Source organism: Mesorhizobium sp. WSM4935, from assembly GCF_029625735.1.
Classification (GTDB): domain Bacteria; phylum Pseudomonadota; class Alphaproteobacteria; order Rhizobiales; family Rhizobiaceae; genus Mesorhizobium.
On the sequence record NZ_JARTVR010000025.1, the window covers coordinates 1 to 47,665 of the forward strand.

The window sequence follows — 47,665 nt, forward strand, 5'->3', positions numbered from 1 at the left end:
CAAACAGGGCACACATAGAAGCGAACTTCTCTGCCGCCAGCGGCGCACCGCCCTCGTTCGTGGGCCGTATATAGTCGTCACCCGGTCGAACTGTCAACAGCCAAGATCGCTCTTTTTTCGATTTCTCGCGGAGATATCCACGGAGGGAAAAATGATAAGCTGGCTTCGTTGAATTTTGGCCTACGATCCGTTGCCAGCCGTTCCGGCGATAGCAGCCACAACCGCTCCGCCGAGCGGATGTGTTCAACCCAGAAATCGCCTGCAGCGCTTAGCCGAATGCCGACTGCGGCGCCCGACTGAACCTCGGTTAGAGCCGTTCCTCGAGCAATTCGGGCGTGATGTTCCGGCCGGCGTAGAAGATGCCCAGAATCAGCACGCGTTCGCCATCGACGGCGAAAACGATACTGACCGCGCGGCGATAGCCGATAATCCGCAGCCCCGGCATGATCTCCACCCGTTCGGAGCCGCGCTGTGGAAATGTCGACAAGCCCAGGCAATGATCGCGGATGCCCGCGACAAAATTCCAGGCAACCGCCGGCGACGCGCGCTCGGCTATATCGTCATAGAGCTGTTCGAGTTCGGCTTCCGCTTTCGCGTGGAAGACAATCCGATACTCCATCCCTACTTGGCTTTCGCCCGCCGTGCGCGATGACGGGCCTCCAACCGGGAAAACACCGTTTCAGCGGGAATACCCTTTGCCGGATCCTGCTGGAGCTCGGCCATGCGCGACGGGATTTCCTCGCGCAGCCATCTCTCCCGCTCCGCCTCAAAATCCTCGAGCATGCGCAGGCCCGCGCGGACAACCTCGCTGGCATTGTTGTAGCGACCCGATTCGAGCTGCTTCCTGATGAAGCGCTCATAATGCTCGTTCAAAGCGTAGTTAGGCATCGGGGTCTCACAGAGAAATATGGAGCCAGGCGCGAAGCATAGCAATAGATAGCAAAAATTGACAACCTTGATTGATTCGGACGCGCTTCATTCTTTGCGATTCGGTGGAAGACTCCACTGGATCGGGCGGCAATCGAAATGTCGATCAAGCACGTCCGCGCCCGATCGAGGATCGCGGCGCGCTTCAGTCGGATGTATGTACTTGCCGCCTCAGCGCGCGGCCCACGCCAGCCCGCGGCGCAGTATGGTGCGCATCTGCGGCACCTCGAACTCCGCAGCCACATGCCCCAGTGAGGAATAGAACACCCGCCCCTTGCCGTGCCTGCGCTTCCACACCACCGGCATGACGACGCCGTCGATCCACGGCGCATATTCGCCGGAGAAGGTGGTCGTCGCCAGCACTTCGTTCGACGGGTCAACATGCATGTAATATTGTTCGGAGCGGTAGGGGAAATCGTCGATGCCTCGCATGACCGGGTCGTCGCGCCGCGTCACCTTTACATTGTAGTCGATGATGTTGCCCGGATGCGCGACCCATTGCCCGCCGCACATGAATTGATAGTCGGGCGATTCGCGAAACGCGTCGCCCATGCCTCCATGATAGCCACCAAGGCCGACGCCGTTTTCGACCGCTTTCGTCAGGTTGGCTTCTTCCGCCTTGGTTAGCTTGGACATCGTGTAGATCGGCACGATAAGGCTAAGTTCGGCGATCGCCGGGTCGGCGAAGACCGCGGTCGTGTTCTCGACACGCACGGCAAAGCCTTCTTCCTCGAGCATCGCCTTGACGACACGAGCGCCGGCTTCGGGCTCGTGGCCCTCCCAGCCGCCCCATACGATCAGCGCCTGCCGCATCTTGCACTCCTCTTACGTCAGCGCCGCGGCCGAATGTATGGCTCGCGGGCGCCGAGCGACCATCGCTGCAAAGCTCCGCCGAGTCGAGTTGGAAAGAAGACAGGATTTGCTTTTTGTCCCGCGGGGGTGGCTTTGCCTCGTTGCGGGCCCCTGATGCAGGTTAAAATCGCCGGCTCTCGCAGCAAACACAAAGAGCCCGCGCGAGGCGGGCTCTTTGTGTTTGGTTGAGGGGACCCGCAACCCCTTTGTCATAACAGCGTCAGGTTTTTGATTTTGGTCGGGTTTGGCGAATTCGAGGATGCCTGACAACTCGCCGCGTAGTTCGGCATGGACCTCACCGCGCTTGTCGCCGGGCGTGAGGACGATCTCTCCGATCAACGAGGGTAGCGCCTCGGCTGCCGGCCGTCCATCCTCGTGATCATCGAGCGCTTGCGTGAGTTGCTCGACCCGCTTGCGGTAGAGAGTGGCGATGTTGGGATGCAGATCGGGCACGTCAGTGGGCGCCAACGCCACACGCCTGGTGATCTCCGCCTTCTGCCTCTCCAAGTCTTCATCAGCGCCAATAAGAGCCCGATGACCTCTTCCATGCTCAGTCTGCCGAGAGCACGACATTCGAACTTGACTGCAACAGACCTGACGACGTGTTCGCCGCCCGTAGGCAATAGGGGAGCCACTGCGCGGTAATGACACCTCCTATCCTGTCCGCGGACAGGATGCGCAAGCGTTCAGCAGACGCAAGTATCCCCGACGTTCGATCTGGCAACACAGGCCGTCAACGAAGTTTGTGGAGGTAACATGTGCCGTTGTCAGAAGATGCAAGCGAATCTACTTCCGCCTAAAGGGGAAGCGCTCCACATACTACGGCAGATCCACCAGATAGCGCTCGAACCCAAAGCTCGGGGCGTCGGATATCAGGATCGTGCCATGGAGATGCTTCCTATCCGTGCGGCGGATCGCAGCGAGGCTCCGGTCTTTTCGATGGCCCAAAAATTTACTGAAAATTAACTTAGATTAGAGACTGCTTATAAACAGACCATAAACTGACAAAGTTGTTCTGGGTGGGGGCAGCAGAAAAACTGATCAAGGCTCCAAACTGGGTGATCCAGCTTGAGGCCTTTATCGGGTTGGGAATCAAACTTTCACGTTCCAAAGATTGAGGGAGGCTTTGGTTAGCCGCCGCAAGGCGAGCTGTGTTGTGGAAAGGGCGGTGCTAGTATGAGTTCTACAGTAGGATCGCAAAACTACACTTCGACAAATCAGTTGGGGATCCCCTTGAGGGGGATGGAGAATGTCCACGAGCAAGCAGGCAGGCAATGCCTCCTTATCCTGGATGGAAGGGCCCTTGATCGCGAATGTCTCGGATCGGCCCTTGAGGATCACGAACTCGGAATGGCGGTTGTCGCGATGGGTTCGATCGAAGAATGGCACGTGAAGAAGGCATCGGCCCCTCCTCTCGCCGCCATACTCTTCAACGTTGGCGGCCGGAAGGTCACCGATCATGACATCGCGGACGAGATCAGGCATATTTCGTCCGAATTCAAGTCGGTCCCTGTTGTTATCCTGGCCGACACCGAGGACCTTGCACAGATACTGGCGGCTCTCGAATGCGGCGCACGCGGCTATATTCCGACCTCGGTCGCGATCGACGTTTGCGTCGAGGCGATCAACCTTGCCGCGGCAGGAGGCATCTTCGTCCCGGCGAGCAGTGTCCTGTCCATGCGGCACCTGATTGATTCAGGCAACTGCGACACGCGGCCTCTGACGGGCATGTTCACGCTCAGGCAGGCTGAGGTCGCCCAGGCGCTCCGGCGTGGCAAGGCGAACAAGATCATCGCCTACGAACTTAACCTGCGCGAAAGCACCGTGAAGGTCCATATTCGAAACATCATGAAGAAGCTGAAAGCGACCAACCGCACGGAAGTTGCCTACAAGGTCAACGACCTCTTCGCGGACGGAGCTGTGACTGAAGAGTGATCGCAAGCGGCAAGACGGCCCCTGGTGAATCCAGCGGGCCGTTTTTTGTTTTCTGTGGATCATTTGTTGGGAGCCGCCCGAGATCGGCGGCGATAATCTTGGTCTAACCGTCCCTGAAAAGCTCTTGCATCGCGCAAAGCTAGGCTCGTGCCCGCCCGCTATCCCCCAAAGTGCTAACCGATGACCTTATGGAGAACGCGAAATCCTGAGCCGAGCATGTAGACTTCGTGCCGGAACGGAGTGGTCGGCATGTCTGAGCAAAGCCTTCGTTTTCGCAAATCCATCCGCCTGCAGGAACGCGGCCGCGAGCTAATCCCGGGCGGCAGCCATACATACGCAAAAGGCGAGGACCAGTATCCCGTCCTGGCGCCGGGCTTCATCGAGCGTGGTTTGGGATGCCATGTCTGGGACGTCGACGGGAACGAGTACATCGAATACGGCATGGGCAACCGTTCGGTCGGGCTGGGGCATGCCTACCCGACCGTGCTCAGAGCGGTGGAGGCGGCCCTCCACGGCGGCTCCAATTTCACGCGGCCCGCCAAAATCGAGGTCGGCTGCGCCGAGACGTTCTTGGAGCTCATCGGCGCTGAGATGGTGAAGTTCTGCAAGGACGGATCGGACGCGACTTCGGGAGCGGTCCGCCTTGCCCGCGCCTACACGGGCCGCGATCTCGTTGCTTGCTGCGCCGACCACCCTTTCTTTTCGACCGACGATTGGTTCATCGGGACAACGCCGATGAATGCCGGAATTCCAGAGGCGACCCGAAACCTGACCGTCACTTTCCGATACAACGACATCGCTTCCGTAAGGGACCTGTTCGACAGATACCCCGGCAAGCTGGCCGCCCTGATCCTCGAGCCTTCCCGCGGCGACGATCCGAAGGACGGTTTCCTGCATCAAGTCCAGGGTCTTTGTCGGGAAAAGGGCGCGCTGCTCATTCTCGACGAGATGATCACCGGGTTCAGGTGGCATGCGGCCGGGGCGCAGAGGCTCTATGGCATCGAACCGGACCTGTCGGCATTCGGCAAGGCGCTTGGGAACGGCTTTTCGGTCTCCGCCCTCGCGGGCAAACGCGAATACATGCGGCTCGGCGGCCTTGAGCATACGGACCGCCCAAGGGTGTTTCTGCTGTCCACCACGCACGGCGCGGAGACCCATGCGCTTGCGGCGGCGATCGCGACCATGCGGACTTACCAGAGCGAGCCGGTCGTCGAACACCTGTATCGTCAGGGAACGAAATTAAGGGAAGGGATCGAAGAGGCCGCCAAACGGCGTGGCGTGGATGGTCACTTCAAGGTCGTCGGCCGTGCCTGCTGCCTGGCCTATGCCACGCTCGACCCCAACGGTAAACCGTCGCAGGCATATCGCTCCCTATTTCTGCAGGAAACGATCAGGCGTGGGGTGCTCCTGCCGTCTCTCGTCGTCAGCTTCACCCACGACGACGCGGCCCTCATGAAGACCATAGAGGCCGTCGATGATGCATTAGCAGTGTATGCGCGGGCCCTCGAGTCGGGGACGAGCCGTTTTCTGGTAGGCCGTCCCTCCCAGGTCGTCTTCCGCCGCTTCAACAATGGCGACGAACGAGTTGAAACAGTTACGGACCCAGAGAATTCTCAAACCGCGAACAATACGACCAAGAGGCAACTGGAAACACGCCTCGCGGCGACATCTTGACGCGTGAACGCTGCCTTCTCGCTCGTCTGAGGATCAGGATCTCACTCAGTTGCCGTCGCGCAATGTAAGGCGCACCTGACAACGCATCACTGCCACTCGGGCCGGAAAGCGCGGGCCAGCTTGTCCCCTCGGATGGGCCTATCGATCCGCCGCAACGGGAACGGGCCGCGGGAAGGTGTGTCTCCCCACCCATATGACGGCTTCCTCAATCGTGTCGAAATTCTTGTGCTGTCCGGTTAGCAGCCCGAACCCTGTCTCAAGGAACCATTTGCCTTTCGTGGAGTACGCCTCCTCGTCGATCTGGGTAAGGACGGCAACCAGATGGTTGGATTTCCACACCAAAAACCCGGATTCTCCGCCCTCGATCGTTCCGATCCGAACCTTGCTGAGCGAAAATCCAGGAGCAAGTTTCCTCACCTTGATCACATTCCCCTGAGAGCGTATCGCAAAAGGCCCTAGCTTGCACAGTCGCGTCCGCGCGGCCTTTTTAAGTCTGTCCGCCGAGTGCGATTGGCGAGTTTACTAGCAGATCTCAAGCGAGTTCAAAGCCCTTTCACTTTATGATCCACCGCTCTTTTTTACAAAATTGTGGCCTTCCGGAGCGTGAAGGCCTCTGCGAAATGGTCGGCAGCGCGGCATTCCATTCCGCGCAATCTCGCAAGCCCAACGAATGTCTCGCGATCGAACCAATCCTTGGAGCGCTGCGTCCCGAAGTGCTCGTGGAGGAGTTCGATCTTGCGTTCCAACACGTCGGCCGTGAGCGGCACGTAGGCATTGGGCTGGCCAAGGTCGCCATCCCATTTTGGGATCTCATATTCGAGCACAAGATGGTCGCGGAACACGCTCCAGGTCAGTTGATTGACCTCCCTATGGTCCTGATGGGCGTCAAACCTTGCGTGGGTTAACACTACGTCGGGATGAACCCGTGATCTCACATCTAGCAGCCACTGCTTTATCGATCGGCTATGGGCGGGGAAGTAGCTGTCTTCGAAATCCGCAATATCGACCCTGGACGAGCGCGATCCTTCGAGGAAAGCCGCGGCCGAAGCCCTGGCTTCCGCCGACCGTTGGCCGTCCGCGCTCAGCACGCACCAGTGCACGTCCAGTTTCATCCCCGACGCGATCAGGCCGAGTATGGTGCCTCCCGCGCCGATCTCTATGTCGTCCGAATGGGCGCCAAGGCAGAGGATCGACAGTTCCTCCCCGCGACGAGCGAGGCCAAGCCCCTTCATGATGCGGCCAAGACCCTGTTGCGCCTGTTCTTCTCGGCGGTGATCTTCCTGTTCCAGGGCATGTCGCCCTTTTCGACCATGTCTTCGAGCGACTGCCAATCACGCAGCGTATCCATCGAACGCCAGAATCCCTCGTGCTTATATGCCATGAGCATATTGTCGTCGATCAGGCGCCTGAAGGGCTCAAGTACGAGTTCCTCGCCGTCGCGCATATAGTCGAAAATTTCGGTACGGAATACGAAGTAGCCGCCATTGATCCATATCTCGGCGGTGTCGGTCGTGCGGAACTCGCGCACGCGCCCATCTTCCGCGATGTCGGCCAAATGGTACGTCAGGGGCGCGCGCACGGCGAGGAAACAGCCGATCTTGCCGCTGGCCTCGAACTTCGCAATCACGTCGTCAAGGTCGACATTGGTCAGGCCGTCGGAGTAGTTGGCCAGGAACATCTTCTCGTTCCTGACATGATCCCTGGCGGCCCACAGGCGCTCTCCGATGTTGCGCCAGATGCCGGTGTCGAGCAGGGTAATGCTCCAGTCCTTGACCGTGTCACCGAGCAGTTGCACCTCCTGGCCACCCCGAGAGACCACGCAGTCGGAAAAGGTCTGCGGCCGAGTGTTCAGGAAGAAATCCTTGATGACGTTGGCCTTGTAGCCCAGGCACAGGACGAAGTCGTCATGCCCATAATCGCTGTACCATTGCATGACGTGGCGCAGGATCGGCTGGTGGCCGAGCGGAATCATCGGCTTCGGTATGCTGTCGGAATAGTCGCGTATCCGGGTTCCGCGCCCGCCGCAGAAAAGGACGACTTTCATCTCGGTAACTCCGATGGATCAATCACTATTACGAAAGGAATCGGCACCACGAACTTCGCGCCCCAGGCGGCAACGTGGTGCAACTGCTTGATGATCTCGTCCTTCAGGTTCCACGGAAGGATCAAGATGTAGTCCGGCTTGGCTTGTTCGATCGCCGTGATAGGTTTGATCGGGATATGCATGCCCGGCGTGAAACGGCCGTGCTTGTAGGGATTGCGGTCGACCGTGAAGTCCAGGAAGTCAGTGCCGATGGCGCAGTAATTGAGCAGCGTGTTGCCCTTGCCGGGCGCGCCGTAGCCGCAGATCTTCTTGCCTTCGCTTTTGGCCGAGATCAGAAACGCCAGGAGATCGCGTTTGGCGCGTTGCGCCTTGTAACCGAAGGAGGTGTAGGTCGTCATTTCCGTCAACCCGTGTCGCTTTTCTCGGTCGAGGAGTTCGGCGACACGGTCATCGGTGACCCAGTTGCTGCCCTCGTTGGCGAGATAGACGCGGAGCGACCCGCCATGGGTGGGCAGTTCCTCGACGTCGATCAGCCGCAACTCGTGGCGGGCCGCCATCAGGTCGATCGTCAGAAGTGAGAAATATGAAAAATGCTCGTGGTAAATGGTGTCGAATTGGTTTTCGGCCATCAGCCGCTCGATGTGCGGGAACTCGAGGGTGATCACGCCCTCCGGTTTGAGCAAGATTTTCATTCCCGCGACGAAGTCGTTGAGGTCGGGCACCTGCGCCAGGACGTTGTTGCCAATAATAAGATCGGCGAGCAGTCCCTCGGCCACCATCTGACGCGCCAGCCGCACCCCGAAGAAGTCGACCCGTGTAGGCACGCCCTTCTCGACCGCCGCGCGCGCGACATTGGCTGCCGGCTCGACACCGAGCACCGGAATGCCGAGCGGCAGGAAGTGCTGCAGCAGGTAACCGTCATTGCTTGCGAGTTCCACCGCAAAGCTGTCGGCGCAAAGTCCAAGTCGCTTCGTAATCGCTTCGCAAAAGGCTTTCGCGTGGGCCACCCAGCTTGTCGAGAAAGAAGAGAAGTAGGCGTATTCGCCGAAGATAGTCTCGGGGCTCACATACTCCTTGAGCTGGGCCAAATAGCAGCTCTCGCAGACTAGGACGTTGAGCGGATAGTAGAGTTCCATCTGGTCAAGTTGGTCGGCCTGCAGGAAGCTCTCGCAAGGCGGCGACATGCCAAGGTCGACCAGTGTGTGGCGCAGGCGCGATCCGCAGAGCCTGCAACCGACATTCCGGCGTGCCGTATTAGGGTCGGGAACAATTTCGGCAGCCTGAATATTCATTCCGTACTCCTGTCGCGTTGCTTCGAAAAAACGGCCGCGCTATGGCCTGAAGGCGAAACCGCCGCGCGTCCGTGGAGAGCGCTTCTGTTTCAATGCAGGTTAGAACGGGGTGCCCCCGGGTTCGATTTGCCAATCCGTTGGCCGCCTTAATTCTTATAGGGAAACGGCAGGCGTCGATGACGCCGGCGGACCGCCGAATGGGTAATGCGGTCGCCCGGCATACCGCAATCGGAGAGGCCGCCTAAGGCTTAGGTAGACCTTCCAGCCCGCACACCCGGTGCCGACAATCGGACCGCGGGTCATTGCCCGGTCACCGATGATTCAAGGGCAACATGCGGTTTACCGAAACGGAGCTGAAGGGCGTCTGGCTGATCGAACCGACGCCCGTGATTGACGACCGCGGTTCGTTCACCCGTCTCTTCTGCGAAAAAGAGATGGCCGATTGCGGGCTGGCGACGCGCTTTGTCCAGCACAGCCGGGCGCGTTCGGTCAGAAGAGGAACCCTCCGAGGGCTGCATTATCAGGAGGAGCCATACACAGAGGTGAAGCTCGTCTCCTGTGTCCGAGGCGCGATCTTCGATGTGGTCGTGGACTTGCGTCCGAACTCGCCGACACGCTTCGATTGGCTGGGCTTCGAACTGACGGCCGAAACCATGAAGCAGGTTTACATTCCGGCCGGCTTCGCCCACGGGCTCCAAACCCTGACAGACGACGTCGAGGTCTCCTACCTCATATCGCAGTTCTATACGCCCCACGCATCAACGGGTGTGCGCTACAACGACCCAGTCTTTTCGATAAACTGGCCCTTGATGCCGACCGCGATATCGGAAAGGGACATGAACTGGCCGCTATTGAAGACGCCGAAGAACTGCTAGCGCAGTTGTGACGCGGGACAGAAACGGTTCCACACTGCTCTAGCGAACCGCCTCAGGTGCGGCCTCAGCCAACAGACCATGATCCAACAGCAATCTTGCCGCGGTCGCCAGTTCCATGAACGGCAAGCCCGAGCGCTCCGCCATCGCGAGAAGCGAATGCCGGCCGTCGGCGAGATTGAGCACCCAAAGCAAGGATATCGATGTTGCCCCCGAAGACTTCTGCCCTCCCAGGGCTGCGTAGAGACCGCGCCTGCCGAGCTGCGGTTCGCCTTTGGGAGAAAGGTTCAACGGAGTCCAGTCCTCTTCTACGATGTCGATCACGTCCGTCAGGATGCGGAAGGAGTCCTCCAGGTGCTCCGGCCCGATGAAATCGAGATTATCGGCCGACGTGTGGTACTCTGGGAAAATGCCGTGGACGCCGCGCTGGAACATGCCGACCGGAAGATTGAAGCCCGGCGAACAATACTGCCTCTCATCGTAGCCGTAAGGGGAGAAGTCCGTCAGCCTAGCCCCGGCTTCCCGCCCGAGCACGTGCGCCATCGCGCGGTCGATGAAGGCGTCACCGCGGCGGCTGCGCTTGTATGTCGGGCTTGCGGCGTCGCCCACGCATGATAGCACCAGGCCGTGGTCGATGAGATGTACCCGGTCCTCGTTGCGGGACAGCCACGTAATCGAGCCGATCGTGGCGGGGGCAAACAAGAAGCGGTAGCTGTAGCGTGTTTGCCTTGTCATCAGGCTTCTTGCAAGAGTCGCCAGCAGGGCTAGGCCCGAGCAATTGTCGTTGGCCAGCGACGGATGGCAGATGTGCGCCGAGAGAAGGAATTCCCGATCCGTCCGCCCGCGGTGCAGGTATTCGCCATAAGTCAGGCTGCCGTCCTCGAGTTCGGCATCGATCTCCACCCGGTAGAAACCGTCGGGCATCCGGGCCAGCAGGTCGTGAGCCATGCAGAAACCCCAAGCCGGAGCGTAATAGGAGGTGCGATAGGGGATCACCTGCGGCTGTTCGGGCAGAGTATGGATGTGAGCTCTCAATTCGTCGAGCGGCAGGATCCCCTTGAAGGGCACGCTGTAGTTGACGACATGCAGGTTGGAGCTTGCAAAATCCACGACTGTCTGCCCGTCCGGTCCTGTGATGCTAGCCGAGCGGATATTCCATTCCCTCGGAACAGTCCAGTCGAGCACCTGCGTCCCTGTGGGCACCTCGTGCCGCTCCAAATCGACATGCCGTGACAGGATATCCAGAGTCTGTCGCACGCCGTCTCCGGTGATGCTCCTGCAAATTGGGAACAGCTGCTCGGCCAAGGCGTAAATTCCCTGGCCGACGCCAATGGAGGCCGGCGGCGGGCAGGTCGCGGCGGGGTTCACGTGCTCCATCCCCGGCTATCCTGCTGCCGCCTCCAGTGTTCTCGAGGCTTCCGCGACCCGCATACACGCATCCAGAAGTCCGTTGGCTAGAAGATGCCTGATATGGCCTATACGCTGGAAGCGCGGTCCCTCGAATTCCTCGATAGTGACATTCGACTTTCGGTAGGCCTGGTAAAGCTGCTCTGCCCCCCTGCGTGCATCCCATTGCGGCTTGAAAGCAGGAAGGGTGCGCGCAATCTTGTCGAAGTTGACGCGGTAGGATCGCTTGTCGGGTCCGGCGTCGGACGCGAATTCGAGCCGGCAGCCCGGCACGACGTCGGCGACGATTTCGGCTATGTCGCGGATCCTGTAATTGTGCTGCGTGCATCCCACATTGAAGGCTTCGTTGTGGACTGTCTCGCGTGGTGCTTCCAGTCCGGCGATGAATGCCCTCGAAATGTCCTCGATGTGGACGATCGGCCGCCAGGGTGTCCCGTCGGACTTCAGGAGGATCACCCCTTTCGTTACTGCCCAGGCGACGAGATTGTTCAGCACGATGTCGAAGCGGAGCCGAGGCGACAGGCCGTAGGCCGTGGCGGGCCGGAAATAGGTGGGCGAGAAGCTGCCGTCGGCCAGTTCGGAAATATCCCGCTCAGCGAGCACCTTGGACCACCCATAGGGCGTGACGGGGTTCAGATCGCCCGTTTCGTCGACCATCGCTTCTCCGGCCTGTCCGTAATTGCTGCACGATGATGCGAATAGGAATCGCGACACGCCGGCCTCCTTGGCGGTCTTTGCAAAGCGGGCGCTGCCCTTGTGGTTGATCTCGTAGGTGATGTCCGGATCGAGATCGGACAGCGGGTCGTTGGAAAGAGCCGCCAGGTGGATGACCGCATCGAACCCTTCGAGGTCGCGCGCATGCACGTCCCTGACGTCTTTTTGGATGGTGGGAACGAAGGCCCGCTCGCCACCCGAAGCAAAAGTACAACGCCGGTATAGATCACTGTCGTAACCCGTCACCGAATGCCCCGCGCGGAGCAGCATCGGCACCATCACCGAGCCGATGTAGCCCTGATGGCCAGTTACCATGACTTTCATAGCGCATCTCTTCGCAAGCTGGGTATTGATCGCGCAGAGCCTACTGAGGCTGAAAGGGCTGGGCGAGAACGCCAATAGGCGGTCGCAATGCCCTGTTGGACGAAGCCTGGCCGCCGATTAGTTCTTTTGGATGGTGCGCGCCTTCTCCTTTGGGGTGTTCCCTCAGGGGACCCTGCGCGGCGGTCCTACAGTCCGAAGGCAAACAGTGCCCGACCGGCTGCGATCGCTATGACCTGCCGACCGTCCACGACAAACGAGATCGGAGCTGCCCTTGTTTCTCCGCCTACCGGCATGTGCCAAAGCTCTTGTCCGGTGGCGGAGTCGAGCGCGAACAACACCCCTCCGGAGGCGCCGAAGACCAGTCCGCCCGCAGTCGCGAGCAGACCGCTGTAACCTGAGTCCTTTGCCGTGGGGGAACGGAATTCCCACCTCCTCTTGCCGGTCGCGGCATCGAGCGCACGCACGGCCGGCACGGGCGGAGTGACCCACGCTGCCCCGCTCGCAACAAACAATCCCTCCACCCCTCGTTGGACGTTGTCCGGATCGGTCTTCGTGAAAATCGAGGCCCCTTCGGTGGTCGGCACGAAGACCAGCCCTTGATCTTGGTCGAAGGCCGGATTTTGCCAGTTCGTTCCACCGCCGCCTGGCCGTATGAGGCGTCCCGCCGTCGAAGCGCCCGCGGATAAGATCGGCCGCCCCGCGTGATCCAGGCCATCGGCCCAGTTCTGCTCAACAAAGTTTACGCCGGTCAGGAATTCGCCCGTGACCCTATCGAGCACATAGTAAAATCCATTCCTGTTCGCCCAGCAGATCACCTTGCGGTTGACGCCGTTGATCGTGAGTTCGGCAAGGATAGGGGACTGATTTGAATCCCAGTCCCGCTCATCATGTGGCGAGAACTGGAAGTGCCATACGAGCTTCCCGGTACTCGCGCGCAGCGCGATTACGCTGTTGGTGTACAAATTGTCGCCGGGGCGTACGTCGCCATTGTAGTCAGGACTCGGATTGCCTACGCCCCAGTATAAGAGATCAAGGGAAGGGTCGTAGCTACCCGTCACCCATGTTGGACCGCCGCCGGTTCGCCAGGCGTCGTTCTTCCACGTCTCGTGCCCCGGCTCGCCAGGACCAGGGATGGTATTGAATTTCCACAGTTGCTTGCCGCTCGCGGAATCATAAGCCGCCAGAAATCCGCGAATGCCGAACTCGCCGCCGGCAACGCCGACGACGACGGCATTGTTCGCGATCAGAGGTGCCCCGGTCATTGTGAAACCTTCGGAGGCCTTGGCTACCTCGGTTTCCCAGATCTCCTTCCCGTGGTTGGCGTCCACAGCGACCAGGACGCCATCCAAGGTGCCCAGAAAAAGTACGTTGCCGAGAACGGCAAGGCCTCTGTTTACCCGGCCACAGCACATGGGCAGGTTATCGGGTAAAGGCCGTTCGTACTTCCAGATCACCTTGCCCGATTTTGTGTTGTAGGCAACGATGCTGGCGGGAGGAACGCTGGTGAAGAGCGTTCCGCCTACGACGAGCGGTGTGGCCTCCACAAGCCGGTCGTCGGTGTCGAACTGGCTAATCCAGCGGGCACGAAGCCGGGACACATTTTCCTTGGTGATTTCGGAAAGCGGTGAATAGCGCCAACCGTCCAACGAACCCGAATAGGTCAACCATTGGCCCGAATTCGGAGCAAGCAGATCATCGCCCTTCACGTTGACATCAAGGTGAAACGCGATTTCGTCGCTCGTGGCCGAAGTTTTGGCCTGAAGCGATCTGATATAAGCCACAACCCTCCAACGGTCGTCGAACGACAGATCAGCGTGGGGCGCCATGGACGTGGCGGGAATACCGTCGCGCACGACCTTGTAAATGGCCAGGTCGCTGTCGCCGTGTCTGAGTGGCCGATCGAGAAGCGGAGCGTGTGCCCCCGATCCATCGTGGCAGGCCGCGCAGTTCCTTTGAAATATTTCGGCGCCGCTGGCCCGATCCTCCGCACTGACAAAAGGATTGCTAACTGCGGCATCTAGGGAGCGCCCTTCCGTGACCGTTGTCGTCAAAACGAACCCGCTCGAAGGGTTCGTCATCTGGAGAAGCTCGCGCCAGGACAGGTCTGGAACTCCCCCTAATGCCTTGCGCGTATAGAGCTGTAATCTCCAGGTCAATGAGTGCCAGATTTTTGTACTCTTCGCCCCATCCGCCGGCTGAGGCAGTTTGTTGTAAAATACAACGCCGCCTATCAAGGCGACAAAAACAAAGGTCGCTACAGCAAAGATAATTCGTAACTTCGACCTTCTTCGATCGATTGAGCGTGCCATCCCATTAATCGACATTTTGCGCGCTTTTCGTGTATTTCTTATGAGATTTATCCAAACGAGTGCGAAGCAGTCACATCGACACCCCCATTCCAGCGACCGCCGAGAGGATCCAAGGGCAAACTCCCGTGCTGTCGTCCCGATACGGTGGCCGGCGCCTGCTGCTTGTCACGGCACTCTCTCAGCAAGCGGGCTTTGTTCGCAAGAACGGCAAAAGGAGTACCCGCACCAGGGCTTAACCCTAAGCCGTACGAATGGGGTTCCTAGCCGCATTGCCGATTCGTGCAATCAAGAGTGGCAGCCTGCTGAGGAAAGGCCGGCTTGCCGAGGGTAATCCGTAGGCAGCCAGATGCTTTCGCGATCGTGTCGGAGCCCCGGTGATCAATACGCCGGTTATCGGCGCCCTGCTCGCATGGAGCGACCGGACGAGTTCCTTCAGCACGTCCGTGGAGGTTCTGCCCCATCTGGCGACCAGGATGACGCCATCGAGAACCGAGCTGGCCGCCAATTTGGATCCCGAAGTGAATGACGGAAGAACTATGATGACAATATCGTACGATTCCAATCCTTCAAGGACGGTGCGCATCGTCTCCGGAACAAGCAGTTCAGTGGCGTCGGAGGACGAGCATAGAAGCATGTCGAACTGCCGGTTCGGCACAGCTACTATGTTTGACGCGACAAGGCCCGCTGCCCGCTCGCGAGGGGCAGGCGATACCGCCAGCAGCAGCTTGGCCAGCTCCGGGTGGGCGACGTCCGCGTCGACGAGCAACACCCGCTGCCCGCACATCGAATAGAGCGAAGCGAGGTTGATTGCCGCCGAGCATTTGTCATCGCCAGCCGACGTTGAGGTAATGCCGATCCATTTCATCAGACGGTCGGTATCAGCGAGGCCGATCGCGGTCTTGACCCGCCTGAGGCTATGGCTGAATGGCGAGTATGGAGCGCTTGTCACCTCTTCCATCGGACCGCTGTGCCCTTTCCGGCCGAACGGCGGCAGCTCGCCAACGCATTCCAGCCCGAGCTCCTCGCGGACTTGCCGCGGCGAACGAATGGTCTTGTCGAACATGCTGCGGATGAAGGCCAGGCCCACTCCGACCATCATGCCCAAGAGAGCGCCGAAAACTACTACCAGTTCGCGCCGCGGATAGCTGGCCGATAGTGGTCGCGAGGCGGGTGTGATGACCCGCAGGTCGGCAATCGGAAACGTCTCCTGGTTGAGCGAGCTTGTATGGGCCTGCAAGAAGTCGCGGTACATCTTGCGGTAAATGTCCGCGGTGAGATCGAGTTCTTGGAGCGTGTGCTCCTGGGTCTCCCCGCCCGAACCCCGCGTATTGGGCCCGCTGCCTTCGGCCGGCGCAACGCTCGCCGGTCTGGCGACGCTGTAGTCGTGCCGGGCGCGGAATTCCTGAGCGATCCGCGTCGCATTGTTCATTTGGCTCCGCAACTCCCCCAGACGCTGGTCGAGCCATACGCCATCCTTATGCGCCACCGCTCCCTTGGTCCCCAGTTGCTCGAGCACGAGGGCATTCGCGGTGGCGTTGGCTATCCTGGCGGACAGTTCGGGATCACGGGAGCTGAAAGAGATTTCGATCGCGTAAGAGCCACCCACCCGACGCATGTCCAGTCCGCTCTGAAAAGCCTGCATCGTACGGCGGCTGCGCTCAAATTCCGCAACCTCGGATTTTGTGCTGTCACCGCCGTCCCAAGCCGGTTTTCTTTTGCCTTTGGACGCGACGGCATCTTCACCTGTTCGGAAGCCTAGCGTTTGCAGGACGAGCGCGCCGAATTGGTCAAATCGTTCGGCCAAGGTAAGACTTTGCGGCTGATTGAACGTCGCGTCGTCCCGCAGGTTGAGGCGGTCTATAACCATCATAGCCGTCTTTTCCGACCTCATGAGAGCGATCCGACTTTCGATCTGCGCCCTATCCAGGGACGGGTTTCCTTCGCCCGACTGCTGCTGGAGGAGCTTGGAAAGGTTCGGCTCGATAAGAATTTGGGTGCTCGCCCTGTAGATTCGGTCAGTGGTGACGACATAGAAGCCCGCGGCAAGGATGCCCACGGCCAAGCAACCTACGATGGAGCGCGTGTACAGCCTCAGGAAGCATGTAATGTCCGACAGGCTGATGAATTCGCGGTCGATGGGATCCTCCCAGTTGGACGCCGGCCACTGCACGGATGTCGTCCCGCGCCTGGCGGCAGCTGGGTCGTCGATCAATTCTGGGGATTTCTGGTATCCGTGCGACTGCCGCGCGAAGACATGCCTGTTCCTGCGGGCGCTGACCCTGGTGGCGACGACGACGGCAAGAGCGACGAAGAAAACGATGCCCGGGTCCGCGGTCCCGCCCGAAATGGACGCGGCAACCATGCCAGCCAAGGCGCATGCCCGGACGGAGGAGACCACCGCTTCGGTTTCGCCATCAACGTAAGACCTCAATCCTCCAAGCCCGCGGATCACCACGGCCAGAAGCGTCGCCATCATCAGACTGCCGACTAAACCGAGTTGCGAGATCACGGCAATCGGCCAACTGGAAGCGCGCGAGCTGCCGAACCCGACGCCCAGGCCACTGGTGTCGGCAAAGGACTGGAGGCTCTTGATATTCCAGTAAGCCCGTTCATGGCCGGAGTCTGTGCTGCCCTTGTTGATGACGGTCGAGTCGATGAGCTCAATTACCGGATCGAGGATTCGTTCGTTGTAGAGGATGATTGCCATTACCGCGCAGACCCCGGCCGTTAGCAGGGTGACGATCAGGATTTCGTCAGCAGTGACGCGACCGGCCAGAAATGAACGAGCAAGGGAAAAAGCAACGGGAACGCTCAGCACGGCCAAGCCGACATAGGCTGTCGACGACGTACAAAGAAGCAGCAGGACCAGCAGTATCCCAGACAGCCAGCGGGCCAGCCGGGAGCCTGTCTTGCGCCAGTAGACATAGCAGAACGACAAGCACGCCAGGGAGACGGCGCCGAAGGCCGACGCTTCGGAATAGGCTCCGGCAATGCGGAAGAAGCCAGCCTGGACCTGGTCTGTGAGCATCGCGTAGCTGGCAGTCCGGATCACCTGCAGAAGGTCCCCCGTTCCCGCGACCTTGCCCACCACATCGAGCATTCCCATGGTGACGTGGAGTACGCACCAGATGAAGAAACCTCGACGGATCTCGTCCATCCTGTTCTTGTTCAGGAGCAGGATACAGAGGGCGATGACGATGAGGCCGCCAAGAATGAAATATCCGGTTTGCGAGATGTTGGACGAGACCGGCTCGAGTGAGGCCTCTATGACGACACCGTGGCGCGTCTTGGACTGGACGAAAGCGCTGGTCTGTCCTGCAAACAGACGCGGGAAAAGCCACGCGCCGGCCACGGCATAAAACATGAGGCCAGAGAGCACCCAGATGGCCCGGATCTTGCCGAACACATTGCCAAGGTCCTGCCAGATCCGCCTCCTGGCGGCGACCCCCGTCAACATGAGGGCGCCGAAGAAGGTATAGATTAGCGGCGACGACCCGCCCAGCGAACTGAGCATCATCAAGGCTGTCGAACCGAAAGCCAGCGATGCGATAAGGCCTACGATCAAAGGCGCCCGGTAATAAATCGCCGTCAGCAGAACTGCGGCGCAGACGATCAAACCGACAGGCGAGAGCTCCATCTGTCGTCAGGCCCGCCCGAGCCGGCCGCAGCCCTGCGTTTTCTTCATACGGCTGGTTCCCGGCGCATCCACGCGCATGTCAATTTCCAGGCTGGCTATCCGCAGCAATGTCCTGATCCGGACGCGGTTGGCGATGCCTGACTTTCGGGAAACGATGCCTGACCGGCAAGCGAAGCAATGGGAGTAGAAGACGGCGACAAGGTTGAGCACACTATCCGTTTGCCGTATTGCCCTACCTCCGTCAGCCTATTCATCGGCTCTTGCGATCAGCAAGGGAGCCGCCTCAATGCGTCGGCGGCATCCACCTTGACCCATCGCTGCGCGAACGTCCTGTCGAGGCGCGGTCCATTCGGCCTCCCGCCTCAATCACTGCGAAAGCAAGGACAGTATCTTCCGCCTGCGTGTGTATCTCCGCCAAGGGTACAACCACTTCATGCGAAATCTGCTGCGCTCCCTGTGGGAGAGACCCGCGGCTATCTGCGCCTTTGGGGGGACCGGAAGCGTGACATCGCAGTTTCGCAGCCGCAACTCTGCCTGGCGATAGAATTTGTTGAAATACTCACCCCAGGGCCAGTCGGAGACGTCCCAGGGTTTGGGCGCGCCGACGAAGTGCCAGATCGTCGGTTTGATACCTAGTTCGCGGGGGTCCAACGCCATCATATATTCGCTCTGATAGTTGTAGCGAAGAGGCAGAAAGTCGACGTTTCCCCGGGCGGCGTGATTAAGGGCGCTTTGATCGGACGCGACGCAGCGTTCCGGATGCTCACGCAGAAACCCGATAGCCGACGATGCGATTGAATTCCATGCGTTTTTCGAGGCGTATATTACGCCGGAATTGAAATATGCAGTCGGTTTACATCCCAAACCTCTAAGATGGTCTATGTCTCTTCGCTTAGACCAACTTAGCTCGTCAATGTATATTCTCATGAAATCGGGCACCGCCATTAGACCGTATTCGGGCGGCGAAATTGCCAATAGGCTGTCAAGCTCGTCGTCCACCATGGTGTCGCCGTCGATATACAGAAAACGTCCGATATCCTCTTCCAACAGTGAACCGATCCATAACCGCGCCAGCGCGATTGGGGGAACGACGTCGCGATGAAATCGGGAGAGTTCTGCCAGTTGCGGGATGTTAGCCGCGCTGATTGAAATCTTCGTCCCGCAAACAGCCGCGGCGAATTGCTGCAACCATGCCTGTTCCGCATTGACGACGAACAGACAGATAGGTGTGCCGCTTCCGGTATGGGTGTCGGCGGATAATGCCGTTGCAAAAGTCGGAAGAAAATAGTTCTGGTCGGTGATCAGAACTACTGCTGCCTTCCCGGTGGTTTTCGGGCTCCGGTTTTGTTCGGCAATCGGCGAAGTTATGGTTAGAGCCGACATCTGGTATCCGATCGATGCTTTGCAAAACGCTGAAAATACGGCTAAGGGCGCGTGCTCCCGAGAACCTCTAAAATGACCTGTCTTGCCCGTTTGAGGGAGCCGTCCGTTCTGAACAGATGACCGATGGGCGGTAAAAGCATGGAGCCGGGATCCAGCCTCCGGCCGAACTTTAAAAGTTCGGCACCGGCCGTGCGCTTGCCCCGCATCAGATGCGATACTGCCGACCAATAGGCAGCCCCCGCCAAATGGCGCCGAACCGTGCGATGAAGCGTTGAGGCGTTGGGCATGGCGCCGCCCTCGTGAGCAAAGAAGCTCCTCAAGACAGTTTCATATTCCTGCAATCTGCGGAGCGCGTCGTGCCACATGACCTGAGAGATGTTGGTCGTGTGCTCGCGTGTTATCGCCAGCGGCACGGACAGCTCCGCAACCGATCCGTGGCGGGCCAGGCGCAGCGCCATCTCCAGGTCGTCGAGAAGCGGCACGGACGGCCGATAATGGCCGACCGTTTTTTGTATGGATGTCCGCACTAGCATTGCATGGGCAGTCAGGTTGAATTTCATCTTCCGGCAGCACGTCTCGATCAAGCGATCCCCATCCGTCAGGGTCCAGCCGTCGGCGTGCGCAGGCAGGGCAGGAAAGTCGTTCCCTACCCATGGCGCGATGTGCTTGCCCAGCACGAACGATACCTCCTGGAAACGGTCGAGGAGCGTCATCCCGAGGCGAAGGGCTCCCGGCATAAGCAAATCATCGGCACAGAGGATCATGAAGTAATCGGCACGGGCCAAATCCACGCCTTCATTGAACGAGGCGTGGGAACCGACATTCACCTGATGGCAAATGACCTCGATCCTGTCATCCGTCGCCGCCAGCCGGTGGGCCACCTCGACGCTGTTGTCGGTGGAGGCGTTGTCGATGATGACGATCCTGACATCCTCGACCCCCTCGACAAGAACGCTTTGAACACATTGCGGCAGGAAGTGCGCGTAATTGTAGCAAGGGATGACAATGTCGACGCTGGCCATCAATCAGAACTCCGATGGATGCGGATCGCCAAGCTCGCCGACACTCTCTTGGGCTTCTTCAGCATTGTTCCATCGATGATGCTGTTCGCACGAGTGAGACCGCAACAGGCTAGCATTTCGACGTCATCCTTGACCTTCAGACGATGGATGTAGCCCTACTCCTGGTCCGCAACTTTCGGATGAATACCGGTTACGCATTGCCTGGAGACGCCGTGGGGGCGATCGACACCATGCGCTTCAACCGATCACGCTGGAAAGAAGGCAGGCGCCTTGCCTATCGACCTGCTTCCTGAACTCGACCAGCCGCCCGCCGATTGTCTGTTCGTGTTTATCCCTGGCCGCCCTCAGCTGCGAAAACTGCGAGATCAGCGTTTCGACAGTGAAAGTCTCGACATGGTGGCAGTACTCGCCCAGGCCCATTTCTTCCATCAGCACATCGTTCTTCTTCGCGTAACTCAGCGAGATGGTCGGCCTGCGCATCATCAATGCGCAGACGATGTTGTGGAAGCGCGTGGCGACGACGATGTCGGTAAGCGCCATCTGCCCCATGACGTCTCCCAGCGAATGGACCTGTTCGTGCTCCAGTCTTGAGCCGGGCCGAAGGTCGTTCACGGCCGCCCGGAGCGCGTCGACGGCGACGCTGTCTTCTTCGTCACCTATTAGAAGCCGGACGTCATGGCCGCTGTCGAGGAGGTGGACGACGAAATGCGTCAGTTTGCCGATGTACCCGGAAAGGATCGACTGGCCGCCCTCGGCAAAGCCGTACCAGCCGCGGTATGCCATGACGCCGACACCCACCCTCAGCGGCTCCGGCCGTATCTGGGGAGACGGAATTGGCGCGGGCAGGCTGAAGGCGAGGTCTGGATAGACCGCGTCTCCACGGGTGTCGAAGCCGACACTTTCCATAAATTCCCTGGATTGCAGATCGCGGTAGGACCGGTACTGAGCCAGACGGGCCGCCGACGTCATAAAAAAGCGGCTTAGTCTGTTCCTGATCGGGCCGGCCCCGATGCTGACAAAGGCAATGCGCGTCCCGACGAGGCGAGCGGCGAGGCACCATTTGAAGATGTCGTACGGCATGCCTGCCGGCCTTTCCCCGAAATCGTCCAGGATTCCGGTGCCCGGGAAGATTATCACGTCAGACTTGCGGATGCGGCGGACGGTCTGCGTGAAATCGGCAAGTTTTCCGGGGATTTTCAGGAGGAGGCGGTTAATACTTCCGGACAGGCCCGTCGCCGGGCCATTCCGGCGAATCGGCGAAGTCTCGATCGCGAATGTCTGTTTGACCACGTCGGGTTCGCCGCAGACACATGACAGTTCCGCCTCGGGTCTCTCTCTCCTCAGAAACCCGACCATGGCTTCGAGCGAACCTTCATTGCCGAAATTGCCCGAGCCGAAGAGCCCGAACAACGTTATTCTTCGAGGCGTTCGGCGCACCCCGGTGCGGTGGCCGCTTGGCTGATGGGGTGCTGCTGCGATTGCGCCGGCGCTCGCCAGGCTGTCAAAGCTGTCAGCAGCGTCGTTCCTGGCGGTCATTGGCTTTGTACCGGTTGCGAACGGAGTTCCAGTATCCAATCGGCGTGATCACCTTTCGGCGGCGCGAAATACCGGACATTCGTGGCAAACGGTGATCCGGGAGCCGCCTCGCCCGCTCCCGAGGACGGATCGACCCAGCGAGCCGAGACCTGCGGCCCGGCGAGCTTCGCAAGGTCGAGGGTGATGCCTCTCCCGTTGGGAAGGTAAATGGGTGCGAACGATCCATCCATGGTCCGCGCGGACATTGTCCGGGCGCGGTAGCTGCCCTGTCCTGCGATGAGAAAGTCGTTTCCCCTGTCAGGTTCGAGCTCCCACCATCTGATCGACGAAAAAATATCGATGGAGAACCTGCATGCTTCTTGCCCCTGGGCTGTCGAGCGCCTGCTGCCAGGTCATTTCGGCTGGCCAGAGGCCCGGGCCGCCGAAGTGCCAAGTCGGGTTGTTGCCGAAGATGTGTCCGGAAGCCCCGGAAAGAAGCGCCTGGTAGGCCTGCACCCGCACGCGATGGCCGTCCGCGCCGAACTCGTTTTCGTAGGCGCTCTCGATCAGGAAATAAGGCATGTCGCCCGAGGCGTGCTGGACAAGTGCCGCCGCATGGACGGGTTCGTAGGTGTAGACATTGTTCACGGAAAGCCACGGTTCTTCCCGCCAGTAGTCCAGAGCCGCCGTTTCGGGCGCGCTGTGGGCGGTTTGCAGAGCATCCGGGTCGGTTTCCCGAATTCCCTCTGCGACCGCCCTGACAAGGCTCCTGTCCGGCGGGTTGTAGTCGCCGCCCTCGACCCAGATGATGTTTCCGAGGCCGCCATAGCGCTGTCCGACGAATTGGCCGTAGGCTCGCAGGCTCCTCTCGCCGCTGGCCGCCATCTCCTGGTACCAGCCCTGGTCCCCGCCGCCATAGCCGAGATAGGAGGGGACGAGCAGCACCACGAAACCGAGATCGCGTGCACGGCGCAAGACCCAGTCGGCTTGCCTGAAATAGGCTTCGTTGGGAGCGCTGAAGTCGCCATTGCGAAGGAAAGGGCGGTCCCCGTAGGCATTGGCGGGAGCGTTGCGGGCAAAACGATGCTCGACAAGGCTGATCAGCACCGTGTTGAACCCGCGTGCCCGCCTGTCACGAAGATAGATATCCGCGTCCTCGCGCGTCAAATCGGCGATCAGCGACCAAGCGGCGTCGCCATTGATCAGAAAGGCACAGCCGACAGCGTCTTCCAGATATCGGTTGCCGGGCTCCACGCGCAGAGGGAACGGCTGCTGGATATGGTCGGCCATGGGCGCTTCGCAGGCATGGCCGACCAAGGTCGTCGCAGCCAGCAGGCAAAACGCGAGACCACAGAAGCGCAGATCCATGACGGTCCAGACCTCTATTCGGCCGCAGGCTAGTTTGCCATTTTGGCGGCAGGCGCCGTTTTCGCGTTCGCGGCGAGGTGGACGGAATACTTGTCGGTGAATTCGCTGGAGGTGATCATGCCGCGAGCGATGGAATCCCTCGACATCGAGCCGTCCCTCAGTTGTTTGGAATAGACGTCCAGCCCGTACCCGTCGCCGCCCCTGTCCATGAGCAGCTGGTAGAGGAAGCCGACATAGGTACGGTCGCTCAGGCCGATGGTGGAATACTTCCTCAAGAATTCCCTGGAGTGCATCAGTTCAATCATCATTTTGGGAACGTCGGCCGAGCCGTCGGCCAGGGCTGCGGACCACCGTTCGAGATCTTCATCGCTTGCTTTGCGCCCCAGTATTAAGCAATGGGCGAAACTTGCCTGGCGCATCGTAACGGTCTCGATCTTGTCGCTGTCTGCAAAATCGCAACGGCGCTGCGGCCTCGGCAGCGGCTGTGGTCCGCGAATTAAGTCCCTCACCGCAATGTATGCGGCCTTGGGTCCTGCCGGGCTCCAGCCGCGGTCCGCGGAGCCGACAAGCCGGACCAATCCCATCGATGCTTCGAAGTCGGGCGCCCAATAGGTTTCATCCAGAAGCTCATAGATATGGGCGGCTTCCACATTGTATTTGGCCTGCAGCTGGCGGAGGCGCAGCATGGCCCGCATTAACCCTTCGGCCTGCTGTCTTTCACTCTGCCGGCTTCCATAGGGATTGTTGAATTCGGTGACCCAGATCGGCTTCCCATAGCTGGCGAGCACCTTGAAGGCAGGCTCCGGATCCTGGCCATACATATGCCAGATCGAAATGTCCCATTTGATGCCGTCCCGTTTCATTCGTACGAATGCCCCGGTGTGGCCCCACCCCGCGGTGCCGACGGCCTTGCGGATGCCCGGGTCGACTTCGCTCATGCCGTCGGACAATCCTTTCAAGACGGCGCTGACCTTGGCCCAGCGCGGGCCGAAGTAGTCCAGCACTCCGGTGCCGCCCGCCAGACCCCATTCGCAGGGGTAAGTGGTGCCATCGTCGCGCTTCTCGCATGGTTTGATGATGGCATAGTTCTCCATCTCGTTGCCAAGTTCCCAGGTGCGGATGTCATCCTTGAACCGGGATCCGAATGCGACTGCCAGAGCGCGCGCCTTGCCGTAGAGCTCGTCGGTGTTGTCTTTATCAAGATCGATATTGCCGGGGGTGATCACGGGCAGCACCTCGATGGCGTGCTTCTTGCCCTCCGCCACGAGTTCCGCCAGCCTGTCCGCCGAAGGAAGGTCGGAAATGTTCACGCGGTAGGACTTCATCCCCAAATCTTCGAGGTAGTCGAACTGGCGCTCGATCGAAATGCCCGGATACGCCGTAATCGGGTGGCCATTGGCCCCCCAGAGGATGTCGCCGGAGGCCGACGAAGCCATGGCAAGCAGACAGGCCGCCCCGATCAACGCACATCTCAACATTTCAGTCACTCGGTTTTCACGAGGCTGCAACACTAGCCTCGTCGCGGACCGCAACAATCTGTCTATATTGGGAGCCCGCCCCTCATCCGGCTACGTCTTTCGAATGCGGTTCGTAGCCTTTCGGCCGCTATGCGCGGCGACGCTACTGAGTAAAGAGCGACCGCTTTCGAGACTTTCTCCGGATGCAGTGTTTGCCATCGGAGAAGCGGGTTGAGGCGCCCCTTCGGTCTCAACCGAATGTGGGACCGCCCTACTTCCTTTTGGCTTCTACTTCGAACCGCCGGCCTATGTTTTTCTGCCCCGGGAACGGTGGGCGGACCCAGACGTCAACGTCGGCGCTTGCTCACTAGCAGCCGGCACCCGGGACCATCATGAGCGTCAAACGCGCACTTCTGCTGAGCACGGGCGATCGTTACATCGTGATCGGCCTAAACTTTCTCACCATCGCGGCCGTTTCTCGCATCCTGACCCCCGAGGAAATCGGCATTTCGGTGATCAGCCTGGCAATCCTCGGCATCGCACTGTCGGCGCGGGAATTCGCCAGCTCGAGTTTCATGATCCAGCGCCCGGTCCTGAGCAGGGAGGACATCCGCGGGACTTTCAGCTTGATGCTCGCCCTCACAGCCGCAATTGCGGCCTTTCTGGTTACGGCCGCTCCGGCACTCGCGTCCTCCTTCCACGAACAAAAGCTGGCCCCCTATCTCCGGCTGGTATCCGTATGCCTGTTCATCGAGCTGATCTCCATCCAAGTCGTTACCCTGATGCGCCGTGAAATGGCATTCGGAAAGGTCGCCATGATCAACGTTGCCGGGGCGGCGACGGGAGGCGTGGCGACCATCGCGCTGGCGCTGATGGGGTTCAGCTACATGAGCTTTGCCTGGGCCTGGCTGGCGAGCAGCACGGTCACCGGCGTGCTGGGCCTCGCGCTGCGCCCGGATTTCTGGATGTTCAGGCCGACATTCAAGCAATGGCGCGGGATAGTTGCTTTCGGCGGCTACAATGGCGCGATCGTGTTTCTCTACAGGGCATATGAGGCCTTGCCCCTCCTGTTGTTGGGCCGTGTCCTGTCGCCACATGCGGCGGCGCTCCTCAGCCGCGGACTGACGGTGTGCCAGATACCCGACAAACTGATCCTCGGCGGAGCCATGACGGTCGTGCTTCCCGCCTTTTCCGCCTCGGCCAGGCAGGGCGCGGATCTCAAACGATCCTATCTGCATGCCATCGAAATCATCACCGGACTTCACTGGCCCGCGCTGCTGGCCCTCGTCGCGCTGTCCTATCCTGTCGTGGACATCGTGCTCGGCCACCAATGGCGGGCAGTCGCACCGCTGGTGCAAGTCATCGCGCTGGCGTCTCTTTTCACCTTCAGCTTCGAGCTGAACCACCCGGTGATGATGGCGATGGGTTCGATCAGGGACATGTTCGTAAGGTCGCTGATCGTCGTTCCTGTCTCAGCAGTCGTCATGACGAGTGCGGTCTTGGTTGCCGGCCTCATGGGCGCGGCATTGAGCCTGATGTTCATTGTGCCGTTCCAGGCATTTGTGTCCTTGAGCTTCGTGCGTCGCAGGCTTTCGCTGCGGTGGGACGAAATCGCTGTCGCCGTCCGAAAGAGCGGCGTCGTTGCCGCGTTGACCGCACTCGGCCCACTGGGCATGGTCGTTGCCGGCGGCTTCAGCTTCGACCTATCGCTTGGACAGGCGATATTCGCTGGGTGTCTTGCAGCGGCCGGCTGGCTGGCCGGAGTGTTCGTGACCAGCCATCCCTTGTTCGACGAAATCGTGAATGCCGGTCGACTCTTCCGTAATGCAGTTGCTCCGGCATGATTGCCGATGCTGTTGCGAACGCTTCCCGGATCGGTGACGCAATTTGGGTTTCATGGGAATGGCGAAGCGCTTCATCCGGTTGCTTTGCCGCAATTCCGGACGGAAAAACCGTTCACATCTTTCCTGGTATTGCGGCCGCGGCCAGCAGTTCCCTCCATTGCTGCAGGAACCGAACTTTGGTTGCAGCTGACGCGGTATCGCGCAGCAAGCGGCTTGTTTGCGCCTTCTCCGCGGCGCTTCGCGAAAGCGCTGTCCCCATCGCCTGCGCGATCGCGGCGGGATTATCCGGCTGCACCTGTGAGCACACGCCCCCGACGGCCTCCACCAGGGCGCTGCCGGCGGACACTATCGGCAGCAGTCCCATATAGGCGGCCTCCAGTGCCGGCATGCCGAAACCTTCGAGAAGGCTTGGCAATACGAATGCCTCGGCATTGCCGTAGAGCCAGCGCAACTGTGCGTCGGGAACGTATCCCATGAGCCTCACGCCCGGAACGGTCCCCGCGAGTTCCGCAATCTCCGCGTAGCCGTCGCCGCGCGATCCGCACAGCACATATCCGACACCCTGGCCGTGAAATCCGCCGCCTCGATACGCCTTCAGGGCGGCGACCTGGTTCTTGCGGGTTTCGAACGCGCCGACGGTGAGAAAGAACGGGCCGTCCACCCCGGGGGCCGCCTCTGCCGGGCCGTCGAACAGTTCAGCGCGCAGATAGAGCGGGATTGTCTTCAGGAATCGGAAACCGGACCCGAAAAGGATCTCGAAGTCGTTGGCGGAAAAATTGCTGACGAAAACGACGCCGGGCCCCACGCGCCGGATTTTCTCGTATGCAAGCCGGTAATTGGCGCAGGTCCGTTCGTCATAGAGGTCGCCATGCGTCAGCGGGCCGACATCGTGGCAAAGGACAATGTCGTTGTCCGTCAGGCGTGACCTCAGGACGTAGAGCGGATCCAGGAACAGCCGGATGCCACGTTCGCCGACCTTGTCACGGATCAGGAACATTTCTCTGTCCCGGAGCCAGTTGATTTCCAGCATCATCAGCCGGGCGACAATCTTGCGGACCAGGCCCTCGGGGGCGAAGGAACCCAGCCGCCAATACCGGATCCCCGCCCCGACGGGGACGAATTCCCGGGTCAGGTCCTTGGCGATGTGATAGGCCCCGGTCCTGTTCAGGATCGACAGCGAGTTGTCGAAGAGCAGCGTGCCGACGGACGCCAGTCCGCCCGGGGCGCGTAATCCGCGCGGATCGATCCGTTCGTTCATCTTGCCCTCTCCGTGCTGCGATCTGACAGAGTGCCACGCCGCTCCAGCTATAGTTCCACTCCCGCGTATGCATAACGAACCGCCCGGTCTCGCCGCTTCGAATATCCCGGCAACGTCGGTCCCTGCCAGCCCGGTTAACCGCCGAATTCCCCGAAGTCGGCGTCGACGTGAGTCATGAGCTCGAGGTATTTCCATGCGATCCATCGCCAGGAATAACTGCTGGCCCTGGCATGTCCCTTGGCGACCAGCCGCTCCCGCAAATCCCGGGTGATCATCAGCAGGCGGACGGTTTCGGCCCACGATTGGACGTCGTCGGGATCAGCATAGAGAGCCGAATCCCCACAGATCTCGGGCAGACAGGGCGAGGTCGAGGCCACGACCGGGCAGCCCGAGGCCATCGCCTCGATGGCGGGCAGCCCAAATCCCTCGATGCGTGACGGAAACAGAAAGCATAGGGCGCCTTCGAGAGCCTTCTTGAAGTCGTCGTCCCCTATCCATCCGAGGAAGACGATGTTCGCGGGCATTTCCGGGAGGTATCGCAGGATCGTCTTCTCGTCGACATCGCCTGGCATCCAGAGATCGAGACCCATCTCGTCGAGGAGCGGGGCCAGCCTGGCGAGAAGTGCCACGTTTTTGTACTCCTGGTCCCGTCTTCCGAGGCAGAGGACATACGGTCTACCGCGGTCGACCGTCAGGGACGATCTCGTTGCATCCCATCTCTTCGCATGGTCGCTGCCATTGTAGGTGACGACGATGTTTTCGTCCGGCGCGATGCCGAACTCCACCAGATGGCTGCGCGAGAGCTGCGAGACGGTGGTGATGCGGGCGGCCCGCCTGCCGAGCGCCGGCAGGATAAGGCGGTGCGCCCATCGGAAACCCCGCCCGTAGCTCGATGGCATGAGCCTGGTGTGCAAATCGTGGATGCACGCGATCTGGCGCCTCAGTGCGATGGGAGCAAGGTTGCAGAAGCTCAGCAATCCTCCCGGTACATGCCAGGGCAACTGCGCCTGCACCCAGAATTGCGGGAGACGCGGCCTGCTGAATTCGGGCACGATCCGGACGGGGATGGCGTCGAGGCGGAAGGTTTCGGGAAGCGGACGCGGAACCAAGAGATCGATCTCCAGGTCGCGGCCAAGCGGATGTCCTTCTGAAATGAGAGCGTCGAGGGCCACGGTCACTTCGCTGGCGTAGCGGGCTACGCCGGTCGGCCGAAGCGTCGTGAAATCTCCGTTTATCGTCCAGCGCCGTCTCGGCGATTCCCGGTCCGACCCCGTCCAACCCGTATGCCCGATCAACGATCCGACGTCCCCGGCGAGCGAGCTCGCAAGCGGTGTCCTGGGGCGGTGTCCATTCAATAGCCCCGCCGATCGTGCTGGTGGCGATTGCGTTGTGTCGAACTCGATTTTACCCATCTCCACCTCCCCGGGCTCCCAACCAGACTAGCACCGCGGAAGGCACGAAGGTCCTCGAACGTTTGAGGTAGGCGGACTACCTCACCTCGCCTATCAGGATGATTTCCGGGGTACCGGATGACCCGATGGCCATGGTGACCTGAGGTTTTCGCGGCCCCACATTGAAGGTTCACCGGGGACGACATGGCGCGGCGTTGGACAATCAATGGGCGTTTTCTTTCCCAGCCGACAACAGGCGTCCAGCGCTATGCGCGCGAGGTCGTCCGTTCGCTCGACGCTTTGCTCGCGGAACAGGGGCTTCTCGCCCGCGGTCTCGACCTTCGACTGCACTGCCCGCCCGGGTCCAAGGAGATCCCCCTCGCTTTCATCGAACGCTTCGAGATCGGCCGCACGAGCGGCCATATCTGGGAGCAGACGCAGCTCCCCGCGTCCCTCGGCGGCGGCGGACTGCTCAGCCTCTGCAACACAGGACCTCTGCTTTCCCGCAAGCATATCGTTTGCATCCATGATGCGAACGTCTGGAAGGCTCCGCAGAGCTACTCCCTTGCCTTCCGGAGCTTCTACCGTACCTTGCTGCCCTGCCTCGGTCGGACCGCATGGCGCATTTCGACCGTTTCCGACTATTCGCTGGGTGAACTGGTCCGCAACGGCATTGTCCCTGCGCACCGGGCCTTCGTAGCCCCGAACGGTCATGAGCATGTCTTGCGATGGACGCCTGAACATTCCGCGGGAACACGGCTGGCCGCCTCGCCGGAAACCATCGTCATGATCGGCAGCGCCGCACCCCACAAGAACGTGAGGCTCATCCTGGACATGGCCGAGCGCCTTGCCTCGGCCGGGCTCAGGATCGCGATCGTCGGCATGTCGGATTCGCGCGTCTTCAGGTCGGGATCACCCAGGGCCAAAGCGCAAAACATCCACTGGCTCGGCCGCATCTCGGATGGCGAACTGGCGGCTCTCCTTGCGGATTCGCTATGCTTGGCGTTTCCCTCGCTCACCGAGGGCTTCGGCCTTCCCGCCCTTGAGGCTATGGCGGTCGGCTGCCCCGTGGTGGTCTCCGACCGCGCCAGCCTGCCCGAGGTCTGCGCAAACGCAGCGCTGTTTGCACCGCCCGACGACCCGGAAGCATGGTTCGACCGTTTCATGCAGCTGCGCGATTGCGAGGACAAGCGGACGCAGATGATACGCAGGGGACGGGCGAGAGCCTCGGCATATGGTTGGCGAGCGACGGCCTTGCGCTATCTCGAGGCGATGGCCGCCGCAGACGACGCCGATACACAAACGAAGGTCGTCAGAGTACGCGAACTCACATGATCTCATGAAGCGCCTGGACGGCCCCGAGCGATTCCAGGATGGCGCAATCGAAGTTCTCTTCGGAAAACCGTCCTGCATTCCTGGCACAGGCGCGGGGCGTCACGGCATGGCAGTTCTCTTCGAACCGTTCGACCGCCTCCTTGAGGTGATCGACCGTCTGGGCCTTGAACAGCACGCCCGTGGGTTCGGGAGACGACCCGAGGCGCTGCACGATGTCGACTGCCCCGCCGCGGCCGAAAGCGATCAGCGGCGTTCCGCAGGCCTGTGCCTCGGCTAAGGCTATGCCAAAGTCCTCGCAGCCGGCGAAGACCATCGCCTTTGCCCGCGCTAGGCTGTCCACATAGTCCTGCCTGGGCAGGTATCCCGCAAAGGTGACGTTCGGGCCCGCAAGCGCCCGCAGGCTGGCCGATTGCTGGCCTTCGCCGACGATGACCAGCCGCCGCGACGGCATTTCGTTGAAGGCTCGGACGACGAGGTCGGTGCGCTTGTAGGGGGCGAGGAAGGACGCCGAAACATAGTAGTCGTCCTTGTCCTCCACACAAGGGAGCTCTTTTAGCGAGACCGGAGGGAAAACGACGCGCGCCTCGCGTCCGTAGATGTGCTGGATCCGGGAACGGACATAATTCGAGTTGGCCAGCATAAGATCCGGGCCATGCGCGGTTCTCGTATCCCACGTCCTCAGGCGATGGAGCATGTACCGATAGAGCATTCCTTTGGGGCCGAAGCCAAGCCGCCCTTGCTGAAGATAGGAAAACTGCTCGTCCCAGGCGTAACGGATCGGGCTATGCACATAACAAAGATGCGGCTGGTCCGGCCTGGTGATCACGCCGCGCGAAAATGCGGCCGAAGACGAGATCACCGCCTCATAGCCCGTCACGTCGAACTGTTCGATCAGGAAGGGACAAAAGAAGAAAAGCGACCGATAGAATTTCTGCACCATCGGAATCCGGTTGGCCGCGGACGTATGGAATTCCACATCCTGGAAATATTGCTCCTTCACCTCGGCCGGCAAAAAATCGAAAAGCGTGAAAACTTCAGCATTGGGGAACTGCTTGCATATCTGCGCCAGTACCCGTTCACCGCCCCGGAAATTCGGGCACCAGTCATGGACGACCGCTATCCTGGCATACCTGTCGACGCAGAGCCGCGGTGCGGCCGGCACCTCTTCGATGGGCATATCGACCCTGGCCGCGGTTGCCAGATCGGAAGCGCGTTCGTGGAGCATGGCTCCCCCTTGCATCGGCAGGCCAGCAGTCTCCATTCCTTGCAGCGGCCCGGGCAAGTTGTCCGATCGGCTATAGGCTGCTCCGGGCGCATGTTCGCCTAATACTTATGGCTGCGGTCGTTCACCGGGGATACTCCGAAAGCCAGTCCCAGAAGGTAAGCCAGGCTACCTCCGTCTCCTTTTATGCAGGCTGTTTCGGCCCCCCCTTGCCGATTAGGATCGGCCTGAACCAAACATGGGCCGGCCGTGAAACTCACCGTGATCATCCCGACGCTTGGCCGCAGCCAACAGGTCGCTCGCCTGCTCCGCTACTTGAGCGGCCAGACAAGACTTCCCGACGAGGTCATCCTGTCGGCGCCTGACGCAACGCATGTCGAACTCCCGGAAAGGTGTCTCTTCCCCGTCTCACTCGTTTTCGGTCCGAAAGGACTGGCTGCGCAGCGCAACACCGCTCTCGCACGATCCCTTGGCCGCTTCGACATCGTCACGTTCTTCGACGACGATTTCGTTCCATCCGCCGAATATCTGGAACAGATCGAAAGAGCTTTCGCGGAAAATGACGGATGGGCGGTGGTGATGGGCATGGTGATCAGAGATGGAGCCACGAATGCCGGCCTCACCTGGGAAGCCGCCGAGGCCGCCTTGCGGGGAGCCGAGGGCAAAAAACATGATGGACCGCCGGTGGTCGACCATATCGGAGCGTACGGATGCAACATGTCGCTCCGTTCCTCGCTTGTGGGAGATCTGCGCTTCGACGAGCGTCTGGTCCTTTATGGCTGGCAGGAAGACATCGACTTCACCAGCCAAATGAGATCCAGGGGTCGTGTGGTCTGCGTGACCTCGATCACCGGCGTCCATCTCGGCCTCAAGACCGGGCGGGTGAGCGGAGAGCGGTTCGGCTACTCCCAGGTCGTGAACGCTATCTACCTGATCAAGAAAGGCTCCGTTCCGGCCTCTTTCGCGCTGCCCCTGATGTTCAGGAACATTGCGGCCAACCTGGCAAAGAGCCTGCGCCCGGAGCCGTATGTCGACCGGAGGGGCAGGCTCCGGGGCAACATGCTCGGGATCCTGCATGTCGCCATGGGGCGAATCGAACCCGAATACATCTTGAAAATCTGAGGCGGGAACGCAATGCAGAAATGGCTTGTGACGGTGGCGGCTTCATTGGCGGCGGCGACCGCCTTCGCCTTGCCGGCGGTAGCTGCCGAGTATCTCCTCGGACCTCAGGACAAGGTCAGGCTCAAGGTCTACGAGTGGCGCGCATCGCGCGACGTGATCTTCGAATGGACCGCTCTCAACGATGATTTCGTTGTCGGCGCCGACGGCACGCTGTTCCTGCCATTTGTCGGCCAGATACGCGCACAGGACACCTCACCGGGCGACCTCGCCCGCGCAATCGGCGACCGCCTGATGCAGCAGATGGGCCTCGGCCGCCCACCGGATGTCGCCGTCGAGATCGCCCAGTATAGACCGTTCTACATCGTCGGCTACGTGGCGCAGCCCGGCGAGTTTCCCTACAGACCCGGACTGACGGTCCTGCAGGCGCTGGGAATCGCCGGCGGCTTGCGGATACGCGAGGATGACATTCCGAGGCTCGAGCGTGAGATCATCACTGGCCAGGGCGACGTGGGTCTGTTGGCGCTGAGCAGCGTCGCTCTGCTTGCGCGCAAAGCGCGGCTGGAAGCCGAGCAGGCCGGCAGCGATGAGATCGCCTTCCCGGCGGAACTGAAGGACAGGGCTTCGAACTCAACGGTCGCGGTAGCGATGGAGCAGGAGAGCAGGATCTTCGCAGTCCGCAAGCAAGCGATGACGACGCAACTGCGTTCGCTAAGCGAACTCAGGGACTTCCTGGGAAAGGAACTGGAGTCGCTCCAGCGGCAGCTAACCTTCCGCGACAAGCAGATTCAACTCATCCAGAAGGAACTGGAGGGCGTTTCGACCCTTGTCCAGAAGGGGCTGGCGGTTGCACCGAGGGAACTCAACCTGGAAGGGACGGTCGCCCAGATGCAGGGCGACAGACTGGCTGCCGAGACCTCGCTGTTGCGGGTGAGGCAGGAGATGAGCAAGACCGATATCGAGATCCTCAATCTCAACAACCAGCACGCCAGCGAGATCGCCGAGGCTTTGCGGGAAACGCAATCGCAGCTCAATGAAGTTACCAACAAAGCCGACACCGCATCGCTGTTGCTGCACGAAACCGCGGTCACGGCTCCAGCCCTGCTCGCCCTCAAGGAACGCGCTGAAAGGGCCAAGCCGATCTTCAAGATCGTCAGGGCGACGGGCAGCGGTTCGGAAGAACTGACCGCCGAGGAAACGACATCGATCGACCCAGGCGATACCGTGAAGATTGAAATTCCCCCGCCGCAGCCCGGTTTGGCTGCCCTGCCCTCGGACAGTGGCATTCAGGCCGAGAAGCTTCCGGATCAGGGTACCAACTGATCAAGCGCGTATTGCAGCGAGGCGGCTTCTGAAAGCTGAAACCGCTCCAGCTGCAGGCTGTCTGGAAGGACGCGCCGCAAGCCAAATTCGATGCTTGTGCGGAGCCGCAACGCCCTTGCCACTTGCCTAGCACTTCGAGGCCGCATATCAGTGAGCACTCGCTGGGCTCATCGAGCCCCTGACGGAATCTTCTGCCGCGGTGCGCCGGTCAGCCCTGCGGATGCCGCTGGAGATGTCGGTGCTCATGGGTGTAGTCGCCGTATCGGCGGCAGGCGTTCTGATGGGACTGCGGTTCAAGGCTGCCGCCCTGATCGCGGCGACAGCTCTGCTCATGATCGGCAGCTTTGCCTGGAATGGCCTTGGGCTACCGGGTTACGTGACGATCGCCAGATTCCTCATCCTGGCGTTTGCACTGGCCTGCGCCTACATCGTTGGCCTGTCGATTTCCGTACATTGGAAACGCACCCGAGTGTGAGCAACCTCGGCCTTCGAGCAGTTCACATCAAGAGGATTGCTAACGAAAGCCTTCATTTGCAATCCGCGTAGAACCTTGGATTTCTGGAATCTTCGCCGCTGTTCGATCCCAGGTGTTCGTAACCGCCGCGTCAGAGGGATCTCTAATCCCAAGTGTATCCTTACTGTGACAACGATGCGGTGAACGCCGCGAGCGGCTTATCACATAGGCCATTCTTGGTAATGGAGCCAAGCTGAAACGGCCACTACCCTGTCGCGAGTGCGTCGAAGCCAGATCGGCCGAATAGCAAGTAGAAAGACATTTCGTAGATTAGTGTGCGCCCAGCGACAGAATGGCGCCGTTTTTCCATCGAGTCGCACTTTAGAGTGAAACAAAAACGATGCGACCACGTCGTCGTAGAAATCCCCCGTTCTAGGAGGCTCTGTCGACGCGCATCACTGCAAAGACGGTCCTGATCAAGATCACGAGATCGAGCCAGACCGACCAGTTCCGCACATATTGAATATCCAGCGCCACGCGGCTGGGGTAGTCCATGCTGCTTCTCCCGCTCACCTGCCAGAGACCGGTAAGCCCCGGCCTCGTCCGAAGGTATTCCCCCACGTGATCGCCGTAGCGCTTGAGTTCGTCCTTCACTATAGGCCGTGGACCCACGCAGCTCATCTCGCCGCGGATGATGTTGACGAGTTGAGGGAGTTCGTCGAGGCTTGACTTGCGCAGGATCCACCCGAGGGACGTGACGCGGGGATCGTCCCTGATCTTGTGGATCGCCTCCCACTCTGCGGTGACCTGGGGATTGGCTTCGAGATATGCCTTGAGAACTTCTTCTGAGTTCGCGACCATAGTGCGGAACTTGTAGCAATTGAACGGCTGTCCGCCGAAGCCCACTCGGCTGTGCGAGAACAGTGCCGGACCTCCTGCCGTTATCCGAATCAGCAGGGCAACGACGATCATAATCGGTGCGGCCATCACGAGCGCTGCGATCGCTATGACCAGATCCATGATCCGCTTCAAGATCCCTCCTAAGGGAGGGTTCGTCGTTCCTGCGCTCAGGGAGGTCGACAGATCCGTCAAAACCGCCCCCGCGTTATTGGGGTCGGGCGAAGCAACGACGTGCAGAACTGTCGTTCGGCTATCGGCCGGCTCGGGGAGAAATGGATGAATCCAGATCGTCGCTCCCTGATGCGGCTGCTTCTCGAAGGCCTCTGTTGCCATGGGACGATAGCCGGTTCGAAATTGGTTCGATACTCTTCCAAGGCTGAGGCCTGCGGGCAAGAAAGGCAAAGGGGGTATCGCGACGCTCCGGGGCTCCCCCCCTAATCCCAAGGAATGATCCCCCTACGCGATTTTGCGCCTTCCGAAGGAGGACATCCCGATACGAGGTTCACGCCTTGCGGCGCTTGGACATCGTCAGTAGTACGCCAAGTATGGGGGTCTTGCTGGCCTGCAGTGTCCTGACAAGCTCTCGCAGCGTTTCGACATGTGTCTTGCCCCACTCGGCGACGATGACAACGCCATCCAGGACGGATCCCACAATCAGTTCGTCGGCGCCCGAGGCGAGGGTCGGTAGGTTGACGATTACCATGTCGTATGCAGCAAGTCGGTAGGCGGCAAGGTCGCCGGCGGTAAGCTCCGCGAGGAGTGCCCTCATTTTGCCTGGTACCAGCAGATGCGTTTCGTCCACTGCCGAACTTGGGAGCAGGTCGAACGGCCGCCCCGGAGCGGGGATGATGTTGAGCCGGATCGGGTCCTGGCACGGTTTGTCGTAGGCCCGCAATGGGCCGAGCAGCCGCGCGGTCATGGTCGCCCGGATATCGGCGTCAATCACCAACGTCTTCAGGCCGGATATCGCGTAAAGCGAGGCAAGGTTGCTGGCGACTGAACTCTTCGGACTGTCGTTGGACACGGCGGTCAGCCCGAGGAACTTGATCGGGTGACTGGTTTCCGCGAGGCTGATTTCCGTTCGTGCCTTCCTGAGGCCGCGGCTGTATCCGGAATGGGGATATTTTATCACTTCGTCGAGGCGGCTGGAATCCATTCTCCAGCTGGCGGGCGGCAATTCTCCGATGCATTCGAGGCCCAGGTTGTCTCGGATGTGTCGTGGCGACCTGATAGTCCAGTCAAACGAATGCCTTGCAAACGAAAGTCCGATGCCGAGCATGAGCCCGGTAACCGCCGCGAGGGCCAGCAGCAGCTTCGGCCTGGGCGCGCTCGGATAGAGCGGCGCCGTCGCAGCCGTGATCACCCTTGCGTCGGCAACCGGGTAAGACTGCTGGCTTACCGAGTTGGTGTAAGCCTGAAGGAAGCTTTCGTACATCTTCTGGTACGTTTCAGCAGTCACCTCAAGCTCTTCCAGCGTCGGCACGGTGTCGCCCCCGCCTTTGGCTTCATGGCCGACGCTGTAGTCGTGCCGTGACCGAAACTCCTGCGCTTTCGCCATCGCCTCGTTCATCTGGGTGCGCAGTTGCCCAAGGCGTTGCTCGAGCCACGCGCCGCCTTCCTTCGCGGCGTCGGTCTTGGTTTCGATCTGCTCGCGCACGAAGGCGTCGGCGGTGGCGTTCGCGATCCTGGCTGCGCCCTCGGGATCGAGAGCGGTGAAGGATATCTCTATTGCGTAGGAGACGCCGACCCTGCGGATGTCGAGGCTGTTGCGGATAACCAACATGCTGCGCCGCCACTTCAGGTAATCGGTCAACGGCGCGGGCGTTTCAGGTGCGCTCAGGCCGGAATGCTCCCAAAGCGAGGTGATCCAGGCGCTTTTCCGGAGCCCGAACTCGTCTAGCAGCATGTTTCCAAACTTCCTGAATCTCTCCCGCAAACTCGGAGTCTGCGGACGGTTGAATTCGGGGTCGTCGACAAGTTTCAACTGATGAAGGACCATCGCCGCGATCTTTTCCGACTGCATGACCGCGATCTGGCTTTCCACCTGGGCCGTATCCAGTGACAGATTTACTTCGCCGCCTTCCTGCAGGTGTTGCGGCAATTTCGGCTCGATCAGAATCTGCGCCTTGGCGGTGAAAGTAGGGTCGGTGGTCGAATTGTAGAACCAGGCCAGCAGGAGAGCCGCGGCGAGGCAGGCGACGATGGTTCCAACATAGCGTCGCACAAATTCGGCTATGTCGGAGAGGCCAATGAACTCCTGGCCCGCAGGACGCTGCTGGTCCGTCGCCGCGGGCCACTGAGCGGGGAACATGCGGTTCATTCAATTTTCTCCTGCAGGCGTGCGGGAAATCCTGCGAACACGCCGTTCCCATGCAGGCGGTCGATGGCATTCGGCCGAGGTTTTCATTGAAAGCTGAGGCCCCCGCGATCCCAGGCTGCCATCAAAAGGTTACGCCTGCGCCAGGCAAGGTAAACGCCGCCAATTGGCGTATGGGCCCTCCTATTGGAAGGACAATGCGCGGCAGCTCCGCTGTCGTTCTGTCGACGAATGGCCTCTGCTGTCGTAGCGGGAGCTGCCGTCCACGATTGAGCGCCGGGTTCCGCGCAAGGGCATGATCGGGCATACGTTCTGGCCCCTGCCATTTTCCAACGCCTCCAAAGAGAACGCGGCGCAGTCCGCCATTCTTTCCACGCTCAGACGGAGGTCCGCGGATTCCCTCGCGATTTCAACCTGAATGACCTCGAGAAGGCGAGTGAGACGACAGCAGAACCGCCTTTCGTCGACATTCTCGCGGAACGGGAACCTCAATCCGGTCAGAGGCATCTGGCAGCCCACCCTTTCGTCAGCGCCCGAGAAGGACGCACTCTTCAGATACGAGACCCCCACGCTTGGAAGAGACATCCTTTCGGCCACCAGCGGACATGCTCCTATTGGATGAAGGAGCGCGAACCAGGGTGTTAGGGCTACTCGAATTCATGAAGAGGTCCGTTTCCGGCGGCATGCTACGGTGCCTGGGAATCGCGGAGCGGACCGTGAACATAGTCGGCCAAGCCAAGCCAAACACATTCGCCTTCGAAACCAGTGCCCTCATCAAGGCCACCGGCTTCCGGGAATACGACGCGCGTTGGTGGTTCGGGTATCCGGGCTCCGAGAAAGAGCCCGAACTCAACCTGATGGGCGTGCAAGCGATCGGGATGGGGCTCGGCACCCTGATCCGCCGAATGGGCGTCGGTCCAGACATCGTCACCGGCCACGACTTCCGCAGCTATTCCATGGCAATCAAGATGGCGCTCATCTCCGGCCTGATGGCGGCCGGCGCGCGCGTCAAGGACATCGGCCTGGCGCTTTCTCCCATGGCTTACTTCGCCCAGTTCGCATTTGACACCCCGTCGGTGGCCATGGTGACGGCCTCGCACAACGAGAACGGTTGGACCGGAGTGAAGATGGGGGCGCAAAGGCCTCTGACATTCGGCCCGGGAGAGATGACAGCCCTGAAAGCGCTCGTGCTGGCCGGTGAGTTCGATCTGGCGGGCGGGGGAAGCTATGAATGCGTAACGGGGTTTCGCGAGACATATATTGACGACGTGACCGCAGGAAAAAAGATCGGCAGGAAGCTGAAGGTGGTGGTTGCCTGCGGCAACGGCACCGCCGGCGCATTCGCGCCGCAGGTGCTGGAGCGCATCGGCTGCGAGGTGATCCCGCTGGACGTGGAACTCGACCATACGTTTCCTCGATACAACCCCAATCCCGAGGAGTTGCGGATGCTGCATGCGACCCGGGACAAGGTTCTGGCGACGGGCGCCGATGTCGGACTCGGCTTCGACGGCGACGGCGACCGCTGCGGTGTCGTCGACAACGAGGGCACCGAGATTTTCGCGGACAAGGTCGGCGTCATGTTGGCGCGAGACATCTCCGGGCTCCATCCGAAGTCCGTTTTCGTTGCGGACGTGAAGTCGACGGGACTTTTCATGACCGATCCCGTCCTCGCGCGACACGGGGCAACGACGGATTACTGGAAGACCGGACACTCCTACATCAAGAGACGCGTCGCCGAACTTCATGCCATGGCCGGTTTCGAGAAGTCGGGGCATTTCTTCTTCAATCCGCCGATAGGCCGCGGCTACGACGACGGACTCGTCACAGCGATTGCTGTCTGCGAGTTGCTCGACCGCAACCCAGGCAGGACCCTTGCTGACCTTTACCGCGATCTGCCCTTGACCTTCGGCACCCCGACAATGTCGCCCCACTGCCCTGACGAGGAGAAATACAGCGTGGTCGAGAAGGTTGTCGGCGAATTCAAAAAAATGAAGGGGAACGGGATCGAGTTCGCCGGCCAGCCGCTGGCTGATCTGGTCACCGTGAATGGAGTTCGTGTCGTTGCCCAGGACGGCACCTGGGGCCTGGTCAGGGCCTCGTCGAACAAGCCGGAAATCGTCGTGGTGGTGGAAAGCCCCGTCTCCCCCGAGCGACGTCGGGAGATGTTCGAGGCCCTCGATGCCGTCCTGCGCCGCAATCCGGAAGTCGGAGCCTACAACCAGACATTCTGAAAGGACTGGCCGATGCCGGACCGGATCGTAAGTTTTGTCATGAGCGGAGGTGTCGGCTCACGGCTGTGGCCGCTTTCGCGTGAAGATAATCCCAAGCAATTCCACGACCTTTCGGGCGACGGCTCCATGCTTGCCAAGACCATCCGGCGCCTCAAGGCGCGGCCGGATGGCGAAACCCCCATCTACCTGATAGCGTCCGAGCGGCACGCCGACCGCGTCATCTCGGATATCAGTCCCCTCGGCCTCAATGGCGGCCGGCCGATTTTCGAGCCTGTCGGCCGCAATACCGCCGCGGCGGTTGCGATAGCCACCCTGCAGACGATTTCCGAATATGGCAAGGACGCGCTTGTACTCGTGGTCCCCTCCGACCATGCGATATCGACCGAAACCCAATTCTGGGAAACCGTCGAGGCGGGTAGGCCGGCGGCAGCTTCAGGAAGCATCGTCATATTCGGCATCAGGCCGACACATCCCGAAACCGGGTATGGTTACATCGAGGTTTCGGACGGTCGCGACGGCGTGGCCGCCGTTTCGCGTTTCGTCGAAAAACCCGATGCCGAGACCGCCCGCCAATATGTGTCTTCGGGACGGTTCTACTGGAACGCCGGCATTTTCCTGTTTCGCGCCGATACGATGCGGAAGGCATTTCTCGACTTAAGGCCCGACATCTGGGAAGGTGCGGAGCGCGCCGTCAAGACCGCACGGGCCGACGTGTCGGGCATTTACCTGCCCCAGGGCTTCTACTCGACCGTCCCGTCGACCTCGGTCGACTACGCGGTCATGGAGCATGCGAACGACATCGCGATGGTCACGGCTTCCTTCCGCTGGAACGATCTTGGATCGTGGCAGTCGCTCCTCGAAGCGAGCCCGACCGACCGCGATGGCAACGTCGTGATGGGCGATGTCATCGCCATGGATTGCGACAGCTCCTACCTTAGAAGCCAGGGCAGGCTGCTGACCGTAGTCGGCATGAAGGATGTGGCGGTGGTGGCGACGCCGGATGCGGTGTTCGTTGCCCCCGTCAGCCACAGCCAGAACGTCAAGAAGGTCGTCGAGCAGTTGGAGAAGAGCGGACGGATCGAGACCAAGTTCACAGCGTCGGAAGATCGGGGCATCATCAGCGGAGCATGGCGCAGGCGCGTCGAGCATTGGCTCTTCGAGGAAACTCTGCCGCTGTGGTCCACGGCAGGTGTCGACGACGTGTATGGCGGCTTCCACGAGGCTCTCGGGTTCGACGCAAGGCCGTTGGGCAAACCCAAGCGCATGCGCACGATGGCGCGCCAGATCTACGCATTCGCGGTGGCGAAGGAACGCGGCTGGGCCGGACCGGCCGACAGTCTCATCGACCACGGCATCGGCTTCCTCGCGAAATACGGCCGCACCGACCGCGGCGGCTGGGCGCGCACCCTCAATTGCAACGGCAGCGTGGCCGACCCGGCGGAGGACGCCTACGACCATTCCTGTATGCTCCTGGCACTTGCCCATGCTCATCGGTGCGGCCATCGGGATGCCTTGCGGCTCGCGCAGGAGACATTCCGTTTCATCGACACTCATCTCGAGGACGGCTGCCTGAACGGCTTCCTCGAGTCGCCTGGCTGGAACGGCGTACGATTCTCGAACCCGCACATGCACATGCTGGAATCCTTCCTTGCCTGGCACGACGTCACCGGCGACCGCGCCTATCTGCGTCGGGCGGCACGTGTCATCGATCTCTTCCGCTGCCATTTCTTCGACCAGGAAAGCTGGACGCTCGGGGAACGTTTCGACGTCGACTGGCAGCCATTGCCGGGAGATGAGGGACAGTGGACCGAACCGGGGCACCATTTCGAATGGGCTTCCCTGCTCGTCGATTTCTCCCGGGCGAGCGGGCAAAAGGATCTGGTGGCCTTTGCAAGGAAACTCTATTCGTCGGCGGTCGCCAGTGGGTTGAATCGGGCCACGGGGCTGGCCTATGCAGCAGTTTCGCGGCACGGAATGCCGCTCGACCCGCTGTCCCGAAGCTGGCCGCAATGCGAGGCGATCAAGGCGGCCGTCGCGCTCGATGGCATTGGCGGGCCCGATCTGAAACCGGAGATCGAAGCGCGCGTCGCCCGCCTTTTCAGATGGCACATTGATGCCGCACCGCTCGGTTTGTGGATCGACAAGATCGACGAGCGCGGAAGGTCGGTGGCAACGGAGGTCCCCGCAAGCATCTTCTACCACCTCGTCACGGCGTTGATGCAGTATCTGGACAAGACCGCAGGACAGGTCGAACCTTTCCCGCTGCCAATTGCCGATGTGGGCAAGTCCTCTCTGAGGCGGGCCCACGCCTGATCCGTACGAGTCCATGGCCATGCGCAACAGCGCGACGTGGCGCCACTTTTTGCCATCGGCATGGATTGCTGAACCGGGGCTGATTCCATCATCCGTTACGCTCGACTTCGGGGCCAGGCTGGCGCCGAACTGCCGACCGACGCAATGGTCAAAGCCTGCCGGTAAGTTATGCCAATATGAGAGGCATGAAAGGCCTTTTCCAATCTTGGAACCGCGAGGACCTAGGCCGAGAGCGGTTGCGCTTGCCGCACTGCACGTGAGTGAATCCGTGCTGCTGGAACTCGAAGGACCCCACTTGTTGTCGGCCGCCGAGATCAGCGGATTGCTTAAGGAGACGACGTTGCGGAATGCCGCCGATCAAGTGGATAACCGCAGTTGCGCCCTCGCCAGCAGAAATAACCGAGTCGATGCGGAAAAACTTCAAGAGAAACAAACCCTAGCCGTACCGCCCCCGGCGTTCTCAAATCACGGCTTCGGCAAGCAAGTGGAACCCGCACATTCCGACAAAAGTGGCCGCAATCACCGATGATTCAATACCGATCCTTAAGGGAGTGTATACTCATCGCGTCAAATTTGCGGTACATTCTTTTCCGGGGGGAAGGAAAGCTTGGGCAGGGTGGTAAATGACGTACCGTTCACGTCCCGTTTTGCGCGGGAACGACAAACGTTCATCGTACGTCGGACTCAACGACGACGATATCGCCCTGATCAAGGCGCTGGGGTTCACGCCGAAGCGCTATCCGGCGGAGACGGTCATCGTCAGCCAGGGCGAGGTTAGCGATCGCGTATTCTTAGTCGAGGCGGGTTGGGGCTGCATTTCTCATGAACTCGAGGGCGGGCAGCGGCAAATTCTGGATTTTGCCCTGACGGGCGATATCGTCATGTCTCAGTCACCCGCGGGCAATGCTCTTGAAACGTTTGTGGCTCAAACTGAACTTTCGGTGTTGGTGGCTTCGACAAAGACTTTTTCCCTTGCCGCCATGAAGTCGCCCCGGCTTTTCTCCTTTATCCTCGACACCCTGATGCAACACCGAGCGGCTATCGCTCAACACCTAACCAATGTGGGACGACGCAGCGCCCTGGCGCGCACGGCGCATCTGTTCCTCGAACTGAGAGCGCGACTGGAACGGATCGGCTCCGTCACCCGCAACAGCTATGAATGCCCTCTCACCCAGTACGATCTCGCCGATGCGCTCGGCCTTACGCCGATACATGTCAATCGAATGCTGCGGGAACTGCGCGAGCGCAAATTTCTCGAATTCCGCCAGGGCCATGTCCGCATGCTCGATGAACCAGGCCTGACAAAATTTGCCCGATTCGAGCGCGACTACATCGACAGTTGAGGCCTGGGGCCGAATTCTCCATCGCCGCGCCGAGATTGCCGCCGCAGTGCTTTCATCCAATCGCTGGCCACGTATATCGGCGGCCACTCCGGTCCGGATCGCCGGCACGGCATCTGGCTGTAAGGCGGAACGATGGTGAACACTACCCTCGGCTGGGAGTGAACGTTTCCAGGAGCATCATGGGCCAAGTGAGAGCACCAGCGCAGGATTAAACCGACAACGCCCTTAGCGGCCCGCTACTGCACTTCTATCTTCACAGAGCGAGCGCTTGGTTTTGTTTAGGCCGTGCTGGCAAGTAAAATTTGCTGAAGCGGACGGGCGGCGTGAGGAGCCTCCAGGTAGGAGCATCGATGCCGCGATTGCCACAGGTAGCGGGTCAGTTGGAAATTTGAACCGCGTCGCGATCTTTCAGATTCGCTCCATGCGCTTTAAATTACAAAATAACATCCGGCGTTCCGCATTCAATTCTATCTGCAAGATTTGACTGCCATCGGAATTGCGGACTGTGCACACCAGATCGCAATTTGCCACCAGGTTGCGAACCATTTCGAGTGCCCGTTCCTTGGCCGACTCAATCCCCGGCAGGAGGGCTCCACGTGCATCTTGATAGACATCCCCCGCATCGGAAACATCGAAGAAGTATCGCGGCGTCGGAGGATCTATTAGGAGACTAGGATCGCCTTGAAAGGCCTCGGACTCCCTCGCCCGCCACATTCCTTTGCTTCGATGAAAGCAACACCCGACTCCCAAAGTGTCCTGGGCCAGCGGTGATCCTCAACATCCTCGCCCGCAGCCGCGACTCGGCGCCGGGCACGATCCTTGCGTTCCCCAGGCGCTGAAGCTGGCTCACTTGCCGGTCGGACGCGTGAGGCAGTCGCCAACTTCCTAAAAACGTTTCCTAGAGAGAGCCATCAAAGTCCATCCGAACCCCATGCGCTCCTTGAACCGCTCCACGCGGGCGCCAAAGAGAGCGCGTATAGGTGCATTGAGCTTCCACGAATTCACGATCCGCATCACTCCGACGCGGGCCACCGGCGAAACCGTGAAAAGTTCCTGCGACGCAAATTCGGGTTCGAGCAATTCGGCTAGCTCGTGACGATAAAGCCAGTGACGCAGCTGCCCCGGCGCAGGAGGTGGAATCGCATTGTACTTTTCGAGTACATGACGGTTTTGCGTTGCCAGCATCAGATAGCCGCCAGGCCGAAGATGGGTGGCGAGTTTGCGGACAAAAGCTTTTTGATCGAAGACGTGCGAGAGAACTTCCAGGGTGACGATCACGTCGAATGTCGATTGGCCGAAGTCCAGGGCCAAGAAATCTCCTGCAGTGAAAGTGATGTGTGGCCAACGCTTTGCCGCGCAAGTCAGAACTTCGTCGGAAAGGTCGGTCGCAGTTACCTTGCCGTATCGTGAAAGTTCCGGGTCGAACCAGCCATTGCCGCAGCCAACATCAAGGATATCAAGGTCATTTCGGCCCAGTTTCTCGAGCCAGCCTCGTATGACCTCTGATTGACGTGCGCTTATGGTATGCTTATCGCGCCCACCGATTTCAGTGTTCCATTTGTTCCAGAAGGATCTTTGTAGATCTATCGGCGCATCGCCTTGCGAAAAATTGTATGGCATTGACATCGATTGCCCTCCCATATGTCAGTCGCCGCCCCGTTCTCCACAGCTCTCTGGCTCGCAATGATCTGTTGGCAAATTTAGCAGGTACTTGCTTAAGCGGCACTTGACCCCAGAGTCATCAAAATGGAGAAGGGCGAATACCATCGCCGAGGCAAAGGAATGCAAGCGCCTCGTAGAAGAAGTTGCGATCAACACCGCACCCATAGCCTCGTCGTTCAAGATCGCGTCGGTCGTGCGAACCTCTGCGCCATACAGGCCAGCGAGGTTTTCACCGGCATTGATGTCCGACAGGGCGGCAAGACTGCTGCCGCGATGCGAGGAAATGGCAGTTGCATCAGCGCGGGCGATCCGCTTTTGTTCCATGAAGTTGCGAAGCTCATTGGCGCGCGCGCCGTCATTAAAAAAGATGTGGCGTCCCTAAAATTAGCCTGTGCACTGTTTCCCTTTTCTGTTCCTTGAAGGCAACCCGGCCGCGTGTCTCTGATCTTGCGGCGAAGCTTCCGATTCGGCGGGCCGGCGCCGGGATTCCAGCCCCAACAGGCAAGGGTGCCAGTTACTTCCGCAATGCTGAGCATTGAATGAGCTCGCCTGCATGGGTGCCAGACGGGCTCTTTATCGGGCCTCCCTGCGGACTCGAATTTCCAGTGTGGGCCTGGTTGCTATGAACCCCACCCGACCCGGCGCGCGGAGCCTGTCCGCGCGCCACCTGTTTGTTCAACTTCACCCTGCGTTCGATGTTCAATTAGCAAGCGCTTGAATAATGCGCTCCCCGCCCCAGAGTCATGACATGGCCAAGGTCTCTTTCAACATTGGCGATGAGGTGGCCATCACGGCCAAGGTGCGTAGGCGTGTCACGAAGGACTGGGTAAGCGTTTCCGTTCCCTCCTATGGGCAGCCACACTCGATTGTCGATCGAACGTCTAAGGTGAAGCAGGGCCAAGAAATCGAGCTTATTGGGCACGTCACTTACGTCGACAGGGAAGCCGGCAAGGTCACAGTCAACCTGGGTATTCCAGTAACCGTGAAAGCCGACACTCTCAGGCTTGTCACGCGCTACGTGCCGCCGAAGCGGAAGACGCCCCTGGTGGACAAGGCGACATGACGAAGCTCTCGGAGCTCGGCCCATTCGAACCTCATCTCTACGGGAAGGTTCGCGAGCACGAAAGTGAGTATTTCTACCGCTGTCCCCGGTGCGGCCAGATGGTGGATGAACGGGACGCGCGGCAGGTGGTCTGGCACGCTTTCTTGGAGCACGAGCGTCTCGTGATCGATGGGGACGCGCCTCACTTGCCATAAAGCGGCAGAATCGCAGCCAGATGGCCGAAAGCGTGCAGAGACCAAAAGAAGACTGGCAACCGACGGCCGGGTTGGGGGCGGGTGCGAGCTGTCGGTTACCGAGCGCGGGAGGCCATCGAATCAGAAAAATGCATCGGCCCTGCAAGGGATTGTGCCAGCACTCGATGCTGACGGGAACTATGCTGTCTCGTTTCGAACCGAAAAAGCTGCCACTAGCCTTGAACTGAAGATGTTGCCGGCACCTTCCTGGGCCGGTGGCTCGTCAGGGTTGAGGCTGTAGTCGGGGCCTCGCACGGCGAGTTCTTACCGGCACTGCCTCCGGCCGCCATTGGGTTCATGCTCAAGGCACCCGTGGTTTGCATTTTCCCCCACTCTATCGCGCGCTCTGCTTCGCCGCTCCATCCGAGCATGACGCTGCCAGGGATGTAGGTCAGCGCCGATGACGGCTGATGGCGAGGGCGGCTTCCAATGCTGCGAACGCGGCGGCGCGATCCTGCGCATCCATCCCGATGAAAAAGCCCGCCCATGTCAGGGCGAGCGCGTCATCCTGTCCATGAACAAGGGCCGCCTCCCGGCATGCCGGAATCGACATCAGGCTGGGCCTGCAGCACGGATCATAGGCATCGAGACTGTCGGGGCGCTTGCGCCTGACGCGTTCGATCTCGGCCTTCCGCACGCTCGACGCAATCGCGCCCAGCACTGCCAGCGCGATCTCGTCTTGAAGCGCGAAAATGTCTTCGGAGCCGCGATCGTAGCGCTCGGCCCAGGCATGGGCGCCGCAGGGCATTGCGTGCCAGCCCGGCGCAAAAAACCGCCCCGGTTAGACCGGGACGGTTATTGATTTATGATGAAAGTGGTTGCGGGGGCAGGATTTGGCTTTTTGTCCTGCGGCGTCGGCTTTGCCTGTTTGCGGGTCCCTGATGCAGGTTAAAATCGCCGGCTCTCGCAGCAAATACAAAAGAGC

39 protein-coding genes are annotated in these 47,665 nt (G+C 60.3%); 13 read left to right on the forward strand and 26 right to left on the reverse strand.

The features are described from left to right. Positions 1-307: 307 nt before the first annotated feature. From P9273_RS30615 to P9273_RS30630, 4 genes are all read right to left on the reverse strand, one after another. Entirely contained in the window at positions 308-619 is a 312-nt protein-coding gene (locus tag P9273_RS30615) for a type II toxin-antitoxin system RelE/ParE family toxin (RefSeq protein ID WP_278052234.1), read from the reverse strand. A 2-nt stretch (positions 620-621) separates the two neighbouring features. Continuing rightward, complete coding sequence (locus tag P9273_RS30620; RefSeq protein ID WP_278052235.1) at positions 622-888, reverse strand: type II toxin-antitoxin system ParD family antitoxin; 267 nt, start codon at positions 886-888, stop codon at positions 622-624. A 210-nt stretch (positions 889-1,098) separates the two neighbouring features. Further along, a complete protein-coding gene (locus P9273_RS30625) occupies positions 1,099-1,740 on the reverse strand; it encodes a ThuA domain-containing protein (protein WP_278052236.1) in 642 nt (213 codons plus the stop codon). 12 nt (positions 1,741-1,752) lie between these two features. Then, positions 1,753-2,247 carry a hypothetical protein gene (locus P9273_RS30630; protein ID WP_278052237.1) on the reverse strand — a complete coding sequence of 165 codons (495 nt, stop codon included), beginning with the start codon at positions 2,245-2,247 and terminating at the stop codon, positions 1,753-1,755. Between the two features lie 708 nt (positions 2,248-2,955). On the opposite strand from P9273_RS30630, the gene P9273_RS30635 reads away from it, so the two are divergent. Next, the gene (locus tag P9273_RS30635; protein ID WP_442920275.1) at positions 2,956-3,714 is read left to right on the forward strand and encodes a LuxR C-terminal-related transcriptional regulator; all 759 of its coding nucleotides are present in this window, start codon (positions 2,956-2,958) and stop codon (positions 3,712-3,714) included. Positions 3,715-3,963: 249 nt separating this feature from the next. After that, positions 3,964-5,388, forward strand: coding sequence for a glutamate-1-semialdehyde 2,1-aminomutase (locus tag P9273_RS30640; RefSeq protein ID WP_278052241.1), 1,425 nt, complete (start codon positions 3,964-3,966; stop codon positions 5,386-5,388). 578 nt (positions 5,389-5,966) lie between these two features. Here the strand turns inward: P9273_RS30640 and P9273_RS30645 are convergent. From P9273_RS30645 to P9273_RS30655, 3 genes are read right to left on the reverse strand one after another with little or no spacing between them, the layout of a single operon-like run. Beyond that, on the reverse strand, positions 5,967-6,620 hold the full coding sequence (locus P9273_RS30645; RefSeq protein ID WP_278052243.1) for a PIG-L deacetylase family protein: 654 nt from the start codon (positions 6,618-6,620) through the stop codon (positions 5,967-5,969). Next, the gene (locus P9273_RS30650) at positions 6,617-7,432 is read right to left on the reverse strand and encodes a sugar phosphate nucleotidyltransferase (protein WP_278052244.1); all 816 of its coding nucleotides are present in this window, start codon (positions 7,430-7,432) and stop codon (positions 6,617-6,619) included. The genes P9273_RS30645 and P9273_RS30650 overlap by 4 nt, the downstream gene beginning before the upstream one ends. Next, complete coding sequence (locus tag P9273_RS30655; RefSeq protein ID WP_278052245.1) at positions 7,429-8,724, reverse strand: class I SAM-dependent methyltransferase; 1,296 nt, start codon at positions 8,722-8,724, stop codon at positions 7,429-7,431. Before P9273_RS30655 ends, P9273_RS30650 begins: the two co-directional genes overlap by 4 nt. Positions 8,725-9,056: 332 nt before the next feature. Here P9273_RS30655 and rfbC point away from each other — a divergent pair, with 332 nt between their 5' ends. Then, a complete protein-coding gene (rfbC, locus tag P9273_RS30660) occupies positions 9,057-9,599 on the forward strand; it encodes a dTDP-4-dehydrorhamnose 3,5-epimerase (RefSeq protein WP_278052246.1) in 543 nt (180 codons plus the stop codon). Between the two features lie 39 nt (positions 9,600-9,638). Here rfbC and P9273_RS30665 read toward each other — a convergent pair whose 3' ends face one another. The 10 genes from P9273_RS30665 to P9273_RS30705 all read right to left on the reverse strand — a co-directional run bounded on the left by P9273_RS30665 (position 9,639) and on the right by P9273_RS30705 (position 24,738). Next, positions 9,639-10,973 (reverse strand): DUF4910 domain-containing protein, encoded by a 1,335-nt coding sequence (locus P9273_RS30665; RefSeq protein WP_278052247.1) that lies wholly within the window; start codon positions 10,971-10,973, stop codon positions 9,639-9,641. A 6-nt stretch (positions 10,974-10,979) separates the two neighbouring features. Next, the gene (locus P9273_RS30670) at positions 10,980-12,041 is read right to left on the reverse strand and encodes an NAD-dependent epimerase/dehydratase family protein (RefSeq protein ID WP_278052282.1); all 1,062 of its coding nucleotides are present in this window, start codon (positions 12,039-12,041) and stop codon (positions 10,980-10,982) included. A 185-nt stretch (positions 12,042-12,226) separates the two neighbouring features. Beyond that, complete coding sequence (locus tag P9273_RS30675) at positions 12,227-14,350, reverse strand: outer membrane protein assembly factor BamB family protein (protein WP_278052249.1); 2,124 nt, start codon at positions 14,348-14,350, stop codon at positions 12,227-12,229. A gap of 238 nt (positions 14,351-14,588) precedes the next feature. Beyond that, entirely contained in the window at positions 14,589-17,987 is a 3,399-nt protein-coding gene (locus P9273_RS30680; RefSeq protein WP_278052250.1) for a GNVR domain-containing protein, read from the reverse strand. 366 nt (positions 17,988-18,353) lie between these two features. Continuing rightward, positions 18,354-19,370 carry a glycosyltransferase family 8 protein gene (locus P9273_RS30685; RefSeq protein WP_278052252.1) on the reverse strand — a complete coding sequence of 339 codons (1,017 nt, stop codon included), beginning with the start codon at positions 19,368-19,370 and terminating at the stop codon, positions 18,354-18,356. A gap of 41 nt (positions 19,371-19,411) precedes the next feature. Beyond that, a complete protein-coding gene (locus tag P9273_RS30690) occupies positions 19,412-20,392 on the reverse strand; it encodes a glycosyltransferase family 2 protein (RefSeq protein ID WP_278052254.1) in 981 nt (326 codons plus the stop codon). Between the two features lie 237 nt (positions 20,393-20,629). Beyond that, positions 20,630-21,928 carry a polysaccharide pyruvyl transferase family protein gene (locus tag P9273_RS30695; RefSeq protein ID WP_278052255.1) on the reverse strand — a complete coding sequence of 433 codons (1,299 nt, stop codon included), beginning with the start codon at positions 21,926-21,928 and terminating at the stop codon, positions 20,630-20,632. Beyond that, positions 21,925-22,173 carry a putative collagen-binding domain-containing protein gene (locus P9273_RS32475; protein WP_442920276.1) on the reverse strand — a complete coding sequence of 83 codons (249 nt, stop codon included), beginning with the start codon at positions 22,171-22,173 and terminating at the stop codon, positions 21,925-21,927. The genes P9273_RS30695 and P9273_RS32475 overlap by 4 nt, the downstream gene beginning before the upstream one ends. Positions 22,174-22,225: 52 nt before the next feature. After that, a complete protein-coding gene (locus tag P9273_RS30700) occupies positions 22,226-23,197 on the reverse strand; it encodes an apiosidase-like domain-containing protein (protein ID WP_278052256.1) in 972 nt (323 codons plus the stop codon). Between the two features lie 107 nt (positions 23,198-23,304). Then, entirely contained in the window at positions 23,305-24,738 is a 1,434-nt protein-coding gene (locus P9273_RS30705; RefSeq protein ID WP_278052257.1) for a DUF4214 domain-containing protein, read from the reverse strand. Positions 24,739-25,124: 386 nt separating this feature from the next. On the opposite strand from P9273_RS30705, the gene P9273_RS30710 reads away from it, so the two are divergent. Continuing rightward, positions 25,125-26,576 carry an oligosaccharide flippase family protein gene (locus P9273_RS30710; RefSeq protein ID WP_278052259.1) on the forward strand — a complete coding sequence of 484 codons (1,452 nt, stop codon included), beginning with the start codon at positions 25,125-25,127 and terminating at the stop codon, positions 26,574-26,576. Between the two features lie 112 nt (positions 26,577-26,688). Here P9273_RS30710 and P9273_RS30715 read toward each other — a convergent pair whose 3' ends face one another. Continuing rightward, entirely contained in the window at positions 26,689-27,834 is a 1,146-nt protein-coding gene (locus tag P9273_RS30715) for a glycosyltransferase (protein ID WP_278052261.1), read from the reverse strand. A 134-nt stretch (positions 27,835-27,968) separates the two neighbouring features. Beyond that, entirely contained in the window at positions 27,969-29,246 is a 1,278-nt protein-coding gene (locus P9273_RS30720) for a glycosyltransferase family 4 protein (RefSeq protein WP_278052263.1), read from the reverse strand. A gap of 183 nt (positions 29,247-29,429) precedes the next feature. Here P9273_RS30720 and P9273_RS30725 point away from each other — a divergent pair, with 183 nt between their 5' ends. After that, positions 29,430-30,560 carry a glycosyltransferase family 4 protein gene (locus P9273_RS30725; protein ID WP_278052265.1) on the forward strand — a complete coding sequence of 377 codons (1,131 nt, stop codon included), beginning with the start codon at positions 29,430-29,432 and terminating at the stop codon, positions 30,558-30,560. Here the strand turns inward: P9273_RS30725 and P9273_RS30730 are convergent. Then, complete coding sequence (locus P9273_RS30730; RefSeq protein WP_278052283.1) at positions 30,553-31,785, reverse strand: glycosyltransferase; 1,233 nt, start codon at positions 31,783-31,785, stop codon at positions 30,553-30,555. The two genes, P9273_RS30725 and P9273_RS30730, sit on opposite strands and share 8 nt — an antisense overlap. Positions 31,786-32,031: 246 nt before the next feature. Between P9273_RS30730 and P9273_RS30735 the strand changes: the two genes are divergently transcribed. The 3 genes from P9273_RS30735 to P9273_RS30745 all read left to right on the forward strand — a co-directional run bounded on the left by P9273_RS30735 (position 32,032) and on the right by P9273_RS30745 (position 34,699). Continuing rightward, the gene (locus P9273_RS30735) at positions 32,032-32,904 is read left to right on the forward strand and encodes a glycosyltransferase family 2 protein (RefSeq protein WP_278052267.1); all 873 of its coding nucleotides are present in this window, start codon (positions 32,032-32,034) and stop codon (positions 32,902-32,904) included. A gap of 12 nt (positions 32,905-32,916) precedes the next feature. After that, a complete protein-coding gene (locus P9273_RS30740; RefSeq protein WP_278052269.1) occupies positions 32,917-34,224 on the forward strand; it encodes a polysaccharide biosynthesis/export family protein in 1,308 nt (435 codons plus the stop codon). A 244-nt stretch (positions 34,225-34,468) separates the two neighbouring features. Further along, positions 34,469-34,699, forward strand: a complete 231-nt coding sequence (locus tag P9273_RS30745; protein WP_278052271.1) for a hypothetical protein — start codon at positions 34,469-34,471, stop codon at positions 34,697-34,699. 411 nt (positions 34,700-35,110) lie between these two features. Here P9273_RS30745 and P9273_RS30750 read toward each other — a convergent pair whose 3' ends face one another. Further along, complete coding sequence (locus P9273_RS30750) at positions 35,111-35,911, reverse strand: sugar transferase (RefSeq protein WP_278052272.1); 801 nt, start codon at positions 35,909-35,911, stop codon at positions 35,111-35,113. Between the two features lie 169 nt (positions 35,912-36,080). After that, positions 36,081-37,898 (reverse strand): GumC family protein, encoded by a 1,818-nt coding sequence (locus P9273_RS30755; protein ID WP_278052273.1) that lies wholly within the window; start codon positions 37,896-37,898, stop codon positions 36,081-36,083. 680 nt (positions 37,899-38,578) lie between these two features. On the opposite strand from P9273_RS30755, the gene P9273_RS30760 reads away from it, so the two are divergent. The 4 genes from P9273_RS30760 to P9273_RS30775 all read left to right on the forward strand — a co-directional run bounded on the left by P9273_RS30760 (position 38,579) and on the right by P9273_RS30775 (position 43,782). Beyond that, positions 38,579-40,126, forward strand: a complete 1,548-nt coding sequence (locus tag P9273_RS30760) for a phosphomannomutase/phosphoglucomutase (RefSeq protein ID WP_278052284.1) — start codon at positions 38,579-38,581, stop codon at positions 40,124-40,126. 12 nt (positions 40,127-40,138) lie between these two features. After that, positions 40,139-42,439: a mannose-1-phosphate guanylyltransferase/mannose-6-phosphate isomerase gene (locus P9273_RS30765; protein ID WP_278052274.1), complete on the forward strand. Its 2,301-nt coding sequence runs from the start codon at positions 40,139-40,141 to the stop codon at positions 42,437-42,439. Between the two features lie 268 nt (positions 42,440-42,707). Then, the gene (locus P9273_RS30770) at positions 42,708-42,968 is read left to right on the forward strand and encodes a hypothetical protein (RefSeq protein WP_278052275.1); all 261 of its coding nucleotides are present in this window, start codon (positions 42,708-42,710) and stop codon (positions 42,966-42,968) included. A gap of 94 nt (positions 42,969-43,062) precedes the next feature. Continuing rightward, positions 43,063-43,782, forward strand: coding sequence for a Crp/Fnr family transcriptional regulator (locus P9273_RS30775; protein ID WP_278052276.1), 720 nt, complete (start codon positions 43,063-43,065; stop codon positions 43,780-43,782). A gap of 408 nt (positions 43,783-44,190) precedes the next feature. On the opposite strand, the gene P9273_RS32480 is transcribed toward P9273_RS30775, so the two are convergent. From P9273_RS32480 to P9273_RS30785, 3 genes are all read right to left on the reverse strand, one after another. Further along, positions 44,191-44,496, reverse strand: coding sequence for a DUF6894 family protein (locus P9273_RS32480; RefSeq protein ID WP_442920277.1), 306 nt, complete (start codon positions 44,494-44,496; stop codon positions 44,191-44,193). 171 nt (positions 44,497-44,667) lie between these two features. Next, positions 44,668-45,408: a class I SAM-dependent methyltransferase gene (locus P9273_RS30780; RefSeq protein ID WP_278052277.1), complete on the reverse strand. Its 741-nt coding sequence runs from the start codon at positions 45,406-45,408 to the stop codon at positions 44,668-44,670. An 18-nt stretch (positions 45,409-45,426) separates the two neighbouring features. Then, positions 45,427-45,768 (reverse strand): hypothetical protein, encoded by a 342-nt coding sequence (locus P9273_RS30785; RefSeq protein ID WP_278052278.1) that lies wholly within the window; start codon positions 45,766-45,768, stop codon positions 45,427-45,429. 424 nt (positions 45,769-46,192) lie between these two features. Here P9273_RS30785 and P9273_RS30790 point away from each other — a divergent pair, with 424 nt between their 5' ends. Continuing rightward, positions 46,193-46,507, forward strand: a complete 315-nt coding sequence (locus P9273_RS30790; protein ID WP_278052280.1) for a hypothetical protein — start codon at positions 46,193-46,195, stop codon at positions 46,505-46,507. Positions 46,508-47,131: 624 nt separating this feature from the next. Here P9273_RS30790 and P9273_RS30795 read toward each other — a convergent pair. After that, positions 47,132-47,488 (reverse strand): hypothetical protein, encoded by a 357-nt coding sequence (locus tag P9273_RS30795; protein ID WP_278052281.1) that lies wholly within the window; start codon positions 47,486-47,488, stop codon positions 47,132-47,134. Between the last annotated feature and the right edge of the window lie 177 nt (positions 47,489-47,665).

Excerpts from the sequence above, each read along its gene's own strand:
- P9273_RS30785 (WP_278052278.1), bottom strand. The coding sequence starts at position 45,768 with ATGGAACAAAAGCGGATCGCCCGCGCTGATGCAACTGCCATTTCCTCG.
- P9273_RS30635 (WP_442920275.1), top strand. The coding sequence starts at position 2,956 with ATGAGTTCTACAGTAGGATCGCAAAACTACACTTCGACAAATCAGTTG.
- P9273_RS30675 (WP_278052249.1), bottom strand. The coding sequence starts at position 14,350 with ATGGCACGCTCAATCGATCGAAGAAGGTCGAAGTTACGAATTATCTTT.
- P9273_RS30615 (WP_278052234.1), bottom strand. The coding sequence starts at position 619 with ATGGAGTATCGGATTGTCTTCCACGCGAAAGCGGAAGCCGAACTCGAA.
- P9273_RS32480 (WP_442920277.1), bottom strand. The coding sequence starts at position 44,496 with ATGTGGCGGGCGAGGGAGTCCGAGGCCTTTCAAGGCGATCCTAGTCTC.
- P9273_RS30670 (WP_278052282.1), bottom strand. The coding sequence starts at position 12,041 with ATGAAAGTCATGGTAACTGGCCATCAGGGCTACATCGGCTCGGTGATG.
- P9273_RS30685 (WP_278052252.1), bottom strand. The coding sequence starts at position 19,370 with ATGTCGGCTCTAACCATAACTTCGCCGATTGCCGAACAAAACCGGAGC.
- P9273_RS30690 (WP_278052254.1), bottom strand. The coding sequence starts at position 20,392 with ATGGCCAGCGTCGACATTGTCATCCCTTGCTACAATTACGCGCACTTC.
- P9273_RS30640 (WP_278052241.1), top strand. The coding sequence starts at position 3,964 with ATGTCTGAGCAAAGCCTTCGTTTTCGCAAATCCATCCGCCTGCAGGAA.
- P9273_RS30645 (WP_278052243.1), bottom strand. The coding sequence starts at position 6,620 with ATGAAGGGGCTTGGCCTCGCTCGTCGCGGGGAGGAACTGTCGATCCTC.
- P9273_RS30720 (WP_278052263.1), bottom strand. The coding sequence starts at position 29,246 with ATGGGTAAAATCGAGTTCGACACAACGCAATCGCCACCAGCACGATCG.
- P9273_RS30625 (WP_278052236.1), bottom strand. The coding sequence starts at position 1,740 with ATGCGGCAGGCGCTGATCGTATGGGGCGGCTGGGAGGGCCACGAGCCC.
- P9273_RS30650 (WP_278052244.1), bottom strand. The coding sequence starts at position 7,432 with ATGAAAGTCGTCCTTTTCTGCGGCGGGCGCGGAACCCGGATACGCGAC.
- rfbC (WP_278052246.1), top strand. The coding sequence starts at position 9,057 with ATGCGGTTTACCGAAACGGAGCTGAAGGGCGTCTGGCTGATCGAACCG.
- P9273_RS30655 (WP_278052245.1), bottom strand. The coding sequence starts at position 8,724 with ATGAATATTCAGGCTGCCGAAATTGTTCCCGACCCTAATACGGCACGC.
- P9273_RS30795 (WP_278052281.1), bottom strand. The coding sequence starts at position 47,488 with ATGCCCTGCGGCGCCCATGCCTGGGCCGAGCGCTACGATCGCGGCTCC.
- P9273_RS30695 (WP_278052255.1), bottom strand. The coding sequence starts at position 21,928 with ATGACCGCCAGGAACGACGCTGCTGACAGCTTTGACAGCCTGGCGAGC.
- P9273_RS30680 (WP_278052250.1), bottom strand. The coding sequence starts at position 17,987 with ATGGAGCTCTCGCCTGTCGGTTTGATCGTCTGCGCCGCAGTTCTGCTG.
- P9273_RS30620 (WP_278052235.1), bottom strand. The coding sequence starts at position 888 with ATGCCTAACTACGCTTTGAACGAGCATTATGAGCGCTTCATCAGGAAG.
- P9273_RS30715 (WP_278052261.1), bottom strand. The coding sequence starts at position 27,834 with ATGAACGAACGGATCGATCCGCGCGGATTACGCGCCCCGGGCGGACTG.
- P9273_RS30755 (WP_278052273.1), bottom strand. The coding sequence starts at position 37,898 with ATGAACCGCATGTTCCCCGCTCAGTGGCCCGCGGCGACGGACCAGCAG.
- P9273_RS30740 (WP_278052269.1), top strand. The coding sequence starts at position 32,917 with ATGCAGAAATGGCTTGTGACGGTGGCGGCTTCATTGGCGGCGGCGACC.
- P9273_RS30775 (WP_278052276.1), top strand. The coding sequence starts at position 43,063 with ATGACGTACCGTTCACGTCCCGTTTTGCGCGGGAACGACAAACGTTCA.
- P9273_RS32475 (WP_442920276.1), bottom strand. The coding sequence starts at position 22,173 with ATGTCCGCGCGGACCATGGATGGATCGTTCGCACCCATTTACCTTCCC.
- P9273_RS30710 (WP_278052259.1), top strand. The coding sequence starts at position 25,125 with ATGAGCGTCAAACGCGCACTTCTGCTGAGCACGGGCGATCGTTACATC.
- P9273_RS30665 (WP_278052247.1), bottom strand. The coding sequence starts at position 10,973 with ATGGAGCACGTGAACCCCGCCGCGACCTGCCCGCCGCCGGCCTCCATT.
- P9273_RS30750 (WP_278052272.1), bottom strand. The coding sequence starts at position 35,911 with ATGGCAACAGAGGCCTTCGAGAAGCAGCCGCATCAGGGAGCGACGATC.
- P9273_RS30760 (WP_278052284.1), top strand. The coding sequence starts at position 38,579 with ATGCTACGGTGCCTGGGAATCGCGGAGCGGACCGTGAACATAGTCGGC.
- P9273_RS30730 (WP_278052283.1), bottom strand. The coding sequence starts at position 31,785 with ATGCTCCACGAACGCGCTTCCGATCTGGCAACCGCGGCCAGGGTCGAT.
- P9273_RS30725 (WP_278052265.1), top strand. The coding sequence starts at position 29,430 with ATGGCGCGGCGTTGGACAATCAATGGGCGTTTTCTTTCCCAGCCGACA.
- P9273_RS30780 (WP_278052277.1), bottom strand. The coding sequence starts at position 45,408 with ATGTCAATGCCATACAATTTTTCGCAAGGCGATGCGCCGATAGATCTA.
- P9273_RS30700 (WP_278052256.1), bottom strand. The coding sequence starts at position 23,197 with ATGGCCGACCATATCCAGCAGCCGTTCCCTCTGCGCGTGGAGCCCGGC.
- P9273_RS30745 (WP_278052271.1), top strand. The coding sequence starts at position 34,469 with ATGGGTGTAGTCGCCGTATCGGCGGCAGGCGTTCTGATGGGACTGCGG.
- P9273_RS30790 (WP_278052280.1), top strand. The coding sequence starts at position 46,193 with ATGGCCAAGGTCTCTTTCAACATTGGCGATGAGGTGGCCATCACGGCC.
- P9273_RS30765 (WP_278052274.1), top strand. The coding sequence starts at position 40,139 with ATGCCGGACCGGATCGTAAGTTTTGTCATGAGCGGAGGTGTCGGCTCA.